This window comes from Klebsiella sp. CN_Kp066 (assembly GCF_040065135.1).
GTDB classification, from domain to species: domain Bacteria; phylum Pseudomonadota; class Gammaproteobacteria; order Enterobacterales; family Enterobacteriaceae; genus Klebsiella; species Klebsiella oxytoca.
On the sequence record NZ_JBEAIU010000030.1, the window covers coordinates 1 to 56,951 of the forward strand.

The 56,951-nt window shown below is 57.0% G+C and carries 53 protein-coding genes (1 of these 53 running past the window's edge); 27 read left to right on the forward strand and 26 right to left on the reverse strand.

The genetic code is table 11. The features are described 5' to 3' along the window. Positions 1-480: 480 nt before the first annotated feature. Positions 481-2,844, reverse strand: coding sequence for a glycoside hydrolase family 31 protein (locus ABLV75_RS10250; RefSeq protein ID WP_004100510.1), 2,364 nt, complete (start codon positions 2,842-2,844; stop codon positions 481-483). Positions 2,845-2,859: 15 nt separating this feature from the next. Beyond that, positions 2,860-4,161, reverse strand: a complete 1,302-nt coding sequence (locus ABLV75_RS10255) for an MFS transporter (RefSeq protein ID WP_004100512.1) — start codon at positions 4,159-4,161, stop codon at positions 2,860-2,862. A 298-nt stretch (positions 4,162-4,459) separates the two neighbouring features. Between ABLV75_RS10255 and ABLV75_RS10260 the strand changes: the two genes are divergently transcribed. Beyond that, positions 4,460-5,533 carry a LacI family DNA-binding transcriptional regulator gene (locus tag ABLV75_RS10260; RefSeq protein WP_004100514.1) on the forward strand — a complete coding sequence of 358 codons (1,074 nt, stop codon included), beginning with the start codon at positions 4,460-4,462 and terminating at the stop codon, positions 5,531-5,533. On the opposite strand, the gene ABLV75_RS10265 is transcribed toward ABLV75_RS10260, so the two are convergent. The 6 genes from ABLV75_RS10265 to moeA all read right to left on the reverse strand — a co-directional run bounded on the left by ABLV75_RS10265 (position 5,530) and on the right by moeA (position 13,437). Further along, positions 5,530-6,795 (reverse strand): DUF1479 domain-containing protein, encoded by a 1,266-nt coding sequence (locus ABLV75_RS10265; protein WP_004100516.1) that lies wholly within the window; start codon positions 6,793-6,795, stop codon positions 5,530-5,532. The genes ABLV75_RS10260 and ABLV75_RS10265 overlap by 4 nt on opposite strands. Before the next feature lie 136 nt (positions 6,796-6,931). Further along, the gene (locus ABLV75_RS10270; protein ID WP_004100518.1) at positions 6,932-7,747 is read right to left on the reverse strand and encodes a Cof-type HAD-IIB family hydrolase; all 816 of its coding nucleotides are present in this window, start codon (positions 7,745-7,747) and stop codon (positions 6,932-6,934) included. Positions 7,748-7,956: 209 nt separating this feature from the next. Further along, on the reverse strand, positions 7,957-10,389 hold the full coding sequence (locus tag ABLV75_RS10275) for a formate C-acetyltransferase/glycerol dehydratase family glycyl radical enzyme (protein ID WP_004100520.1): 2,433 nt from the start codon (positions 10,387-10,389) through the stop codon (positions 7,957-7,959). A gap of 4 nt (positions 10,390-10,393) precedes the next feature. Further along, positions 10,394-11,293, reverse strand: coding sequence for a glycyl-radical enzyme activating protein (locus ABLV75_RS10280; protein WP_004100522.1), 900 nt, complete (start codon positions 11,291-11,293; stop codon positions 10,394-10,396). A gap of 153 nt (positions 11,294-11,446) precedes the next feature. Further along, entirely contained in the window at positions 11,447-12,202 is a 756-nt protein-coding gene (gene moeB, locus ABLV75_RS10285; protein WP_004100525.1) for a molybdopterin-synthase adenylyltransferase MoeB, read from the reverse strand. Beyond that, positions 12,202-13,437, reverse strand: coding sequence for a molybdopterin molybdotransferase MoeA (gene moeA / locus ABLV75_RS10290; protein WP_004100527.1), 1,236 nt, complete (start codon positions 13,435-13,437; stop codon positions 12,202-12,204). The genes moeB and moeA overlap by 1 nt, the downstream gene beginning before the upstream one ends. Before the next feature lie 448 nt (positions 13,438-13,885). Between moeA and iaaA the strand changes: the two genes are divergently transcribed. The 5 genes from iaaA to gsiD are packed head-to-tail and all read left to right on the forward strand — an operon-like array spanning position 13,886 to position 20,155. Further along, positions 13,886-14,827 (forward strand): beta-aspartyl-peptidase, encoded by a 942-nt coding sequence (iaaA, locus tag ABLV75_RS10295; RefSeq protein ID WP_004100529.1) that lies wholly within the window; start codon positions 13,886-13,888, stop codon positions 14,825-14,827. Between the two features lie 12 nt (positions 14,828-14,839). Then, the gene (gene gsiA, locus ABLV75_RS10300) at positions 14,840-16,693 is read left to right on the forward strand and encodes a glutathione ABC transporter ATP-binding protein GsiA (protein WP_004100530.1); all 1,854 of its coding nucleotides are present in this window, start codon (positions 14,840-14,842) and stop codon (positions 16,691-16,693) included. A gap of 37 nt (positions 16,694-16,730) precedes the next feature. Next, positions 16,731-18,269 (forward strand): glutathione ABC transporter substrate-binding protein GsiB, encoded by a 1,539-nt coding sequence (gene gsiB / locus ABLV75_RS10305; protein WP_004100531.1) that lies wholly within the window; start codon positions 16,731-16,733, stop codon positions 18,267-18,269. 52 nt (positions 18,270-18,321) lie between these two features. Then, a complete protein-coding gene (gene gsiC, locus ABLV75_RS10310) occupies positions 18,322-19,242 on the forward strand; it encodes a glutathione ABC transporter permease GsiC (protein WP_004100533.1) in 921 nt (306 codons plus the stop codon). A 1-nt stretch (position 19,243) separates the two neighbouring features. Beyond that, positions 19,244-20,155, forward strand: coding sequence for a glutathione ABC transporter permease GsiD (gene gsiD / locus ABLV75_RS10315; protein WP_017146287.1), 912 nt, complete (start codon positions 19,244-19,246; stop codon positions 20,153-20,155). 126 nt (positions 20,156-20,281) lie between these two features. On the opposite strand, the gene rimO is transcribed toward gsiD, so the two are convergent. Beyond that, positions 20,282-21,607: a 30S ribosomal protein S12 methylthiotransferase RimO gene (gene rimO / locus ABLV75_RS10320; RefSeq protein ID WP_004100537.1), complete on the reverse strand. Its 1,326-nt coding sequence runs from the start codon at positions 21,605-21,607 to the stop codon at positions 20,282-20,284. A 299-nt stretch (positions 21,608-21,906) separates the two neighbouring features. Between rimO and ABLV75_RS10325 the strand changes: the two genes are divergently transcribed. Then, entirely contained in the window at positions 21,907-22,386 is a 480-nt protein-coding gene (locus ABLV75_RS10325) for a hypothetical protein (RefSeq protein ID WP_026055890.1), read from the forward strand. A gap of 34 nt (positions 22,387-22,420) precedes the next feature. On the opposite strand, the gene ABLV75_RS10330 is transcribed toward ABLV75_RS10325, so the two are convergent. Continuing rightward, complete coding sequence (locus ABLV75_RS10330; RefSeq protein ID WP_162098348.1) at positions 22,421-23,662, reverse strand: oligosaccharide MFS transporter; 1,242 nt, start codon at positions 23,660-23,662, stop codon at positions 22,421-22,423. A gap of 380 nt (positions 23,663-24,042) precedes the next feature. Here ABLV75_RS10330 and bssR point away from each other — a divergent pair, with 380 nt between their 5' ends. Both bssR and ABLV75_RS10340 read left to right on the forward strand, forming a co-directional pair. Further along, positions 24,043-24,426: a biofilm formation regulator BssR gene (gene bssR / locus ABLV75_RS10335; protein WP_004100544.1), complete on the forward strand. Its 384-nt coding sequence runs from the start codon at positions 24,043-24,045 to the stop codon at positions 24,424-24,426. A gap of 103 nt (positions 24,427-24,529) precedes the next feature. Continuing rightward, positions 24,530-25,642 (forward strand): PQQ-dependent sugar dehydrogenase, encoded by a 1,113-nt coding sequence (locus ABLV75_RS10340; RefSeq protein ID WP_004100546.1) that lies wholly within the window; start codon positions 24,530-24,532, stop codon positions 25,640-25,642. 2 nt (positions 25,643-25,644) lie between these two features. Here the strand turns inward: ABLV75_RS10340 and ABLV75_RS10345 are convergent, their stop codons facing one another. Next, positions 25,645-26,271, reverse strand: a complete 627-nt coding sequence (locus ABLV75_RS10345; protein ID WP_004100548.1) for a glutathione S-transferase family protein — start codon at positions 26,269-26,271, stop codon at positions 25,645-25,647. Positions 26,272-26,528: 257 nt separating this feature from the next. Here ABLV75_RS10345 and dacC point away from each other — a divergent pair, with 257 nt between their 5' ends. Continuing rightward, positions 26,529-27,731 (forward strand): serine-type D-Ala-D-Ala carboxypeptidase, encoded by a 1,203-nt coding sequence (gene dacC, locus ABLV75_RS10350; RefSeq protein ID WP_016808089.1) that lies wholly within the window; start codon positions 26,529-26,531, stop codon positions 27,729-27,731. A 30-nt stretch (positions 27,732-27,761) separates the two neighbouring features. Here dacC and deoR read toward each other — a convergent pair whose 3' ends face one another. Further along, positions 27,762-28,520, reverse strand: a complete 759-nt coding sequence (gene deoR, locus ABLV75_RS10355) for a DNA-binding transcriptional repressor DeoR (protein ID WP_004100552.1) — start codon at positions 28,518-28,520, stop codon at positions 27,762-27,764. Positions 28,521-28,644: 124 nt separating this feature from the next. After that, a complete protein-coding gene (gene ybjG / locus ABLV75_RS10360) occupies positions 28,645-29,238 on the reverse strand; it encodes an undecaprenyl-diphosphate phosphatase (protein ID WP_004100554.1) in 594 nt (197 codons plus the stop codon). A 319-nt stretch (positions 29,239-29,557) separates the two neighbouring features. Here ybjG and ABLV75_RS10365 point away from each other — a divergent pair, with 319 nt between their 5' ends. Continuing rightward, positions 29,558-30,793: an MFS transporter gene (locus ABLV75_RS10365; protein WP_004100556.1), complete on the forward strand. Its 1,236-nt coding sequence runs from the start codon at positions 29,558-29,560 to the stop codon at positions 30,791-30,793. Positions 30,794-30,840: 47 nt separating this feature from the next. Here the strand turns inward: ABLV75_RS10365 and ABLV75_RS10370 are convergent, their stop codons facing one another. Next, positions 30,841-31,656 carry a Cof-type HAD-IIB family hydrolase gene (locus ABLV75_RS10370; protein WP_004100558.1) on the reverse strand — a complete coding sequence of 272 codons (816 nt, stop codon included), beginning with the start codon at positions 31,654-31,656 and terminating at the stop codon, positions 30,841-30,843. After that, positions 31,656-32,858 carry an MFS transporter gene (locus tag ABLV75_RS10375; RefSeq protein WP_032704632.1) on the reverse strand — a complete coding sequence of 401 codons (1,203 nt, stop codon included), beginning with the start codon at positions 32,856-32,858 and terminating at the stop codon, positions 31,656-31,658. Before ABLV75_RS10375 ends, ABLV75_RS10370 begins: the two co-directional genes overlap by 1 nt. 181 nt (positions 32,859-33,039) lie before the next feature. On the opposite strand from ABLV75_RS10375, the gene ABLV75_RS10380 reads away from it, so the two are divergent. Continuing rightward, entirely contained in the window at positions 33,040-33,582 is a 543-nt protein-coding gene (locus ABLV75_RS10380) for a TetR family transcriptional regulator (RefSeq protein ID WP_004100562.1), read from the forward strand. Positions 33,583-33,740: 158 nt separating this feature from the next. On the opposite strand, the gene ABLV75_RS10385 is transcribed toward ABLV75_RS10380, so the two are convergent. Beyond that, on the reverse strand, positions 33,741-35,426 hold the full coding sequence (locus tag ABLV75_RS10385; RefSeq protein ID WP_004100564.1) for an aspartate:alanine antiporter: 1,686 nt from the start codon (positions 35,424-35,426) through the stop codon (positions 33,741-33,743). Positions 35,427-35,693: 267 nt separating this feature from the next. Here ABLV75_RS10385 and ybjM point away from each other — a divergent pair, with 267 nt between their 5' ends. Then, complete coding sequence (gene ybjM / locus ABLV75_RS10390; protein WP_004100565.1) at positions 35,694-36,077, forward strand: inner membrane protein YbjM; 384 nt, start codon at positions 35,694-35,696, stop codon at positions 36,075-36,077. A 6-nt stretch (positions 36,078-36,083) separates the two neighbouring features. On the opposite strand, the gene ABLV75_RS10395 is transcribed toward ybjM, so the two are convergent. Continuing rightward, positions 36,084-36,347, reverse strand: a complete 264-nt coding sequence (locus tag ABLV75_RS10395) for a GrxA family glutaredoxin (protein WP_004100567.1) — start codon at positions 36,345-36,347, stop codon at positions 36,084-36,086. A gap of 203 nt (positions 36,348-36,550) precedes the next feature. Between ABLV75_RS10395 and ABLV75_RS10400 the strand changes: the two genes are divergently transcribed. From ABLV75_RS10400 to ABLV75_RS10455, 12 genes are all read left to right on the forward strand, one after another. Further along, complete coding sequence (locus ABLV75_RS10400; RefSeq protein ID WP_004100569.1) at positions 36,551-36,841, forward strand: YbjC family protein; 291 nt, start codon at positions 36,551-36,553, stop codon at positions 36,839-36,841. Then, positions 36,825-37,547, forward strand: a complete 723-nt coding sequence (gene nfsA, locus ABLV75_RS10405; protein ID WP_004100571.1) for a nitroreductase NfsA — start codon at positions 36,825-36,827, stop codon at positions 37,545-37,547. Before ABLV75_RS10400 ends, nfsA begins: the two co-directional genes overlap by 17 nt. Before the next feature lie 116 nt (positions 37,548-37,663). Next, positions 37,664-38,566, forward strand: coding sequence for a 30S ribosomal protein S6--L-glutamate ligase (gene rimK, locus ABLV75_RS10410; protein WP_004100575.1), 903 nt, complete (start codon positions 37,664-37,666; stop codon positions 38,564-38,566). Positions 38,567-38,655: 89 nt separating this feature from the next. After that, positions 38,656-39,135, forward strand: a complete 480-nt coding sequence (locus ABLV75_RS10415; protein WP_004100577.1) for a YbjN domain-containing protein — start codon at positions 38,656-38,658, stop codon at positions 39,133-39,135. Positions 39,136-39,483: 348 nt separating this feature from the next. Further along, positions 39,484-40,596: a spermidine/putrescine ABC transporter substrate-binding protein PotF gene (potF, locus tag ABLV75_RS10420; RefSeq protein WP_016808083.1), complete on the forward strand. Its 1,113-nt coding sequence runs from the start codon at positions 39,484-39,486 to the stop codon at positions 40,594-40,596. A 102-nt stretch (positions 40,597-40,698) separates the two neighbouring features. Continuing rightward, positions 40,699-41,832, forward strand: coding sequence for a putrescine ABC transporter ATP-binding subunit PotG (gene potG, locus ABLV75_RS10425; RefSeq protein WP_004134592.1), 1,134 nt, complete (start codon positions 40,699-40,701; stop codon positions 41,830-41,832). 10 nt (positions 41,833-41,842) lie between these two features. Then, on the forward strand, positions 41,843-42,796 hold the full coding sequence (gene potH / locus ABLV75_RS10430; RefSeq protein WP_004100583.1) for a putrescine ABC transporter permease PotH: 954 nt from the start codon (positions 41,843-41,845) through the stop codon (positions 42,794-42,796). Beyond that, positions 42,793-43,638: a putrescine ABC transporter permease PotI gene (potI, locus tag ABLV75_RS10435; protein ID WP_142447798.1), complete on the forward strand. Its 846-nt coding sequence runs from the start codon at positions 42,793-42,795 to the stop codon at positions 43,636-43,638. The genes potH and potI overlap by 4 nt, the downstream gene beginning before the upstream one ends. 57 nt (positions 43,639-43,695) lie before the next feature. Next, complete coding sequence (locus ABLV75_RS10440; RefSeq protein WP_302732702.1) at positions 43,696-44,184, forward strand: YbjO family protein; 489 nt, start codon at positions 43,696-43,698, stop codon at positions 44,182-44,184. A gap of 42 nt (positions 44,185-44,226) precedes the next feature. Further along, positions 44,227-45,357: a 23S rRNA (uracil(747)-C(5))-methyltransferase RlmC gene (gene rlmC / locus ABLV75_RS10445; protein ID WP_302732700.1), complete on the forward strand. Its 1,131-nt coding sequence runs from the start codon at positions 44,227-44,229 to the stop codon at positions 45,355-45,357. A gap of 78 nt (positions 45,358-45,435) precedes the next feature. Next, complete coding sequence (locus ABLV75_RS10450) at positions 45,436-46,152, forward strand: response regulator transcription factor (protein WP_004100592.1); 717 nt, start codon at positions 45,436-45,438, stop codon at positions 46,150-46,152. After that, positions 46,149-47,621, forward strand: a complete 1,473-nt coding sequence (locus ABLV75_RS10455) for an ATP-binding protein (RefSeq protein ID WP_004100593.1) — start codon at positions 46,149-46,151, stop codon at positions 47,619-47,621. Before ABLV75_RS10450 ends, ABLV75_RS10455 begins: the two co-directional genes overlap by 4 nt. Before the next feature lie 217 nt (positions 47,622-47,838). Here ABLV75_RS10455 and artJ read toward each other — a convergent pair whose 3' ends face one another. The 6 genes from artJ to ABLV75_RS10485 form a co-directional block, all read right to left on the reverse strand. Then, positions 47,839-48,570 carry an arginine ABC transporter substrate-binding protein ArtJ gene (artJ, locus tag ABLV75_RS10460; protein ID WP_004100595.1) on the reverse strand — a complete coding sequence of 244 codons (732 nt, stop codon included), beginning with the start codon at positions 48,568-48,570 and terminating at the stop codon, positions 47,839-47,841. A 172-nt stretch (positions 48,571-48,742) separates the two neighbouring features. Then, complete coding sequence (gene artM, locus ABLV75_RS10465; RefSeq protein ID WP_004100597.1) at positions 48,743-49,411, reverse strand: arginine ABC transporter permease ArtM; 669 nt, start codon at positions 49,409-49,411, stop codon at positions 48,743-48,745. Further along, a complete protein-coding gene (artQ, locus tag ABLV75_RS10470; protein ID WP_004100599.1) occupies positions 49,411-50,127 on the reverse strand; it encodes an arginine ABC transporter permease ArtQ in 717 nt (238 codons plus the stop codon). The genes artM and artQ overlap by 1 nt, the downstream gene beginning before the upstream one ends. A 6-nt stretch (positions 50,128-50,133) precedes the next feature. After that, positions 50,134-50,865 (reverse strand): arginine ABC transporter substrate-binding protein ArtI, encoded by a 732-nt coding sequence (artI, locus tag ABLV75_RS10475; RefSeq protein ID WP_004100601.1) that lies wholly within the window; start codon positions 50,863-50,865, stop codon positions 50,134-50,136. Between the two features lie 19 nt (positions 50,866-50,884). Continuing rightward, positions 50,885-51,613, reverse strand: coding sequence for an arginine ABC transporter ATP-binding protein ArtP (gene artP / locus ABLV75_RS10480; RefSeq protein ID WP_004100602.1), 729 nt, complete (start codon positions 51,611-51,613; stop codon positions 50,885-50,887). A 324-nt stretch (positions 51,614-51,937) separates the two neighbouring features. After that, entirely contained in the window at positions 51,938-52,453 is a 516-nt protein-coding gene (locus ABLV75_RS10485; RefSeq protein WP_004100604.1) for a lipoprotein, read from the reverse strand. 117 nt (positions 52,454-52,570) lie between these two features. Between ABLV75_RS10485 and ABLV75_RS10490 the strand changes: the two genes are divergently transcribed. Next, positions 52,571-52,894: a heavy metal-binding domain-containing protein gene (locus ABLV75_RS10490; protein ID WP_004100606.1), complete on the forward strand. Its 324-nt coding sequence runs from the start codon at positions 52,571-52,573 to the stop codon at positions 52,892-52,894. Continuing rightward, on the forward strand, positions 52,891-53,721 hold the full coding sequence (locus ABLV75_RS10495; RefSeq protein ID WP_016808078.1) for an N-acetylmuramoyl-L-alanine amidase: 831 nt from the start codon (positions 52,891-52,893) through the stop codon (positions 53,719-53,721). Before ABLV75_RS10490 ends, ABLV75_RS10495 begins: the two co-directional genes overlap by 4 nt. On the opposite strand, the gene ABLV75_RS10500 is transcribed toward ABLV75_RS10495, so the two are convergent. From ABLV75_RS10500 to ltaE, 3 genes are all read right to left on the reverse strand, one after another. Continuing rightward, complete coding sequence (locus tag ABLV75_RS10500; RefSeq protein WP_004100611.1) at positions 53,718-54,731, reverse strand: NAD(P)-dependent oxidoreductase; 1,014 nt, start codon at positions 54,729-54,731, stop codon at positions 53,718-53,720. The two genes, ABLV75_RS10495 and ABLV75_RS10500, sit on opposite strands and share 4 nt — an antisense overlap. Before the next feature lie 96 nt (positions 54,732-54,827). Then, positions 54,828-56,261, reverse strand: a complete 1,434-nt coding sequence (locus ABLV75_RS10505) for a DUF2867 domain-containing protein (RefSeq protein ID WP_024273964.1) — start codon at positions 56,259-56,261, stop codon at positions 54,828-54,830. A 10-nt stretch (positions 56,262-56,271) separates the two neighbouring features. Next, on the reverse strand, positions 56,272-56,951 hold the 3' portion of the coding sequence (gene ltaE, locus ABLV75_RS10510; RefSeq protein ID WP_004111844.1) for a low-specificity L-threonine aldolase. 322 nt of this gene lie beyond the right edge of the window; the window shows 680 of its 1,002 coding nt (coding positions 323-1,002); its start codon lies beyond the right edge, outside the window; its stop codon occupies positions 56,272-56,274.

Sequence of the window (56,951 nt, forward strand, 5' to 3'; positions counted from 1 at the left end):
ACCCCTTGTAGAGAACAGAGCGGCTGAATTCCCGGAGGCGATGCTGCGCATCTGTCCGGGCTACCACACTGCAGACGGCGATGAACCTGTAGCCCGGGCAAGGCGCGTTAAGCGCCGCCCCCGGGAGCAGCGTGCAGAATACCCCTTGTAGAGAACAGAGCGGCTGAATTCCCGGAGGCGATGCTGCGCATCTGTCCGGGCTACCACACTGCAGACGGCGATGAACCTGTAGCCCGGGCAAGGCGCGTTAAGCGCCGCCCCCGGGAGCAGCGCGCAGAATACCCCTTGCAGAGAACAGAGCAGCTGAATTCCCGGAGTCGATGCTGCGCATCTGTCCGGGCTACCGCACTGCAATCGGCGATGAACCTGTAGCCCGGGCAAGGCGCTTTGAGCGCCGCCCCCGGGAGCAGCGCGCAGAATGCCCCTTGCAGAGAACAGAGTGGTTGAATGCCCCGGAGGCGCTGCTGCGCCTTATCCGCACTACACCCGCCACTCGCTCTTTTCTTCACCATTCACCAGCAGCCTGCGGGTTTCCCCTGCCGGTAACGACACCTTCAACGCTTTCCACGCCGGTCGATAATCGCCGCGCGCGTTGACCTTCAGATTGATGCTGGCGCTATCGCAAACCATTTCCCACTCTACCCACAGCGCATGGCCATTCTGGTAACCCCAGCTTTCGCCATCATCCTCAAACAGCAGGCCGCGGCGGGTTCCCACGCCTTTCAGCGGGAACAGTTTCAGCTCACGACGATCGTCTTTTTGCGCATCGACGTGACGGATGCGTTCGCTGAGCGGCAGGCCTGCTCCGGCACGAACCAGCAGCGGCAGCTTTTCCAGCGGCGCATCAAGGACGATCCACTGCCCGCCGGCGAACCACTGGTGGCTATCAAAGTCGTACCAGCCGTCCTGATTAGCCGGCAGCCAGACGCGGCGCTGACGCTCACCGGGCTCGACGACGCTGGCGACCAGCAGATCGCGACCCAACAGGAAGTCGTCGCATTCGGCAAACGTCTGCGGATCGTGCTCGTGATCGAGGAAGGTCGGGCGCAGCATCGGTTCATCGTCGGCGTGAGCCTGCCAGAGCAGGGTATAGAGGTACGGCAGCAGACGATAGCGCAGCTCAATGGCCGCACGGATGGCCGGCGTGATTTCCGGATACATCCACGCTTCATTAACCGTCTGGTCGTCATTCCATGAGTGAATGGTAAAGCGCGGATGCATAACGCCGTTTTGCACCCAGCGAACGAACAGTTCCGGGTCCGGTTTATCGCCAGAGAAGCCGCCAACATCGTGGCCGACGTTGAACAGTCCGGAGAGGCTCATTCCCAGCCCCATCCGGGTGTTGTAGCGCAGCGTGTCCCAGTTAGTACGGTTATCACCGCTCCAGGTCTGAACATAGCGCTGCATCCCGGCGCAGCCGGAACGAGAGATAAGATACGGACGTTTGTGCGGTGCAAAGCGCTGCTGAGCCTCCAGCGACGCGCGCATCATCAGCAGCGGCATGACCGGGCGAATATGTTTAATGGCAATCTCCTGGCCAAACCCATAACAGCGGGCTTCGCCGTCCCACACTTCATACTCGTTATTATCGTTCCACGTGGCGTCGATACCCATCTCCAGCAGCTGGGTTGTCACGCCTTCCTGCCACCAGGCGACGGTCTGCGGGTTGGTAAAGTCGAGGTGCGACCCTTCGTCGTCCCAGAAGCTGGAGCGCTCGGGGGCATCGGCCTGTGAATCACGAATAAATAGCCCGCGTTCCGCCACTTCGTTATAGCGCGGATGGTCCTGCAGCAGGCAGGGCTTAATATTGGCGGCGAGCTTCAGCCCGGCATCGTGGAAGGCCTGGCTCATCACCTGCGGCTGCGGCACTTTATCGTAGTTCCAGTTAAAGACATAGCGTTTGCCATTAATCGAGGTATAGCCGGATGAGAGCTGAAACGAATCGCACGGAATGGCGTGTTCATCGCACAGACGGATAAAGTTCATCAGCTGGTTTTGCGCATCCGGCGCGTCGGTGTAATGCATCGTCGAACCGCTATAGCCGAGGCTCCATTTTGGCCCAAACAGCGTTTTACCGGTCAGGCGAACGAAGGCTTTAGTGATATCCAGTACGCGCTTGCCGGTGAACAGATAGTAATCGATGTCGCCAGCTTCCGCCTGCCAGCGGCGATAGGCGGTATGGTAATTATCGATTTCGTTACCGAGATCCAGCCAGCAGCTGCTCAGGTTATCGTAAAACAGGCCGTAGCTGACATCGCTACGCTGCGCGATGGTAAATGGAATATGTTTATACAGCGGGTCGGTGCTCACCGCGTTATACCCCATCGCGTCGAGGTTACGCATCTCATAGCGTTTGCCGGTACGCTGCAGATCGCCCGCCTTCTCACCCAGACCGTAGAAGCGCTCATCTTTACGTCGGCTCAGGTAGTGAGCAACGCCGTCGCCGTGCGCATTCGCCAGATAGGCGCTGGTCGGGCGGTCGTTCGCCAGCGGCTGCCACTCGCCGGCTTCATCGCGATAGCTCCATTCCAGCCACAGCGGCTGGTGGACGATAACGCGCAGCTGTTCGGTGGCGATACAGAGGGTGCCTTCCTGTTCCGTGAGCTGCCAGGCGGGGAGGCTAAAGCCGCTTAGCTCTTCGCGCGGACGGCCTTCCCACGGCACATCCTGTCCGGGAGCGATACTCCAGGTGCGATCCACCGCCAGCTGACCGTGCCGTTTCAGCAGCACGCGGAACATATTCTCTTCCAGAACGTACAGACACAGGGTGTGTTGGCCGTCGACGGTCAGCTCAACGTGGTGCTCCAGCCGTTGGCGTAAAGTCCAGTTTTTCAAAGTCTTCATTTTTTACATCCACTCTCAGGCGCGTTTTGCGCGACGTTCAGCAATAAATGCCACCAGGAATACCGCGCCAATCAGGTCAAAGAACCCCATGGCGATAAACAGCGGGTTGAAGCCGATTTTGTCGGCGGTGACCCCAATTAACAGTGAGAACAGAAAGCTGGCGATCCACGCGGCGGATCCGCGCATGCCGTTCACGGTCGCCATCTGTCCTTTATCGAACGACTCCACCACCAGCGCGCTGAGCATGCAGGAGATAATCTGGTGACCGAAGCCGCCTATTGAAATCAGTACGATGGTGATATAGGGATCGCGGGTGATCGCCACGGTGGCGAGCGAAATCATCAGGAAGGCGCCGGTCACGGAGCTGGCGACCACCGAGTTCACCCGTGAACAGCCGAACCAGCGGGTATACAGTTTGGTCAGATAGCCGCTGGCGACGCTGCCGAGGTCGGCCGCCAGAAACGGTAGCCAGGCGAACATAGCGATTTGCTTTAAATCCATTCCGTGCTCTTTTGCCAGATAGAGCGGTACCCAGAAGCTCAGCACCGCCCAGGCGGGTTCCGCCATAAAGGCCGGAATGGCGATACCGTAGAAGCGCTTGTTTTTTGATACGGTTTTCAGCGCGGTAAAGAAGGGCAGTTTGACCGGTGGTGCTTCATTATCCTGCTGGATCAGAGCCAGCTCAGCTTTCCCGAGGTTAGGGTGCTTCTCCGGATTATGATAAAACGCCCACCACAGCACGACCCACAAGAGCGCCAGCGCGCCGGTGAACATGAATGCGCCCTGCCAGCCGAACGAGGCGTGCGCAAAGTAGATAATCGGCGGCGCCAACATGGCGCCGACCGAGAAACCGACGCCAGCCCAGCCAGCCGCTATCGGCCGCTCGGATTTTGGAAACCACTCACCCAGCGTTTTGGCGTTGGCTGGCGTCGCCGCAGCCTCAGCGCCGCCCATAAAAAAGCGCAGGATCGCCAGGTGCAGCCAGCTTCCCGCACCGGCATGGGCAATGCAGGCGACGGCCCACAGCGTGGCGCAAATCATAAAGCCGAGCTTGAGGCCGATTACGTCGATGAGCCAGCCGCAGAGCGGCTGGAAAATGGTATAGGCCAGCTGAAATGCGCCGACTATCCATGAATACTGTTCGGTGGTAATCCCCAATGAGGTTTTTAATTCCGGGGCGATAATCCCCAGCGAGTTGCGCGTAATGTAGTTCACGGTCACGCCCAGCAAAAACAGCACCAGTATCCACCAGCGCAGATTTTTTACTATGCGGCCTGATTTACTCACCGCCATATCATTATTGAGACCTTGGCTCATAGAACTCTCCACGAGACATGTAGTAGGGAAAATTGACCAGCCTGATTCCTGAGTGGTCGCTAAAATTTTCTGTTTCGTTGTTCGATAATGCTGTTGTTCCGCCACGATTGGTTGACTTATTTGATTTGTGGTGGACCAATTCAGGCTAAGGGAGAAAAGAGGTGAACCCTAGCGGCAATTCTGCAAATTTTTTCATGAGCCGATCGCGATCGCAGTAAGAAGCGGGCAATTCCCTTAAAAATATTCATATTCTGAATATGAAAATTTTTTCATCAGCAAATTAGAGCGCGATCACAAAATGGATAAAAAGCTAAAAGTGAGCGAAATAGCGGGCCGCACGGGGCTCTCTGTCAGTACGGTATCGCGAGTGCTGGCAGGGAAAGCGAATACCAGCGCCAGAGCCCGCCAGAGGGTTCTGGAGTGCGCTCGCGAGCTGGGCGTCATGGACGGTATCGCCGCCGGGAGAATGCTGCTCAATAATCTGGTGGTCTTTGCCCCTCAGCGGGCGTTCGATGAGCGTACAGATATTTACTACTATCGCGTTATTCAGAGCATCAATTCGGCGCTGGTGCCCCATGAGGTGCATCTGCGCTACTGCGCGCTGGAGGAGAATGACAGCGATGCCAATTTGTTTTTGCAGCGTATGCATGAAACATCGACCCAGGCCGCCATCTTACTGGGAATCGACGATCCGCATATTCACGATCTGGCGGCGGACCTGGCCAAACCCTGCGTGATGATTAACTGCCACGACGCCGGAATGCGCCTCCCTTCCGTCGCGCCGGATCATCGACTGATCGGTCAATTCGCCGCCCGCTATCTGTTTGAGATGGGGCACCAGGCGATCATGAACGTGATGTGCCTGCGCCGCTATACCATGGAACTGCGTTTACTGGGGATTAAGCAGGCGTGGCGTGCGCGGAATCTGCGCTTCGTCGATAGCATGGATTTAATCGACGTCGCCAATTTCAGCGCCCGGGATACTGAGACAAAAGTGGGCGAGTGGCTGGATCAGCGCGGTGATGGCCCGCTGCCAACGGCGTTTCTGGTAGGCGGTGATTTTATGGCGGCAGGGACGATCGCTGCTCTGCAGAAGCGCGGATTACGCGTGCCGCAGGATATTTCTATCATGAGTATCGACGGCTTTAACCTGGCGGCGATTCAGGATGTGCCGTTAACCGCTGTCCACGTCCCGCGCGATGAATTAGGCGTTGAAGCAGTACATTTGTTGCAGCAGAGGCTGATTCGTCCCGATGCGCCGCACGGCTCACTATTATTGCATGGTACGCTGGCGGTACGTGATTCGGTGCGGCGGATACGTGCCGGTAACCGCCGCACCGCCGTTGAGCCTAAGGGGTTATACGACGATTAATCCGCCATCCCCAGCGCCCGCTTGCCGTGGACATTTAAATCCTCCAGCGTGAAGCGGCCTTCCCAGTCGGTTTCATAATCTTCACGCGGGAAATCTCCCGGCGAAGCGCCGCGCGCCAGCGCGGCTTTAACCTTCTGCGCGTAGGCGAGGTTTTTCTCACACATCGGCGCGGCGGGAATATACATGACGTTGCCCCAGCCTTGCTGATTTTCCACCGGCGCGACTGAGTGGATGACGTCGCAGTGCCACCATACCGAATCGCCCGCATTGAGCGCCGGAATAGAACTTAAGGCTTTGATCAGCAGCGGGTGCCATTTTTCCGAAATCGGCAATACCTTGCCCGGCGCGACGCCGCACAGTTCATCCTCCGGCACATCGTCGAGCAGCGGACGCAGCAGTACGTAAGCCATAGCTTCCGGGATCGGCACGACGTGCAGCAGGCCCTGATCGGGGATCATATCGGAGAGCGCGGTCCAGCCCTGGAAGGTACGGAATACCGAGCATTTGGTGGTATTGTCGACCGTGTACTCTTCGACGTCAGTACGGTGCGCCGCGTCCCACGGGTCGTAAGCATCAACATTGCCGTTAAACACGTCGGCAAACACTTTCTGATAGGCCGGTAGCAGCCAACGTTCCAGGGCGCCGGAATCGGTATGCGCGCCCAGACCTTTCGAGGTGGTTCCCGGCGGGCGGCGGCGAATACGGTCCGGGTAAATAACGCTGATATCCGGGTTAAACCACTGCTTGCCGTCGTGGTTAAACGTCCACAAGCGGTTAAGAAATGACTGCGCGGCGGCCATTTCATCGCTCTGGCGCGCCTGCATCTGCGCCTGGGACCAGTAAATCGGATAGATTTCCGGGCGCGACGCTTCCAGTGAACCGAAAAAAGTATCGCCGGGGCCTTTGTAGACCTCATCGAAATGGTTGCGGTCCAGATACGCGAGCATCGAGTTATCCCATCCCAGCGCCTGTTCGCGGGGAAAATGGCCCTTGATCACCACGCAGCCGCGACGCTTGATGAGCTCGCGCTGGGCTTGCGTGACCCGATCCCGGGCAATATCGGCGAACGGGATCGTCGGCCAGACGTCCTGTCCGCTGGTTTTAAGGGCATCAATCTCTTCCACACGCGCAGCGATTCGCGCCGTCAGACGATCGAACACCGCCTGCACGTCGCCAATTTGCGCCCGCAGCTCTTGCTTGATCTGGCGGATGGCCGCTTTTGGGTCGGCAGGTAAAGTTTCACAGGTACAGGTAATAGCCATAATGACCTCTCATCTTTCATTCGAAAGTATTAAATCTTACATACGATAATTTAAGTTAAAATTAAGTTAATGCAAGTTTAAAATTATGCGGAGATGCACAAAATGGAAAATCGGGGCGGTAAGCCCCGGAGAGGCGTTACTTGTCGAACGGGGTGGCGTGGTCGAGGACGGCCTGAATCACCTTCAGCGCGCCGTCGTGGTTGTTGTCATCGGTAGCATAACGCGATACCGCCTTAATGCTTTCGGCGGCATTGGCCATCGCGAAAGAGTATCTCACCAGCTTCAGCATTTCCGTGTCGTTCGCGCTGTCGCCGATGGCTACGCACGCCTGCGGCGAAATGTTCCAGCGCTTAAGCAAGCGGCTGATACCGTTGGCTTTATGCAGGCCGGGGATGATCAAATCGACGAAGCCAAAACCGCTGGTGACCGGCTTCATAATGCCGTCCAGCGAGACGTGCAGTTTGTCGATAAGCTGCGGAATTTCGCTATCCGGCAGGTTAAGGGAAAACTTAAACAGCTTATCGTCGATGTCATGGTAGCTGCCAATACGCTGCAGACGATGGTAGTGCTTTGACATCAGCGCGACAAAGGCGTCGGGCGCGCGATCGCTGACGTAAGCGCTCTCGAGGCCGCAGGCGACAAAGTTGAGCTGCGGGTCTTTGAGCAGTTCGCCAATCACCACCTGGGATTCATGGCGGGTAAGTTCACCGTGGAACAGCTGTTGACCGTGTTCGAAAACCAGCGCGCCGTTCTCGGCAACAAAGGAGATTTGGTCGCGGATTTCCGGGAAAAAAGAGATCAGCTGATAGTACTGGTTGCCGCTGGCGACCACAAACTCAATACCCTGCTGCTGGAGTTGCGCGAACTGCGCAAGAAAACGCGAGCGATCGTACTGCTTGGCGTCATTGAGAAAAGTTCCGTCCATATCGGTGACGATAACTTTAACGGTCATAACACATGCTCCTGGCTTAACTTCGACCAGTAACATTCTAATTACAATGTGATGGGGAGCACAAATTTATTTCGAATGAAAGTTTGTGTTCACCCTTGTGCAACATAAAACCCCGGATTGCGGCGTAAACGCCTTACCCGGACTACCGGCCCGCAAACGGCTTCGAACCTGTAGCCCGGCTAAGCGCAGCGCAAGCCGGGGGATGTGGCTTACAGCGTATGCTCGGTACGGGCGATAATATCGTCCTGAGCATCCGGCGACAGGGCGGTAAAGAACGCCGAGTATCCGGCCACGCGGACCACTAAATCACGATACTGGTCAGGATGTTTCTTCGCTTCCAGCAGCGTTTCGCGCGACACGATGTTGTACTGAATATGCCAGCCTTTGTGCACCTCGAAGAAGGTGCGCAGCAGCACCATCAGTTTCTGCTTATCCGACTCATTCTCCAGCGTAGCCGGGTTCAGCTTCTGGTTAAGCAGTACGCCGCCAAGAATTGAGCCGGTTGGCAGTTTACCTACCGAGCTGATCACCGCGGTCGGCCCCAGGTGGTCGGTACCGGAAGCCGGACTTGCCCCTTCCGCCAGCGGCGAGTGCGCTTTACGGCCATCCGGCGTCGCCATCGTTTGAGCGCCAAACGGCACGTTGGCGGAGATGGACGAGGTGCCGGCGTAGTAGTTACCGCCGATCGGGCCGCGGCCATAGCGCGGGTTATGATACAGCTTCAGCTCATCAATATAGGTCTGGTAGGCGCGAGCCAGCAGAATATCGACGCTATCTTCATCGTTACCGTATTTCGGCGCGCCGTTGATTAAGCGCTGGCGCAGCTGCTCGTGGGTCAGGCCTTCGAAGTCTTCAGCCAGCGCTTTGGCCAGCTCTTGTTGACCAATGACGCCCTGGTCGAACACCAGTTTCTTCACCGCCGCCAGGCTGTTGCCGAGGTTAGCGATACCGACCTGCAGACCGGATACCCAGTCATATTTCGCGCCGCCCTGCTTGATGCTCTTCGCACGCTCAATGCAGTCATCGACCAGCGCCGAGCAGAGGATATCGTGCACGTTCTCTTCCAGCATGGTATCGACCACGTACTCAATCTCGATAGATTTGCGCGTGTAGTAGCGGATCTGCGTATCCCAGTCGGCCAGGACCTGTTCAAAGTTGTCGAAGTTGCCTTTTGACAGCGCATGTTCCTGCGGCAGGAAAACCTGGCCGCTGGTGGCGTCGCGGCCGCCTTCCAGGGTTGCCAGCATGACGCGGGCGAAGTTGATAAAGCTCATCCCGGTGCAGCGATAGCCCCATTTACCGCCGACGGCGGTTTCAATGCAGCCGATAGCGGCATAGTCGTAGGCATCCTGCGGCTCGATCCCCAGCTTGATAAATTCCGGGATGACGATTTCATCGTTGTTGAACGCCGGCATGCCGAAGCCGCAGCGGATCACCTGCACGCAGGCGTCGAGGAAGTCGTTGCTCATGCCCGCGTGATAGCGCACGCTGAGGTTAGGCTGAGTCGAACGCAGCCGACCGCAGGATTCCAGGATGGCGTAGGAGAGCGGGTTCACCGCATCCTGCGCTTTACCGTCCACCAGATTCTGGCCGCCGATGGTGACGTTCTGATACAACGGGCTCCCGGCGGAAGCCTTAGAGTGCGAGCCGGAGCGAATTTTGTTCACCTCCAGCAGTTTAAGCCAGCAGCAGTGCAGTAGCTCAATGGCGTGTTCGCGATCCAGAGAGTGTGCCAGCTCAACGTCGCGGCGGTAGTAAGGGTAGAGATACTGGTCCATACGGCCGAAAGAGACCGAGTGACCGTTGGACTCGATCTGCAGAATCAGCTGGATGAAATAGCACAGCTGCAGCGCCTGCCAGAAAGTTTTCGGCGGCTCATGGGCGATGATGTCGCAGTTTTCGGCAATCGCCAGCAGCTCGTCGCGGCGGGATTCACGGCTCTCCGTCGCGGCCATGCTGCGCGCCAGCCCGGCATAGCGCTTACAGTGTTCGCTCACCGCTTCCAGCACGATATCAATGGCTTTCAGGAACTGCTCGCCGTGCAGATCTTCCAGTACGGTCAGGTTAATGCGCGAACGGCGCTCGGCGACTTTCGCGCGCATGCCGTCGAGGCCTTTTTCCAGCAGCAGCGGATAGTTGACTGCAAGGTGAGCATCGCCGGAGGTCATATTGCCTTCCGCTTTGATAATGCCGGTGGCCAGCAGCGCTTTTTGCTCATCGGTGAACATGCCGTAGCAGCGGTCCTGTACCGTTTGACCGCGCCACCACGGACACACTTCGTGCAGCACGCGTTTGTTTTCTTCGCTAACGGCAAAACCGGCGCCGGGGCGATCGGCGAGGTCGTCGATCTCTTTTTCGATCCAGCTAACGGTGTATTCCGGGAAGATTGGCGCCGCGCGAACTTCGCTGGCCTGGTTGCCGACGATCAGTTCATCGTGCTTGATCCAGATTGTGCGTTCCGCCAGGTGGTGGGCCAGCGCCAGCGCGCGGCGTACCGGGATCGGCTTATCCAGATGCTGCTGATAGGCTTGGGTATAGTGCAGGGCGCGTTCGGTACAGACCGGCGGCTTGACGATATGCACCAGCGCCATTTTATGCGCCTGTATGCGCGGGCTCAGAGTATCCAGTTTCAACGTTGTCATAAGGTTATCCTCGTAGAGTCGCCGTTAAACCTTTGCTCTGAGCATAGTGCTGCGCGAAGGCGAGCAGCTCGGGTGCAGCAAGCGGTTTATCCGGAGCGGTATAGGGCTGACTGAGTAATTGGTATTTATTCATGCCTAACGTGTGGTAAGGCAGAAAGTGGATCTCGCCAACCTTTAAACGGTCAGCGGCAAAATCGGTAATGGCGGCGATATCGCTTTCGTTGGCGTTAAAGCCCTGGATCAGCGGTACGCGAATGATGATTTTCTTTCCGGCCTGCGCGACGCGCTGCAGATTATCCAGTACCCGACGGGCGCTGCCGTCCGTCCACTGCTGGAAAATCGCTTCGTTGACGTGCTTGAGATCGGCGAGAAACAGATCGATAAACGGCAAAGCGGGTTCGACGTATTTCCACGGCACGTGCAGGCAGGTTTCGACCGCGGTGTGGATCCCCGCGCGGTGGCTGGCCTCAAACAGCTGTCGGGCCAGCTCGGGATTCATAAACGGCTCGCCGCCGGAAAGCGTGATGCCGCCGCCGCTGCGGTCGTAAAACGGTTTGTCGCGCAGCACCGTGGCCATAATCTCTTCGACGCTTTTCTCTTCGCCGCACACCGTTAACGCCGTCGTCGGGCAGCAGTCGCGCAATTTGCCGATATGCGCATCGGTGAGCTTTTCGCGATGGATAATCAGACCGTCCAGCTTACGGGTAATCACTTCCGGCGCAGCCTGCTGGCAGAGGTCGCAGCCGTCCAGGCAAAGGCGGGCGTCATACAGCAAATCCGCCGTGCGGGCGCGGCTTTCCGGGTTCTGGCACCAGCGGCAGCCCAGCGAACAGCCTTTGAGGAATACGACAGTGCGGATCCCCGGGCCGTCATGGGTTGAGTAACGCTGAATGTTGAAGATCATGATTCACCCTCTTGTTTGCATATGAAGATTAAATTACTTTCGAATGAAAGTTATATTGATATAAATCAACAAGCAGAAGGAGGGAGGAAAATGGAGGCTAAAAAGCCGCTGCGGGTCACAAATCATCCGGCGACGGCAGTCGCCGGAAAAGGGCTAAGGCGTGCCACACACCTCACACTGAGGGTTACGCATCAATTTCATTTCGCGGAACTGGCAGCGCATGGCGTCGTACATGACGATTTTTCCCGTCGCCGGGCTGCCGTAGCGGGTCAGCAGCTTTATCGCTTCCATCGCCTGTAGTGAACCAATGGTGCCGACCAGCGGCGCCATCACCCCGGCTTCTACGCAGGTGAGGGCGTTTTCGCCAAACAGACGGCTCAGGCAGCGGTAGCAGGGTTCATCTTCCTGCCAGGTAAAAACGCTGATTTGCCCTTCCATGCGAATTGCCGCGCCGGAGACCAGCGGTGTTTTATGACGAAAACATCCGGCGTTGAGCTGGTTACGGATCGCGACGTTGTCGGTACAGTCGAGCACCAGATCGTGGGCGGCGATTTGCGCCGCCAGCGCCTCGTCTTCCAGCCGCGCGTTGAGCGCCGTGAGCTGAACGTGGGGATTAATCCGCGCCAGCGCGGCGCGGGCGGAGTCGACCTTCGGCTGGCCGATGGTGGCGTCACTGTGCAGAGTCTGGCGCTGAAGGTTGGAGAGCGAAACGGTGTCGAAATCGAGCAGGGTAAGCAGGCCGACGCCTGCCGCCGCCAGATACTGCGCGGCGGCGCAGCCCAGCCCGCCGAGGCCGACAACCAGCACGCGGGAGGCTTTCAGCTGCTCCTGACCGTCAAAATCGAAATCGCGCAGAATAATCTGCCGGTTATAGCGCAGCATCTCCGCATCGCTCAGCTCCACGCTCATTACAGCCCTCCGAACAGATGATTAAAGGGCTCAACGTCCACCCATTCGCCCGCTTCCACGTTGCCGCGCTCGCGCTCCAGCACGATAAAACAGTTGCCGAGGCTGAATGAGCTGAAGATATGCGAGCCCTGGTGACCGGTGCTGCTAACCACCAGCTCGCCGTCCGGACCGCGCTGCAGCACGCCGCGTTGAAAATCGAGTCTTCCGGGCGATTTTTTCAGATGGGTTGCGGCGCGCACGCGCAGACGCATCGGCTGAGCCTGCCCACCGTTGCCGGAGAGCTTCGCCAGCAGCGGCTGGACCAGCTGGTAAAAGGTTAGCGTTGCGGAAACCGGGTTGCCCGGCAGACCGCAAAACCAGCTGTGGTTGAGCTTGCCGAAAGCGAAAGGTTTACCCGGTTTAATCGCCAGCTTCCAGAAGCCGATTTCACCCAGTTCTTCGAGAATCGCTTTGGTGTAGTCTGCTTCGCCGACGGAGACGCCGCCGGAGCTAATCACCACGTCTGCCTGTCGATCGGCCTCGATAAAGACTTCCCGCAGCTTAGCCGGATCGTCGGGAATAATGCCGAGGTTAATGACCTCGCAGCCCAGCTCCTGCAGCATCAGGTGTACCGCCAGGCGATTAGTATCGTAAATTTGCCCGTCGGCGAGGGGCTGGCCCGGCAGCTGGAGTTCATCGCCGGTAGAGAAAACCGCCACGCGCACTTTGCGTATCACCTCGACGTCGGCAATCCCCAGCGAGGCCAGAACCGGCAGCTCGGCAACGGTCAGGCGGGTGCCAGCAGGGAAAACGACCGCACCGTGGGCGATATCTTCGCCGAGACGACGGATATTCTGTCCGCTTTTCACCGGCGCGAGGAAGCGGATGCCCCCATCGGTTTGTTCCGTCTGCTCCTGCATCACCACCGCGTCGCAGCCTTCCGGCACCGGTGCGCCGGTCATAATGCGGATACAGGTGCCCGCCGGCCAGTCACCGTTGAAAGGTTGACCGGCGAAGGCCTTGCCGGTGACCGGCAGCGCTACGCCGTCGGTGAGATCCGCCAGGCGTACCGCATAGCCGTCCATTGCCGAGTTATCAAAACCAGGCACGTTGAGCGGTGAAACGAGATCATGGGCGGTCACGCGCGAAAAGGCCTGCAACAGCGGTACGGTTTCCGTCGCATTCAGCGGCGTAATACGATTGAGCATCTGGGTCAGGGCTGTGTCGAGCGGCATCAGTCCGGCGGTAAAATCCATGGCTTTCTCCTGCGGGCAAACATCGAAAACGCCTATTATACCTTAAATAATTCGCGTTGCAGGCAGGCGGCGACGTAGGGACAAATTCGTCGGGAACGAATTTGAACAGCTGAAGGCTGCCTCTGGTGAGGGACAAGGATGTCCCTCATTACATCCCCGGGAGCTTACTTCAGTAAGTGACTGGGGTGAGCGACAAATCTGTACGGAACAGATTTGAACGCCGTGTAACGGCGGCCCGTCAGGGCGAGGCTCATGGATGAGCCGAGTAACGAAGCCAACGCACATGCAACTTGAAGTATGACGGGTATATGGCAGAAACGAGAGACGGGCTATAACCCACCTGGGTACAAGCTTTACATCACCCTCCGCTCTTTCTATATTCAAAAATTGTATAGGACAGTCAGCACGATAATGATATTTATACACTTTATCGTTAAGGAATGGCGCGATGGGGAAGGCGGTTATAGCAATTCACGGCGGAGCCGGGGCGATTAGCCGCGCGCAGATGACGCCGGAGCGCGAGCGGGAGTACGTGGCAGCGCTGTCGGCGATTGTCGATAGTGGACAAAAAATGCTGGCGGCCGGGGCCAGCGCGCTGGATACGGTAACCGAAGCGGTTCGGCTGCTGGAAGAGTGCCCGTTATTTAATGCCGGTATTGGCTCCGTGTTTACCCGCGATAGCCGCCATGAACTCGATGCCTGCGTCATGGATGGTTACAGCCTACAGGCGGGAGCCGTGGCCGGCGTTAAGCATTTACGCAATCCGGTGCTGGCGGCGCGGCTGGTGCTGGAGCAAAGTCCGCACGTGCTGCTGATTGGCGAAGGGGCGGAAGCGTTTGCCGCTTCCCGCGGTATGGCGCGCGTCGATAACAGCCTGTTTTCTACCCCTGAGCGTTTACTGCAGCTGCGTCAGGCGCAGGAAGGCGACGATATCGTGCTCGATCACCACGCCGCGCCGCTGGATGAGCGGCACAAAATGGGGACCGTCGGCGCGGTAGCCATGGATCTGACGGGCAACCTCGCGGCGGCGACCTCAACCGGCGGGATGACCAATAAGCTACCGGGACGCGTCGGCGACAGCCCGCTGCCGGGAGCGGGCTGCTACGCCAATAACGCCAGCGTCGCCGTGTCCTGTACCGGTACCGGGGAAGTGTTTATGCGGACCCTGGCGGCCTACGATATTTCGGCGCTGATGGAGTATAGCCAGCTCAGCCTGCAGGAGGCCTGCGAAAGGGTAGTGATGGAGAAGCTTCCGGCGCTGGGCGGTAGCGGCGGCCTGATCGCCATCGACAGAGAAGGCAACGTGGCGCTGCCGTTTAACAGCGAAGGCATGTACCGTGCCTGGTGTTATGCGGGCGATACGCCCACGATTGGTATTTATCGCGAATAAGAGGAAAGGGCGTTGCCGCATAGTCAAGAAATCGATGCCGATGATGTTCTGCAGGTGCGCGGCCTGAACGTCGTGTTTAATCAGCAACAGCAGGCTTTTTCCGCCGTCCGCGACCTGTCGTTTACCCTGCGGCGCGGCGAAACGCTGGCGATTGTCGGCGAGTCGGGCTCGGGAAAATCGGTGACTTCGCTGGCCCTGATGCGCCTGCTCGATCGGGCGGTCAGCGAAGTGCGCAGCGATGCGCTACTTCTGCGCCGTCGCAGTCGGCAGGTGATTGAGCTGAGCGAACAGTCTGACGCTGAAATGCGCGGCGTGCGCGGCGCGGATATGGCGATGATCTTCCAGGAGCCGATGACCTCGCTCAATCCGGTCTTCACCATCGGCGAGCAGATTGCCGAATCTATCCGCTTACATCAGGGCCTGAAGCATGATGAGGCCCTGCGCGAAGCGAAAAAAATGCTCGATCAGGTGCGCATTCCGGAAGCGGAAGCCATGCTCTCACGCTATCCGCACCAGCTTTCCGGCGGGATGCGTCAGCGGGTGATGATCGCCATGGCGCTCTCCTGTCGTCCGGCGGTGCTGATTGCCGATGAACCGACGACCGCGCTGGACGTCACTATCCAGGCGCAGATCTTACAGCTGATTGCCGTCCTGCAAAAAGAGATGGCGATGGGCGTTATCTTTATTACCCACGATATGGGGGTGGTCGCCGATATCGCCGACCGCGTGCTGGTGATGTATCGCGGCGAAGCGGTGGAAACCGGCAGCGTGGAAGAGATTTTTCGCGCGCCAAAGCACCCGTATACCCAGGCGCTGCTGGCCGCGGTGCCGCGGCTGGGCGCGATGCGCGGCACTTCGCTGCCGCGTCGCTTCCCGCTGTTAAACCAGAGCCCGTCGTCGGAGGGGCAGAACACCGTTGTGGCCGGAGAACCGATCCTTAAAGTTCGCGATCTGGTGGCGCGCTTCCCGCTGCGTAGCGGAATTCTCAACCGCGTAACCCGTGAGGTGCATGCGGTCGAAAAGGTTAGCTTTGATTTATGGCCCGGCGAAACCCTGAGCCTGGTGGGCGAGTCCGGGTGCGGTAAATCGACGACCGGCCGGGCGCTGCTGCGGCTGGTAGAGACCCAGGGCGGCAGCATTATCTTCAACGGCCAGCGAATTGATATGCTAACGGGCAGTAAGCTTCAGGCGCTGCGCCGCGATATTCAGTTTATTTTTCAGGACCCGTACGCTTCCCTCGACCCACGGCAAACGGTGGGCTATTCGATTATGGAGCCGCTGCGGGTGCATCGACTGCTGGAGGGCGATGCCGCCCGTGAACGGGTCAGCTGGCTACTGGAACGCGTCGGGCTGGAGCCGGAACATGCGTGGCGCTACCCGCACGAGTTTTCCGGCGGCCAGCGGCAGCGCATCTGTATTGCCCGCGCGCTGGCGCTCAATCCGAAAGTGGTGATTGCCGATGAATCGGTATCGGCGCTGGACGTGTCGATTCGCGCGCAAATTATCAATCTGATGCTCGATCTACAGCGTGAGATGGGCATCGCATTTCTGTTTATCTCCCATGACATGGCGGTGGTTGAGCGCATCAGCCACCGCGTGGCGGTGATGTATCGCGGGCGTATTGTCGAGATTGGCCCGCGCCGCGCCGTGTTTGAAAACCCGCAGCACCCCTATACCCGTAAACTGATGGCCGCCGTTCCGGTGGCTGACCCTGCGCATCACCGTCCGCAGCGCGTGCTGCTCTCCGACGAGCTGCCGGGTAACATCTTCAAGCGGGGCGAAGAGGGGATCAGTACACCGTTACAGCAGGTGGGGCCGGGGCACTTTGTCGCCAGAGAGTCCGCCGCCGACGTGCTGGCGCGCTAACAACGACACCAATAATGCAGCATTTCAGGAGAACAACATGACTCAACGCGTATCAGGCAAATGGCTGTTGGCGCTGGGCGTCGCCTCGGCGCTGACAGCCGCTCCGGCTCTGGCCGCAAAAGATGTGGTGGTGGCGGTCGGTTCTAATTTTACGACCCTCGACCCGTATGATGCTAACGACACGCTGTCGCAGGCCGTCGCCAAGTCCTTCTATCAAGGGCTGTTCGGCCTCGATAAAGAGATGAAGCTACAGAACGTGCTGGCGGAAAGCTATACCGTTTCCCCGGACGGCCTGGTGTATACCATTAAGCTACATCCGGGGGTGAAGTTCCAGGACGGTACCGAGTTTAATGCCGAAGCGGTTAAGGCGAACCTCGATCGCGCCAGCAACCCGGAAAACCATCTCAAGCGTTATAACCTGTATAAAAATATCGCCAGCACCGAAGCGGTAGACCCGACCACGGTGAAAATTACCCTCAAACAGCCTTTCTCGGCGTTCATTAATATTCTGGCCCATCCGGCGACGGCGATGATTTCTCCGGCGGCGCTGAAGAAATATGGTAAAGAGATTGGCTTCCATCCGGTTGGCACCGGGCCTTATCAGCTCGATACCTGGAACCAGACCGATTTTGTGAAAGTGAAAAAATTCGCCGGTTACTGGCAGCCAGGGCTGCCGAAGCTGGACTCCATCACCTGGCGCCCGGTCGTGGATAATAATACCCGCGCGGCGATGCTGCAGACCGGCGAAGCGCAGTTTGCGTTCCCGATCCCCTACGAGCAAGCGCCGCTGCTGGAGAAAAACAGCAAGCTAGAGCTGGTAGCCAGCCCGTCAATTATGCAGCGCTATATCAGCATGAACGTGACGCAGAAGCCGTTCGATAATCCCAAAGTGCGCGAAGCGATTAACTACGCTATCAACCGTCAGGCGCTGGTAAAAGTCGCTTTTGCCGGCTACGCCACACCGGCGACCGGCGTGGTGCCGCCGTCTATCGCCTATGCTGAAAGCTACAGCGCCTGGCCGTACGATCCGGCTAAAGCTCGTGAGCTGCTGAAAGAGGCGGGTTATCCGAATGGCTTTACCACAACGCTATGGTCATCGCACAACCACAGCACGGCGCAGAAAGTACTGCAGTTTACCCAGCAGCAGCTGGCGCAGGTGGGCATTAAGGCGCAGCTGACGGCGATGGATGCGGGCCAGCGCGCGGCGGAAGTTGAAGGTAAGGGACAGAAAGAGAGCGGCGTACGCATGTTCTACACCGGCTGGACGGCGTCGACCGGGGAAGCTGACTGGGCGCTGTCGCCGCTGTTTGCGTCGCAAAACTGGCCGCCGACCCTGTTTAATACGGCTTTCTACAGCAATCCGCAGGTCGATAAAGATCTCAATGACGCGCTGAAAACCACCGATGCGCAGGAAAAAACGCGGCTGTATAAAGACGCGCAGGATACTATCTGGAAAGAGTCGCCGTGGGTGCCGCTGGTCGTAGAAAAGCTGGTCTCGGCGCACAGTAAAAATCTGACCGGTTTCTACATCCAGCCGGATACCGGATTTAGCTTTGAACAGGCGGATCTTAAGTAGAGAGTTGTGGGTCCCCGGGCGCAGGCTGCGGGGAATTTGCGCAAGGAGAAGCATGCTCAATTATGTGATTAAACGCCTGCTGGGGCTGATCCCCACGCTGCTGATTGTAGCGGTGCTGGTGTTTCTGTTCGTGCATATGCTGCCCGGGGATCCGGCTCGGCTGATTGCCGGACCGGAAGCCGATGCCCAGGTGGTGGGAATGGTGCGCCAGCAGCTTGGGCTCGATCGCCCGCTGCACGTGCAGTTCTGGCACTATATCAGCAACATTTTGCAGGGCGACTTCGGCACCTCGATGGCTTCCCGCCGCCCAGTGAGCAGCGAAATCGCCAGCCGTTTTATGCCCACTTTCTGGCTGACGATTGCCAGTATGGGCTGGGCGGTCATCTTCGGGATGGCGGCAGGGATCGTGGCGGCCGTGTGGCGCAATCGCTGGCCGGATCGTATAGGCATGGCGCTGGCGGTCACCGGCATCTCGTTCCCGGCCTTTGCGCTCGGTATGCTTTTGATGCAGATCTTTTCCGTTGAACTGGGCTGGCTGCCAACGGTGGGCGCCGACAGCTGGCGGCACTATATTCTGCCTTCGCTCACCCTGGGCGCGGCGGTGGCGGCGGTGATGGCGCGTTTTACCCGCGCCTCGTTCGTCGATGTTCTGCATGAAGACTATATGCGCACCGCGCGGGCGAAAGGCGTCAGCGAAACGCTGGTGGTGCTCAAGCACGGCCTGCGCAACGCGATGATCCCGGTCGTCACTATGATGGGACTACAGTTCGGCTTTTTGCTCGGCGGTTCAATCGTGGTGGAAAAGGTCTTTAACTGGCCTGGTCTCGGACGTCTGCTGGTGGACTCGGTGGAGATGCGCGATTACCCGGTGATTCAGGCGGAAGTGCTCCTGTTTTCGCTGGAGTTTATTCTTATTAATTTAGTGGTGGACGTACTGTATGCCGCCATTAATCCGGCTATCAGGTATAAGTAAGGTGCGATTGCTCAACTGGAGAAGACAAGCGGTTATCAACGCGATGCCGGGGGTTAAACCCGGGCAGATACGTACCCCGTGGCACGAGTTCTGGCGGCGGTTTCGCGGCCAGCCGGTGGCGATGGGCGCGGGGATATTTGTGCTGCTGCTGATTGCGGTGGCGATCGTGGCGCCGTGGATCGCGCCGTTCGATGCGGAAAACTATTTTGACTACGATCGGCTCAATGATGGCCCGTCGATGATGCACTGGTTCGGCGTTGATTCGCTGGGGCGCGATATTTTTAGCCGGGTGCTGGTCGGCGCGCAGATTTCGCTGGCCGCCGGGGTACTGGCGGTATTGATCGGCGCGGCTATCGGCACCGTACTTGGGCTACTGGCCGGGTATTACGAAGGCTGGTGGGATCGCATCATTATGCGCATCTGCGATGTGCTGTTTGCTTTCCCTGGCATTCTTCTGGCGATTGCCGTCGTGGCGGTGATGGGCAGCGGAATGTCGAACGTCATCATCGCGGTGGCGATCTTTTCGATCCCGGCATTTGCGCGTCTGGTGCGCGGCAATACGCTGGTGCTTAAGCAGCAGACTTTTATAGAGTCGGCGCGCAGCATTGGCGCCAGCGACGCTAACATTCTGTTTAACCACATTTTGCCCGGAACGGTATCATCGATTGTTGTCTACTTTACGATGCGTATCGGGGTGTCGATTATCTCTGCCGCCAGCCTGTCATTTCTGGGGCTTGGCGCGCAGCCGCCGACGCCGGAGTGGGGGGCGATGCTGAACGAGGCGCGGGCGGATATGGTGATGGCGCCGCACGTGGCGCTGTTCCCGGCAATCGCGATTTTTCTGACGGTGCTGGCGTTTAACCTGCTGGGTGACGGCCTGCGCGATGCGCTGGATCCGAAGATAAAAGGTTAGGCGTTCGAGGATTGTGCAGCCCGGACAGGTGTCCGGGAAAGCACACCGCACGTTAATCCTGTGCGGTTTTGTCGCCCGGATAGGGCGCATGAGCGCCGCTATCCGGGACAGGTTCAGCGGGCGGAATTAAACCCGGCTGCCCCACAGATCGTATTCGTCGGCGTGTTCGACTTTCACCCGCACAACGTCGCCCGGTTTGACTTTACTTTCGCCGTTGAGGTACACCGCGCCGTCGATTTCTGGCGCATCGGCCATGCTGCGGCCAATGGCTCCTTCTTCATCGACTTCGTCGATCAGCACCATAATTTCGCGGCCAACTTTCTCCTGCAGACGCTCGGCGGAGATCTGCTGCTGAAGCTGCATAAAGCGGTTCCAGCGCTCTTCTTTAACGTCTTCCGGTACCTGATCCGCCAGTTCGTTGGCGGTCGCGCCTTCCACCGGGCTGTACTTGAAGCAGCCGACTCGGTCGAGGCGGGCTTCCTTCAGGAAGTCCAGCAGCATCTGGAAATCTTCTTCCGTCTCGCCCGGGAAGCCGACGATAAAGGTCGAGCGCAGGGTGAGTTCCGGGCAGACTTCGCGCCACTGCTTGATACGCGCCAGCTGACGGTCGGCGGAGCCGGGACGCTTCATCATCTTGAGAATGCGCGGGCTGGCGTGCTGCAGCGGGATATCGAGGTAGGGCAGAATTTTGCCTTCCGCCATCAGCGGGATCACATCATCAACGTGCGGATAGGGATAGACGTAGTGCAGGCGCACCCAGATGCCAAGCTTAGCCAGTTCTTCGCACAGGCTAACCATGCTGGTTTTAACCGGCATACCGTTGTGGAAGCCGCTGCGATGTTTAACATCGACGCCGTAGGCGGAGGTGTCCTGAGAAATCACCAGCAGCTCTTTTACCCCCGCGTCGGCCAGGCGTTTGGCTTCCGCCAGCACTTCACCAATCGGACGGCTGACGAGATCGCCGCGCATGGACGGGATGATGCAGAAGGTGCAGCGATGGTTGCAGCCTTCAGAAATTTTTAAGTAAGCGTAATGACGCGGCGTCAGCTTCACGCCCTGTTCCGGCACCAGGCTCAGGAACGGATTATGTTTTGGCTTCGGCGCGTAGTGGTGGACGTGCTCCAGCACCTGTTCATAGCTGTGCGGGCCGGTAATTTCCAGCACCTTCGGATGCACTTCGCGGATCTGATCTTCTTTTGCGCCCAGGCAGCCGGTGACGATCACTTTGCCGTTTTCTTTCAACGCTTCGCCAATCGCTTCCAGCGACTCCTGCACGGCGCTATCGATAAAGCCGCAGGTGTTAACGATAACCATATCAGCGTTATCGTAGGAGGGAACCACATCATACCCTTCGGTACGCAGTTCAGTCAGGATACGTTCTGAGTCCACGAGATTTTTCGGGCAGCCCAGAGAGACAAAGCCGATCTTCGGCTGAGGGGTGACATTGCTCATAGCTTAAAAAGTGTTCAATTATTGGGATGGTCAGGGCAGGGATTCTACAGAGATCGGCGGAAAGTTTATACTCCTTTTCTTGTTAGCCCGCAGACAGCAGCATCTCTTTTTACGGCGTTGATTATCCGTATTGTTGAGAAAAATAACGCCGTTATTCATCTTTTGCCGCCGGAGCCAGCGCAGGGTGGTTTAAATCAGGTTTAAGCCAGAGACAGTAAAATAGTCACTGCTTTGGATTTTCATTTTTTATCAGGTTTCCGATGTTTAAAAAGTTGGGTGGTTCAGCGTGCGCGCTGGTAATGATTGGCACAGCGCCAGTTTATGCCGACGAGCTGGCGTTATATTCAGTGAATACCGGTTCATTTGTCTATCATATGACCGGCAATCACGGCCAATATAACGAAAAATTCAATAATCAATTTTTTTCCGTTGAGCGCAAGCTGTCGGCAGATTCGAAGTACAGCCTGTTAGTCGGGACCATGAAAAATAGTTTTGACGATCGCTGCCTCTCTCTGGGGGCAAGGAGAGACTGGTATGCGGGGACAAATGGCTGGACGTTTAAGGGCGTCTATGCCTACACCGGGGAGTTCTTCTTTAAAGCTTTTAGCGATTGCGGCGATTCAGGTACCTATCGAACGGCGAAGAAACTGACCGGCGTCGGTTTCTCTCCCTATATTTATCATGGCCTGCAGTACAATTTTACCCCTTATTTCGGCGTAGAAACCGGGATTATTATCCCGGCGATATTTGTGGTGAGCGTGCAGTGGAGTTTTCGTTGATTCGCCCGAAAGCCGCTTCCGGGCGAATTGATGATTAATGGCTTTGCGCAACGCCAGCGCCTGGCGCAGACCCCGGCGCGGTCGGTTCTCTATTATCGCGAAGCGTAAATACCGAAATTAACGTAAATACCCCGGCAACACCGCCCAGAATATAATACGTCTGCGCGAAGCCGATAGTGTCATACAAATACCCCGCCAGCGGCGAGTAAACGGCGGTGGCGATGGAGGCGACAAACAGCACCAGCAGGTAAACCGTCGATGACAGCTTGTTGTCGAAGTTGGCGGCAATGAATTTAAATACCGACACCAGGATCAGCGGTTTTTCCAGCGCATGCATCATTTTGACTGCGCCGATCCACACCGGACCCAGCGGGATCGCGGAGCCTACGATACGGACCGACATGATCAGTCCGGCGATGATCAGCGCCCACTTCGCGCCGGTGCGGTTTACAAACCACGGCATCAGGCATAAAAACAGCGTCTCCCCGCACACCTGAATGGAGGCCAGAATGCCGTACCAGCGATTCCCCTCCTCGGGCGTCGGGAACTGCAGGGAAAAGTACTGGGCAAACTGCTGATCGTAGGTATCGTATATTTGCGTGACGAAAAGGGTGAAGACCAGCAGCATCCAGAACTGCCCGTTCTTCGCCAGCTCAAGGGCATGGGAAACTTTCAGCGCGCTGGTTTTCTGCATCTCCGCTTCGCTCAGTTCGATTTTGGTCAGCATAAAACAGATCGCCGCAATCACAATGGCGATGCTGGCCAGCCAGAAAGCAAGGTTCGGATTGCTGTCGATATACTTACCGACGATCCACGCCGCGGCGGCCCAGCCTAACGATCCCCACATCCTTACGCGGCCATATTCGAACTGGTAGCGCCGCGAAATTTTATCGATATACGAATCGATCACCCCGCAGCCGGAGTTAAAAATAATCCCCAGGTATACCCCGCCGAGTAGCGCGCCCAGCCAGAAGCTGTGCACCAGCAGCGGTGCATATAAATAAATAAAGAACGGACCCACCGGTAGCAGCATGGCGACGAGAAACCAGATGAGTCGTTTTTTCAGGCCGAATTTATCGGAAATAAAGCCAAAGAAGGGCTGCATCAGCAGGGCAATAAAGGCGTTAACCGAGTAGAGCAGGCCGGTTTTCGTGGCGCTAATCCCGAGATGCTGGGTCGTCCAGATAACAAAGAATGCCATGGTCGAGGACCAGGCGAAGAGGTAGAGGAAGTCGAAAAGACTCAACAAGATATAGTTTCTTCTGCCGGGATTAATCATTTCTGTTCCTTCAAGCGGTAGCGTCAAAGGTTACAAGCAAGATAGAGCAACCTGCTGCGACCTGTTTTGTTATACGTATTACATATTTGTGAGGTGATATGACACCCGGCGACATTTTCAGGCAATGTGAATGGCGCTAATTTGTGATCATTGCGGCAAAAAAATAATTTTTCATCACATGAAAAAGAATTGATCTTGATTGAGAGCGTATAACATTTTTGCTTGAAGGGCGCTGGTTGAGCAGGCGAGGATTATAATCTTAGTTGTAACATTGTAAATAATGTTAATGACCTGAGAATTATTGATCTCACACAGCGTTTTGTACAAAAAATAACCATATTATAATTATGGTGAAGGACGATAGAGGAGGAACTGAGATGAACGTTGACAGACTGTATCGTAACCTGATGAATAAGCTGATTAATGCCTCCATTGATCTTGATGCTTATTTACAGTTGCGTAAAGCAAAAGGCTATATGTCAGTCAGCGAAAACGACCATCTACGTGATAACTTGTTTGAACTGTGCCATGAAATGCGTGAATACGCGCCGCGCCTACAGCACGCCGTTGCGCCGGAGGAAAAGGAAGCCCTGCGCCTTGCGGGCGAAGCCGTCGCTTCCGCGGCGGTATGCCTGCTAAGCGGACATCATGATTGCCCGTCCTACATTGCGGTCAACGTAGATAAACTGGAAAGCTGCCTGGCGGTATTGCGGCTAAACATTCATAAATTGAATGATTTTGCCCCCATTACCCACGCCTGAGACAGGGGGAGCCTGCTCCCCCTGATTAATGTTATGTAAAAATCCCTTCCCGCTTCCCCACGCTGGCTACCCTTATCAGCATTGCTGACAAAAGGAGTATGCCATGCACCAGACCGTCACCCTGATAGCGCTTACCGCGCTGTTGTTACCCACTGCCGTCCTTGCCGCCCGGGAGCGCGTGGAGGTGTTGCAGAACCAGCTCGAACACCCGTGGGCGCTGGCCTTCCTGCCGGACGATCGCGGTATTTTGATTACCCTGCGCGGCGGCGAACTCAAGCTCTGGCAGCGCGACAAAGGCCTCTCGTCGGCGATCCCGGGCGTACCGCAGGTCTGGGCTAACGGGCAGGGCGGTTTGCTGGACGTGGCGCTGGCACCGGACTTTGCCCAGTCGCGCCGGGTCTGGCTGAGCTATGCCGAGGGCGGGGATGAGGATAAAGCCGGGACCGCGGTGGGCTATGGCCGATTGAGCGAGGATCTCCAGCGTCTGGAAAACTTCCAGGTGGTGTTCCGCCAGCAGCCGAAGCTCTCTACCGGCAATCATTTTGGCGGACGGCTGGCGTTCGACGGTCGCGGTCATCTGTTTATCGGTCTCGGAGAGAATAACCAGCGTTCAACCGCTCAGGATCTCGATAAGCTGCAGGGAAAAGTGGTGCGGCTAACGGCTGATGGCGAGGTCCCGGCCGATAATCCTTTTGTCGGCCAGTCTGGCGTCAGGCCTGAAATCTGGTCTTACGGAATTCGTAATCCTCAGGGATTGGCGATAAACCCGTGGAGCGATACGCTGTGGTTACATGAGCACGGGCCGCGCGGCGGGGATGAGATCAACATCGTGCAAAAAGGTAAAAACTACGGCTGGCCGCTGGCGACGCACGGCATTAACTACAGCGGTCTGCCGATCCCGGAAGCTAAAGGCAAAAAGGCGGAAGGCACCGAAGCGCCGCTATTTGTCTGGGAGAAGTCGCCGGCGGTGAGCGGTATGGCGTTTTACAACGCGCAGGTTTTTCCGCAGTGGCAACACAGGCTGTTTATCGGCGCGCTGAAGGATGAATCGCTCATTGTGCTCAAGGTTGATGGCAATAAAGTCACGGAGCAGGAGCGCATTCTGACCGATCGCGGTAGACGCATTCGCGACGTACGCGTTGGACCCGATGGTTATTTGTATGTGTTAACCGACGAATCCAACGGTGAGCTGCTGAAGGTGAGTCCGGCGGGTTAAAATCAGGTGACCGGGATCATCACCACGTTGCGCCAGGCCTGACGTTCGCCGATCTGCTGGTACCAGCGCTGCAGATGCGGGCGCGGCTGCCAGGTTTTTACCGTTTCCAGCAGGTTGTAGACGAACGGCGCGACGGCGATATCGCCGAGGCCGAAGGCATCGCCCGACAGCCACTGATGGCGCGACAGCTCGTCGTCCAGAATAGCGAACAGCGTCTCGCAGGCGGCAATACCGGCTTCAATGGCGGCAGGATCGCGTTTTTCAACCGGCGTCCTGACCAGGCCCATTAAAACGGGTCGATGGGCAGGCGAGAGCGAACCGTTGGCCCAGTCCATCCATTTTTCTCCCTGGGCGCGCTCGGCTGGCGACTCCACCCACAGGCGATTCTGACCATACTGCGCGGCCAGATAGCGGATAATGGTGTTTGATTCCCAGAGCACGACATCGGTCGTTGCATCTTTCAATAGCGGTACCAGACCGTTGGGGTTCATGGCCAGATAGGCCGGATCGTGATTCAGACCGAACTCCAGGCCTGCCAGAATTTGCTGATACGGGAGGTCGAGTTCTTCCAGCACCCAGCGCACTTTCTTCACATTGGTTGAGTTATTTCTGCCCCACAGCGTAATCATATCCGCTCCTGCTTTTTATTTCGCCGCCATTGCGGCGTAGTGAGCATTCATGTTGGAATAAAGTTAATATTTAGGCAACCGCGATCAAAAAAATTGCGCTGTTTGCAGCGCCGCGCGAGGTTATTGCGTAAACTTTAAAAACTTTACCAACTCGCTGTTTCTTTAAGGTCATTTGTACGCTTTACTCACCGGCTGCTGCGGCGCGGAACGAGTGTGGCGGCATATTTTTGTTTGGAAAGGATACTTGGGTGGCTCTTATGACGCATGATGCTTTTTCCCTTCGCGGCCTCGCGGCAGGCTGCGCGCTTTTATTTCTCGTCGCGCCTGCGGTGCAGGCTGCGGAACAACTCCCCGATGCGCCATCCATTGACGCGCGCGCCTGGATCCTGATGGACTATGCCAGCGGCAAAGTACTCAGCGAAGGCAATGCCGATGAAAAACTCGATCCGGCAAGCCTGACCAAGATCATGACCAGCTACGTTGTCGGCCAGGCGCTAAAGGCGGGTAAGATTAAGTCTACGGATATGGTGACCATCGGGCGCGATGCGTGGGCCACCGGTAACCCGGCGCTGCGCGGCTCCTCGGTGATGTTCCTCAAGCCTGGAATGCAGGTGTCGGTGGAAGATCTTAACAAGGGCGTTATCATTCAGTCCGGCAACGACGCCAGCATCGCGATTGCCGACTACGTGGCGGGCAGCCAGGATGCGTTTGTCAGCCTGATGAACGGCTATGCGCAGAAGATGGGCCTCACCAATACCACCTTTAAGACCGTGCACGGGCTTGATGCGCCGGGTCAGTTCAGTACTGCCCGCGATATGGCGCTGCTGACCAAAGCGATGATCCATGATGTGCCGGAAGAGTATGCGATCCACAAAGAGAAAGAGTTCACTTTCAACAAAATCCGTCAGCCGAACCGTAACCGCCTGCTGTGGAGCACGAACCTTAACGCTGACGGCGTGAAAACCGGAACCACCGCCGGTGCGGGCTACAATCTGGTCTCTTCCGCGACGCAAAACGACATGCGCCTGATTGCCGTCGTACTCGGCACCAAAACTGACCGTATCCGATTTAACGAATCTGAAAAATTGCTGACCTGGGGCTTCCGCTTTTATGAAACCGTGACGCCGATTAAACCTGATGCCACCTTCATTACCCAGCGCGTCTGGTTTGGCGATAGCAGTGAAGCGAAGCTTGGCGCGGGCGATGCCGGTTCCATCACGCTGCCGAAAGGCCAGTTGAAAAACCTGAAGGCCAGCTACACTTTGAATGATACGCAACTGACCGCACCGCTGACTAAAGGTCAGGTTGTCGGCACCATCGACTTTAAACTGAATGATAAAACCATTGAACAGCGGCCGCTGATTGTTATGGAAGCGGTCAATGAAGGCGGGTTCTTTAGCCGGATGATCGATTTCGTGCTGATGAAACTGCACGGCTGGTTCGGCGGCTGGTTCTCGTAAAATGCAGGCCGCGCCCTGCGGGGCGCGGTTTTAGTAAAGGAGTGAAATCTGTTTTTCTTTCGCCAGCGTAAGCAGCTCGTCATCCGGACACACGTCGCTGGCAATCACGTCAAACTGCGATAAATCGCCCATCCGCGCCGGCCGAACTTTGCCAAATTTACTGTGATCGACGACCAGCACGTGGTAGCGCGCGCTTTTCATCGCCCAGTGTTTAACCGGCAGCTCCTCGAGGTTAAAGCAGGTCGCTCCCTGCTCGCAATCGACGCCCGCGGCGGAATAAAACGCGATATCAGGGCAAAGATGGCTTAGCGTATCCTGCAGGCTCAGCGGTTTAAAAATGGCGTTGCTGGCGTGGAACTCACCGCCGCACAAAATCGCGCGGCACTGTGGCTTTTCCTGCAAGGAAAGGAAGGTGTTGAGCGAATAGCAGACCCCGGTAAACGGCAGGGCGTTGTCGATGGCATCGATAATCCACGGCGTGGTGGTCCCGCAGTCGAAAAAGGCCATCTGATGGGCCTCAAGCAGCTTTGCCGCATGGCGGGCGGCGCGGCGTTTTTCATCAACAAGGCGCGTTTTCTGGTCGCTTAGCAGATAGTGCGTCGCGCTGCGCGGCTCCAGAACGATATAGCCGCCCAGCAAAACGACCGGGCCGCTGTGGCCGTTGAGGTCGCGACGAATAGTCATCTCTGACACCCCAAGCAGGGTGGCCGCTTCTTTTAGATGCAGTTTATCACTGCGCTTGAGTGCCTGAATAAGCTGGCTGATGCGTTCGTCACGACGAGTTTCCATATTCCCTCTAGGCTAAAGCGCCCTGCATCGACAGGGCGTCAGCGGCGATTTTACCTGCCGAAAGAGGGTTAGTCACGCGCAGGCGTTGGGCTCTGCCGCAATTTACCGGCGGCTGAGAAACAGGTTATTCGCGCACCCAGCCTTTGCGAATCGGTAGCGAAAAGAACAGGCGGTACAGCCGCTGCAGATGCTGATAAAGGGTCTTTCCGCCGCTTTGCCACAAAAGCTGGGCGCTTAGACAGGCGCTCATCGCGGTGAGAAGTCCGCCCAGCATATCCATCGGCCAGTGAACGCCGAGATAGACCCTGGACCAGGCAATTGCGCAGGCAACGGCGAAAAGCAGTACTCCCGACCACAGGCGGTGCCAGAACATAAAGGCCAGCGCAAAGGTAAAGCAGATGGTGCCGTGATTGCTCGGGAAGGAGTTGTTGGGCGAGTGGTGCAGGAAGTTATAACCCATACCGGCGGCGAACGGCCGTTCGTGCGGAAAAAGCGCGCCGAATATCCATGACAGCGTAAGACTAATGGCTAATGCCATCATCACCTTAAATACTAGCTGACGCTGGTTTGGACCCCAAAGCCATAAGGCTAATACTAATAATGGCACAATAATAATCAGGTCTTTGGCGATAAACGTCGCGATCTCTATCGCCCACCACGGGGACGAGGGAGTGGCATTGAGTAATGCAAACAGCGAGTAGTTAATATTTTCCAGCATACGTCCGGGCTCTTTAATCCGTTATCAACAAGCCGCCCACCCTAAGAAACGGTGGCGCTAAGGTAAAGCAGTATTTTCTTAATTATCAGTTTGTTATGAGTGAAATCTTGCATGTATCTTCGTTAACAGACTGAATAAAGGAGTATATAGTGTGTAATCTAATTGAAACATAAACGAAATACATACAGCGGGATTTTTTATTCGCTGGTGGCGAAGAGGTTGCAGAATGGCGATATTTTTCGTCATCGCTCACAATTCGCTATCTCCCCGGCACGACTTTCATTAAACTTTGCGCGGTTTTATTTAAATAAGAGATTTCATGCACAATTCTTCACTTTCAGGCAAACGCCTCGGACGTCAGGCGCTGCTCTTTCCGCTGTGCCTGGTGTTATACGAATTCGCCACCTATATCGGCAATGATATGATCCAGCCGGGCATGCTCTCGGTCGTGGAAGAGTTTGGCGTTGGCAATGAATGGGTTCCGACCTCCATGACCGCCTATCTCGCCGGCGGTATGTTTTTACAGTGGCTGCTGGGCCCGCTTTCGGACCGCATCGGCCGCCGTCCGGTCATGCTGACCGGGGTGGTGTGGTTTATCGTGACCTGCCTGGCGACGCTGCTGGCGCAAACTATTGAGCAGTTCACGCTGCTGCGCTTTTTGCAGGGTATCAGCCTGTGCTTTATTGGCGCGGTTGGCTATGCGGCGATACAGGAGTCTTTTGAAGAGGCGGTATGCATCAAGATTACCGCCTTAATGGCCAACGTCGCGCTGATTGCGCCGCTGCTTGGGCCGCTGGTGGGCGCGGCCTGGGTACATATCCTGCCGTGGGAGATGATGTTTGTCCTGTTTGCCGTACTGGCTGCTATCGCCTTCTTCGGGCTACTGCGGGCGATGCCGGAAACCGCCACCCGCATGGGCGAGAAACTATCGGTCAAAGAGCTGGGGCGTGATTATCGTGAAGTGCTGAAAAACCTGCGCTTTGTCGCCGGCGCGCTGGCCACCGGTTTTGTCAGCCTGCCGCTGCTGGCGTGGATAGCCCAGTCGCCGGTGATTATTATTAGCGGCGAGCAGGCGACCAGCTACGAATATGGCTTGCTGCAGGTGCCAATCTTTGGCGCGTTGATCGCCGGTAACCTGGTGCTGGCGCGCCAGACTTCCCGCAAAACGGTGCGTTCGTTGATTATCCTCGGCGGCTGGCCAATTATGCTTGGCCTGCTGATCTCCGCCGTCGCTACGGTCGCCTCGACGCACGCTTATTTGTGGATGACCGCCGGGCTGAGCGTTTACGCCTTCGGCATTGGGCTTGCTAACGCCGGGCTGGTGCGCCTGACGCTGTTTGCCAGCGAAATGAGCAAGGGGACGGTATCGGCGGCGATGGGGATGCTGCAAATGCTGATCTTTACCGTGGGTATTGAAGTGAGCAAGCACGCCTATGAGTCTGGCGGCAGCGGACTCTTCAGTTTGCTGAATTTGCTTAGCGGGGTGCTCTGGCTGGCGATGACGGTCTACTTCCTGAAGGACAAACGCGTAGGCAGCTCCCTCGAACCGCAGTAACTCTCCAATGACCTGCTGCGACGTTACGCGCCGCAGCAGGCGCTGTCTCAGACGAACGGCGCTTCGCGATTAAGCACTTTATCAATGATATAGAGTACGCCTTCTTCGTTATTGTGCGGCGCACGATAGCCAGCAACGGCCTTCACCGGCGCGGCGGCGTTGGCCATCGCGTAACCGAATCCGGCATGCTGCAGCATTTCAATATCGTTGCCGCTATCGCCAAAGGCGACCACTTCATGATTCTCGATCCCCCAGCGCTCCTGCAGGATGCGCAGGCCGTTAGCCTTGTGTACCCCAGGAATAATCAGGTCAATGCTGCCGTAGCCGGTAGCGACTGCGGTTACCATATCGCCAAGCGCGGCGTGCAGCTTCGGCTGTATCTCAGGGATCAGCTGGTCCGGGACGTTGAGGCCAAATTTCAGAATCGCATCATCAGCAATATGATTAAAGTCGTCGACCAGTTCGAGGCGATGATAGTACTTTGCCGCGACCGCTTTCAGCTCATCATTATACTGGTTGAGGGTATAAGCGCTGCGCTTACCGCAGGCGATGATTTCAATGTTGGTCAGCGTCTGGAGATGATCGATGACGGTATTGAAATGTTCCTGCGGTATCCGGCAGTTAAATACATCTTCTCCGGCGCTGACCACCCAGCCGCCGTTTTCGGCGACAAAGGCGATCTCGTGCGCTACCTCCGGGAAGAAGGAGATAAGCTGGTAATACTGGTTGCCGCTGGCGACGACGAAGCGGATGCCCTGCTCGCGCATCCGCTGATACTGGGCGAGGAAGCGCTGACGGTTATAGGTTTTGGCATCGCTCAGAAAGGTGCCATCCATGTCTACCGCAATCAATTTGATGCTCATTAACTGTTCTCCATCACGGGTTCAGAGTGTGGCTTCGCAACCGCCCGGGCGACGATGGCCGCGACCAGCACCAATGCCAGCACTACCATCATGGCGCTACGCAGGCCGAAGTGCTCGCCGAGGAAGCCCAGCAGCGGCGGTCCGACGAGGAAGGCGAGGTAGCCGGTAATCGCCACCACGCTGACGCGCTTCGGCGCATCCGGGCCAGTGTCGCTGGCGGCGGAAATGGTCAGCGGGAAGCCGAGCGATGCGCCGAGGCCCCATAATAGTACGGAGAGGCCGGCGACCCACGGGTTATCGACAAAAATAATCAGGCCAATGCCCAGCGCGCCCATGACCGCGCTGGCGCGAACCACCGTCACCCGGCTGTAGCGGTCAATAAACCAACCGCCGGTAAAACGGCCGAGGGTCATACCGAGGGTGAAGCCCGCGTAAATCAGCGACCCGGAAGCCGGACTGAAGCCGTGGCCGTCCACCATCAGAAGCGGCAGCCAGTCGTTGGCGGAACCCTCGGCAAAGGCCATGGCCAGGACGATGACGCCAATCAGCAGCAACTGAGCATCTCGCCATATCGGCAGGCCTTTGCCTTCATGGCGCGCCGCTTCCGCTGCATTCTTGCCGGTACCTTCCGGAATTGCGCGAATGGCGATAGCGATGGGGGCGACAGCCACCAGCGCCGCCAGCAGAATGTGCGGCGCGGCGGGCAGGCCGAAGCCGGTGACCGCCATGCCTATTCCGGCGCCGACGAGCGTGCCGAAGCTGTAGAAACCATGCATCATCGGCAGCACGGTTTTATTCATTTCGCGTTCAACGGCGGCGCCTTCAACGTTAATCGCCACTTCCGCTGAGCCAAAGCTGGCGCCGAAGATGGCTAAGCCAACAGCAAACAGCACCGCCGAGGTAAACCATAGCGCGGCGCTGAGGACCAGCATGCCGACCACCGCGCAGGACATGGTGGTACGAATCACTTTTCGGGTGCCGAATCGATTGACCAGCCACGCTGAGCAGAGGATACCGCTCATCGAACCTATTGATAGTCCAAATAATACAATCCCCATTTCCGCCGTCGAGAGCGCGAGCAGATCGCGAATCGCCGGCGTGCGGGTCGCCCATGAGGCCATGAGTAATCCAGGGATAAAAAAGAACATGAAGAGCGCCCACAGCCTTAGCTGAAGGGCTCTGCGGGAGGTTTGCGCTGTCATCCGTAAATGCCCGAGAGTGGAGAGATGCAGACAACAGTAGCAAGGTTGTGTACATTTGTACATCCAGGCTGCTTGCTGAAGAATGTTTTTTTATTGACCTCTATGATTCGATTCAGCCTGAGGAATGCGCCCAGCATCCGCTAAGGGATTAAGCGCCTATTTAAATGAGAGAGGAACACTGATGGCCCGTCGACCAAACGACCCGCAGCGTCGGGAGCGGATTTTGCAGGCGACGCTGGACACGATCGCGATACACGGCATCCACGCGGTCACGCATCGGAAAATCGCCACCTGTGCGGGCGTACCTTTGGGCTCGCTGACCTACTATTTCAGCGGTATCGAGGCGCTGGTCGAAGAAGCGTTCAGCCTGTTTACCGGCCAGATGTCGGCGCAGTATCAGCTGTTTTTTGCCGATGTGCATAGCCGCGAAGAGGCCTGTGACGCGATTGCCGAGCTGATATTCAGCGCCCAGGTGACCACCGCACGCAATATGGAGCTGATGTATCAGCTGTATGCTTTTTGCAGCAGCCAGCCGAATTTAAAAGCAGTCATGCAAAACTGGATGCTGCGCAGCCAGCAGACTCTGGAACAGTGGTTTGAACCAGCAACGGCCCGCGGGCTTGACGCCTTTATCGAGGGTATGACGCTGCACTTCGTGACCGACAGAGCGCCGCTATCCAGAGAAGCAATTCGACTGATGGTGGGAAGGCTGGCGGGAGAGTGAGCGGGGCGCAGAAAACAAAAAACCCATCAACCTTGAACCTAAGTGGCGGGGTTGATGGGCTCCACAAAATGGGGACATCAAAGAAAAGCAGTGGCACTACTTATGACTGATGCCAGCAAAAAAAGTTCTGCGTATGCGCGTTTTTTTTCTTAAAAAATTCACTGTAGTCCCGGCCAGATGATGACAATCAGCGTACCTGCCAGGGTTAACAATACGTTAGCGATGGCGTAGGTCCCCGCGTATCCCAGCGCCGGGATATTGCTGCGGGCAGTATCGCTGATAATTTCCATCGCCGGCGCGCAGGTACGGGCGCCCATCATGGCGCCGAAGAGCATCGCGCGGTTCATGCGCAGGATGTACGCGCCGAACAGGAAGCAGATAACCACCGGTACCAGGCTGACGATCAGGCCCGCCGCCAGCATCTGACCGCCGACGGCGCCGAGGCCGTTGTTAATCCCGGCGCCCGCGCTGAGCCCCACGCCGGCCATAAATACCATCAGGCCGAACTCTTTCACCATATTCAGCGCGCCCTGAGGGATGTAGCCGAACGTCGGATGGTTGGCGCGCAGGAAGCCGAGCATAATGCCCGCAAACAGCAGACCGGCGGCGTTACCGATGCCGAAGCTGAACGAACTGAACTGGAAGGTGATCATGCCGATCATCAGGCCAACGATAAAGAAGGCGCAGAAGGCGAGCAGGTCGGTCACCTGGCTGTGAATGGAGATGAAGCCGATACGATCGGCGACGGTTTTAACGCGACGCGCGTCGCCGCTGACCTGCAGCACATCGCCCTTGTTGAGCACCACGTTATCGTCGATAGGCATTTCGATCTGGCTGCGAATGACGCGGTTTAAGAAGCAGCCGTGGTCGGTCAGCTTCAGCTGCGCCAGGCGACGGCCGACGGCATTGTGGTTTTTGACCACGATCTCTTCGGTGACGATGCGCATATCGAGCAGATCGCGGTCGAAGACCTCTTTGCCGTTACGGAAGCTTGGGTCGAGGCGGGCATGGGCATCCGGGTAACCCACCAGGGCGATATCATCACCCATCTGCAGCACCGCATCGCCGTCCGGGTTCGCGAGAATGCCGTTGCGGCGGATGCGCTCAATGTAGCAGCCGGTCTGGCGGTAAATACCCAGCTCGCGCAGATTTTTACCATCAGCCCACGCCACCAGCTCCGGACCGACGCGGTAGGCGCGGATCACCGGCAAATAGACCTTACGCCGGGAGTCGGTATCGAGACCGCGCTCGCGGGCGATTTGCTGGGCGCTGGTCTGCAAATCCTGATGCTGCAGCTTCGGCATATAGCGGGCGCCGACGATCAGGCTGACCAGGCCAATCAGATAGGTCAGCGCATAGCCGAGGCTCAGATGATCGAGCGAAAGGGCGAGCTGATCGCTGGGCATGCCGAAGTGGCGAAGCGTATCCCCGGCGCCGACCAGCACGGGAGTGGACGTCATCGCGCCGGCGAGCATCCCGGCCGTCAGGCCGATATCCCAGCCGAAGAGCTTACCCAGCCCCATGGCGATCAGCATTGCGCTGCCGACCATCACCAGCGCGAGCATCAGGTAATTTTTCCCATCGCGAAAAAAAATAGAAAAAAAGTTGGGGCCCGCTTCTACGCCGACGCAAAAAATAAACAGCATAAAGCCGAGATTGAGGGCGTCAGTGTTAATACTGAAATGCTGCTGCCCTAATAATAGGGAAACCACTAAAACGCCAATGGAATTACCAAGTTGTACCGACCCGAGACGCAGTTTCCCGAGGCAGAGTCCCAGTGCAAGTACAACGAACAATAACAGGATGTAATTCCCGTTTAACAAATCTGCGACGTTTATATTCACGAAAGCCAACTTCTCATTTACTAGTAAGTTGTTGAAGGAAATGGTTATTTGGTCTAAGGTTGGTCCAGTGTTCGCGTTGTCCCGAACGCTATTCTGGCATCCCGTTATAACCAGCAAAATATAGTCGATAGTTTAATCTTTCCTGGGGGCTGCGGCTAGCAACAATCGTTATTACCTTGACGGGATCTTTTATTGGCATGGATTGCCAGAATCTTTATCTGACTGGGCGAAGTGGAAGTTGGTTAGAGGCAAAATCAGGAGGATGTCGTGAAATCTGAGCGTGCTTGGGCCGGTATTATCTGTGGGTTCTTTCTATTTATCGTGGTTTGCTTATCGCTGCTGTTACATATGAAAGGCGCCTTTCGGGCTACCGGTAACCCTGAGCTCGGGCTGCTGTTCTTTTTGCTACCCGGTGCGGCGGCAAGCTGCCTCTCCCCGGGTCAGCGGGTGCTGCGTCCGCTTATCGGCGCTATGCTGGCTGCGCCTATTTGTCTGGTCGTCATGCGGTTATTCTTCGTCACTCAACGATCTTTCTGGCAGGAACTGGCGTGGCTATTTAGCGCGGTGTTCTGGTGCGCGCTGGGCGCGCTGTGCTTTTTATTTATTTGCGCCTGGCTTGATACCAGACGCAAGCCCTCGTCAGAGGAGTGAGTCGTCTCAGGCAAACAGACCGAGATTCTCTTTCGCCCAGGCTTCAAAGTCGGTGCAGCCGCCAATGTGCTTCTGATCGACAAAAATCTGCGGTACGGTTTCAACCGGTTTACCCACGGTTTTCTCCAGATCGGCTTTGCTGATGCCTTCAGCGTGGATATCAATGTAGCGATAGTTAAAATCATCGCGCTCGTTGCTCAGTTTTTCCGCCAGTTCTTTGGCGCGAACGCAATATGGGCAACCTGGACGACCAAAAATTACCGTAAACATACTCTCTCTCCTTAAACCTCAGCCGGATGGCGAATGGGGCGTATCATGCCGCGTTATGGCGACGGGGAAAAGAAGGTTCTGCCTTTTGCTTTGATGGCTTAAGGCTATGTTTGTTAAATATTCTGCTGATGAAACCGCTATACTCCCTCTGATACGCGACTTTTTTACCCGGTTGCGTGATTGCTTTGGACCGGAGGAGCGTTATGCGATCGCCCGCAGCATTACCCAAAAGCGTTCTGGTAGTTGAGTTTATCGGCATGGTGCTGTTGACCCTGGCCTGGCTCTCGCTTAATCAGTACGTCAGCCTGCCTGCGCCGTTTTCCAGCCCGACCGCGGCGCTGCTGATGATCTTCGCGGGGATCCTGCTGATGCTTCCGGCCGCCGTGGCGTTAATCTGGCGTGTGGCGAAAGTTGTTGCCCCGCAGTTGACGCAAACGAAAAATTCCCCTTCATCATTGCCTGACAGAGAAAAACGAGATGACGCCGACCATTGAGCTGCTGCGTAGCCACCGTTCTATTCGCCATTTTACCGACGCGCCGATCAGCGAAGAACAGCGCGCCGCAATTATCGCCAGCGCGCAGGGAGCCTCCAGCTCCAGTTTTTTACAATGTACCTCAATTATTCGCGTTACCGACCCGGAAATACGTCAACAGCTGGTGCCGCTGAGCGGCGGACAGCAGCACGTGGCGCAGGCTGCGGAATTCTGGGTATTCTGCCCTGATTTTAACCGCAATCTGCAAATCTGCCCGGACGCTCAGCTGGGTCTCGCCGAACAGCTCCTGCTGGGCTGCGTTGACACCGCGATTATGGCGCAGAATGCGCTGGTGGCGGCGGAATCTCTTGGCCTGGGAGGCGTCTATATTGGCGGGCTGCGTAACAATATTGATGCGGTGACCCAGCTGCTGAAGCTCCCACAGCACGTAATGCCGCTGTTTGGCCTGTGCCTTGGCTGGCCTGACGATAATCCGGAAGTGAAACCGCGCATGCCGTCGGCGATGCTGGTTCATGAAAATCACTATCAGCCGCTGGATGAGACGGTCCTTGCTGAATATGACGAGCTGTTGGCGCACTATTATCTCTCTCGCGGCAGCAACACGCGTCGCGATACCTGGAGCGACCATATCCGCCGGACTATCGTCAAAGAAAGCCGGCCATTTATTCTGGAATATCTGCATAAGCAGGGATGGGCTACGCGCTGATTGCGTGTAAACTGCACCCGGTCTGACGCAAGGAAATTCCGCAGGTCAGCGCTAATTTAAAACGTTGTTTGCTACTCAGAGGCCCGCCAGAGCGGGTCTTTTCGCAGAGGTGCAGGGTGAAAATTGCCATATTATCCCGGGATGGAACGCTTTATTCATGTCGACGCCTGCGCGAAGCCGCGCAAAAACGCGGTCATCAGGTGGAAATCCTCGATCCGCTTTCCTGCTATATGAACGTCAGCCCGGTGGCCTCGTCAATTCACTATAAAGGCCGCCAGCTCCCGCATTTTGACGCCGTGATCCCGCGTATCGGCACGGCGATCACCTACTACGGCACCGCGGCGCTGCGTCAGTTTGAGCTGCTCGGCAGCTACCCGCTGAATGAATCGGTAGCCATCACGCGCGCCCGCGACAAGCTGCGTTCGCTCCAGCTGCTGGCGCGCCAGGGCATCGACCTGCCGCTCACCGGTATTGCCCACTCGCCGGACGACACCAGCGATCTGATCGCCATGGTTGGCGGCGCGCCGCTGGTGGTCAAGCTGGTGGAGGGGACGCAGGGGATCGGCGTTGTGCTGGCCGAAACGCGCCAGGCGGCAGAGAGCGTTATTGACGCTTTTCGCGGCCTGAATGCGCATATTCTGGTTCAGGAGTATATCGCCGAGGCGAAAGGCCGGGACGTGCGCTGCCTCGTGGTGGGTAATGAAGTGGTCGCGGCGATTGAGCGGCGGGCCAAGGAGGGCGATTTTCGCTCCAACCTGCATCGCGGCGGCGTAGCCTCGGTGGCGCTTATCAGCGAGCAGGAGCGTGAAATGGCCATTAAGGCGGCGCAAACGCTCGGGCTGGACGTGGCGGGCGTGGATATACTGCGCGCCACGCGCGGACCGCTGGTGATGGAAGTGAACGCTTCTCCGGGGCTGGAGGGGGTTGAAACCACCACCGGCGTCGATATTGCCGGCAAGATGATCGCCTGGATTGAACGACAAGCGACGCCCGGATTTTGTCTGAAAATGGGGGGATAGCTGCCTTTCGCGACACCGTCATGGAATACGGCGCTTTTTTTGCGTAAGCTATGGCGTCGCATTTTTCACAGTAAGAGGTCACAGGTCATATGGATTCACTGGTCGTTCCGGGTCTTGATACGTTACGTCAATGGCTCGACGAATTGGGCATCAGCTTTTTTGAGTGTGATTCCTGCCAGGCACTGCACCTGCCGCATATGCAAAATTTCGAAGGCATTTTTGATGCCAAACTTGACCTGGTTGATAACGTGGTGCTTTTCTCCGCGCTGGCTGAGGTGAAACCCTCCGCGCTCCTGCCGCTTTCCGCCGATCTTTCTGCGATTAACGCCAGCTCGTTGACGGTGAAAGCTTTCCTCGATATTCAGGATGATAATCTGCCGAAACTGGTGGTTTGCCAGGCGTTGACCGTCGGCGTCGGCGTGACGATCGATCAGTTTGCATGGTTTTTCCGCCAGAGCGAAGAACAGATATCGATGGTCATCCTTGAAGCCAGTGCTAACCAGGTGCTGTATAAGTCTGAGGAAGAAGAGCCGATAGCTGAGAATATTCAGTACCATTTTCTTCACTGAGGCTGGCGAAAAATAGCGCAGTCACTGCCATGGTGGCTGCGTATTACCCGCGATTATTCTGTTGTTAACCTTTCTGTAAAGAATTTTTCACCGCCATTCCGCCGTTTTCGGCTTATCACATAGACCCTTATTGCATAAAAAATTGATAAAAGCCGTTTTTTCTCCTGGGCTATAGCCTCTTATTCTGGCTACAGTTATTCTGACGCTGCTTCCAGTTGCGGGCAACCATTCCGGGAGAGGTCCTCTCTCCTTTTCTTAGGCATTGAAAAAATATGCATGATTATTGCATGCGAACAAGTGCGTATATTCAGCCCGCTTGTTAACGGGCATTGAGAAGGAATAAGAGATATGACCGCCTTTGGTAAAAAATGGTTAACAGGTCTGGTTACGGGTGCGCTGATGGCCGTCTCTGCCGGTTCGCTCGCAGCCGAACAAAAAACCCTGCATGTATATAACTGGTCTGATTATATTGCTCCGGATACGGTGGCGAATTTTGAAAAAGAGACCGGTATTAAAGTGGTGTATGACGTTTTTGACTCCAATGAAGTGCTGGAGGGTAAGCTTATGGCGGGCAGCACCGGATTTGACCTGGTGGTGCCGTCGGCCAGCTTCCTCGAGCGCCAGCTGGCGGCAGGGGTGTTCCAGCCGCTGGATAAGAGCAAGCTCCCCAACTGGAAAAATCTCGATCCGGAAGTGCTGAAACTGGTCGCGAAGCACGACCCGGACAATAAATACGCGATTCCCTACCTGTGGGCGACAACCGGCATAGGCTATAACATCGATAAAGTGAAAGCCGTGCTGGGCAAAGATGCGCCGCTGGACAGCTGGGATCTGGTGATGAAACCGGAAAATCTGGAGAAACTGAAAAGCTGCGGCGTCTCCTTCCTTGATGCCCCGGAAGAGATTTTCGCCACCGTGCTGAACTACCTCGGCAAAGATCCTAATAGCACCAAAGCCGATGACTACACTGGCCCGGCAACCGACCTGCTGCTGAAGCTGCGTCCGAATATTCGCTACTTCCACTCTTCGCAGTACATCAACGACCTGGCGAACGGCGATATCTGCGTCGCGATCGGCTGGGCGGGCGACGTATGGCAGGCGGCTAACCGGGCGAAAGAAGCGAAGAACGGGGTCAACGTTTCCTACTTTATCCCGAAAGAGGGCGCGCTGGCGTTCTTTGACGTCTTCGCTATGCCGGCAGATGCGAAAAACAAAGAAGAGGCTTATCAATTCCTGAACTATCTGATGCGTCCGGACGTTATCGCGCATATTAGCGATCATGTCTATTACGCTAACGGCAACAAAGCATCTACGCCGCTGGTCAGCGAAGCGATCCGCAGCAATCCGGCCATCTACCCGCCGGCTGACGTTTTCGCCAAGCTGTTCACCCTGAAAGTCCAGGATCCGAAAATCGATCGCGTGCGTACTCGCGCATGGACGAAGGTGAAAAGCGGTAAGTAATTCTCCGTGAGTTGTAGGCCGGATCAGCGTCGCGCTGCCGGCAACAGGCGCACCGTTATGGTGCGCCTGCACCATGATTTGATTTCTGCCGGAGAACACCCCGTGAATGATGTAATTCCTCGCCCGCAGGCGAAAACCCCCAAAGCGCTGACCCCGCTGCTCGAAATCCGTAATTTAACGAAGTCCTTCGATGGCCAGCACGCCGTCGATGATGTCAATCTCACCATTTATAAAGGCGAAATTTTTGCCCTGCTGGGCGCATCCGGCTGCGGCAAGTCAACCCTGCTGCGCATGCTGGCGGGATTCGAACAGCCTACCGCCGGGCAGATTGTCCTGGATGGCGTCGATCTGGCGCGGGTTCCGCCGTATCAGCGGCCGATTAACATGATGTTTCAGTCCTATGCGCTCTTTCCCCATATGACGGTGGAGCAGAACATCGCCTTTGGCCTCAAGCAGGACAAATTGCCTAAGGCTGAAATCACCAGTCGGGTGCAGGAGATGCTGGCGCTGGTGCATATGCAGGAGTTCGCAAAGCGTAAACCGCATCAGCTCTCCGGCGGTCAGCGTCAACGCGTGGCGCTGGCCCGCAGCCTGGCGAAAAGACCGAAACTGCTGCTGCTTGACGAGCCGATGGGCGCGCTGGATAAGAAGCTGCGCGACAGGATGCAGCTTGAAGTGGTCGATATTCTTGAGCGCGTCGGCGTCACCTGCGTGATGGTGACCCACGATCAGGAAGAGGCGATGACCATGGCGGGGCGTATCGCCATTATGAACCGCGGCAAGTTCGTACAGATCGGCGAGCCGGAGGAAATTTACGAGCACCCAACTACCCGCTACAGCGCGGAGTTTATCGGCTCGGTTAACGTCTTTGAAGGGCTGGTAAAAGAGCGCCAGGAAGATGGCCTGGTGCTGGATTCCCCGGGCCTGACGCATCCGCTGAAGGTCGATCCCGATGCCTCCGTCGTCGATAACGTCCCGGTGTGGGTGGCTCTGCGCCCGGAAAAAATTATGCTCTGCGAGGACCCACCGGCGGATGGCTATAACTTCGCGGTAGGTGAGGTTATCTATATTGCCTATCTCGGTGACCTGTCTATCTACCATGTGCGCCTGAAAAGCGGGCAGATGCTCAGCGCTCAGCTGCAGAACGAGCACCGTTACCGCAAAGGTGCGCCAACCTGGGGCGATGAAGTCCGTTTATGCTGGGACGCCGATAGCTGCGTCGTGCTGACGGTGTGAGGAGAGGGCAATGAGTACATTAGAACCCCCGTCAGGCGTAAACAAACCGGGCGGTTTCGCGCTGTGGCTGGCGCGGCTGCAGATGGCCCACGGGCGCAAGCTGGTGATTGCGCTGCCTTACATATGGCTGATCCTGCTGTTCCTGCTGCCATTTCTGATCGTCTTTAAAATCAGCCTGGCGGAGATGGCGCGGGCGATCCCGCCCTACACCGATCTGCTGGAGTGGGCCGACGGCCAGCTAACGTTAACGCTGAATCTCGGTAATTTCCTGCAGCTTACCGACGATCCTCTCTATTTTGAGGCGTATCTGCAGTCGCTCCAGGTGGCAGGGATCTCGACGTTCTGCTGTCTGCTGCTGGGTTATCCGCTGGCGTGGGCGGTGGCGCACAGTAAGCCATCGACCCGGAATATCCTGCTGCTGCTGGTCATTCTGCCGTCATGGACGTCGTTTCTGATCCGCGTCTATGCCTGGATGGGGCTGCTGAAAAGCAACGGCGTGCTGAACAACTTCCTGCTGTGGCTGGGGGTTATCGACCAGCCTCTGGAGATCCTGCACACCAACCTGGCGGTCTATATCGGTATTGTTTACGCCTATCTGCCGTTTATGGTGCTACCGATTTATACCGCCCTCACGCGCATCGATTACTCGCTGGTTGAGGCGTCGCTGGATCTGGGTGCCCGGCCGCTGAAGACCTTCTTCCAGGTGATCGTCCCGCTCACCAAAGGCGGCATTATTGCCGGGTCGATGCTGGTGTTTATTCCGGCGGTAGGGGAGTTCGTTATCCCGGAACTGCTGGGCGGCCCGGACAGTATTATGATTGGCCGCGTGCTGTGGCAGGAGTTCTTTAACAACCGCGACTGGCCGGTGGCCTCGGCGGTAGCGATAGTGATGCTGCTGTTGCTGATCGTACCGATCATGTGGTTCCACAAGCATCAGCAAAAACAGGTGGGGGAACACGGATGAATAATTTACCGGTAGTCCGTTCGCCGTGGCGAATCGTCATTTTGCTGCTTGGCTTTACCTTTCTGTATGCGCCGATGCTGATGCTGGTAATTTACTCGTTCAACAGCTCAAAGCTGGTGACGGTATGGGCCGGGTGGTCGACGCGCTGGTATCGCGAGCTGTTTTATGACGATGCGATGATGAGCGCGATAGGCTTAAGCCTGACCATTGCCGCCTGCGCCGCGACGGCGGCGGCGATCCTCGGTACCATTGCCGCAGTGGTGATGGTGCGTTTTGGCCGCTTCCGCGGTTCAAACGGCTTTGCTTTTATGATCACCGCGCCGCTGGTGATGCCCGATGTGATTACCGGCCTGTCGCTGCTGCTGCTGTTTGTCGCGCTGGGGCATTCAATTGGCTGGCCGTCGGATCGCGGCATGCTGACCATCTGGCTGGCGCACGTGACCTTCTGTACCGCGTACGTCGCGGTGGTCATTTCATCGCGCCTGCGTGAGCTGGACCACTCTATTGAAGAGGCGGCGATGGATCTGGGCGCCGCGCCGCTGAAGGTCTTTTTCGTCATTACGCTGCCGATGATTATGCCGGCGGTGGTCTCCGGTTGGCTGCTGGCCTTTACGTTGTCGCTCGACGACCTGGTTATTGCCAGCTTTGTTTCCGGGCCGGGGGCGACGACGCTGCCGATGCTGGTCTTCTCCAGCGTGCGCATGGGGGTTAACCCGGAGATTAATGCCCTGGCAACGTTAATCCTCGGCGTGGTCGGCATTGTTGGTTTTATCGCCTGGTATTTGATGGCCCGCGCGGAAAAGCAGCGGGTGCGCGATATCCAGCGTGCAAGAAGCGGCTGAACCACCTAAAATCTGCAATAGAGTTAACATCGGCGCCGCATTTGTGGCGCCGTTTTCATGGAAGACTTTACGTTGGGATTGTTTACTAAAACGCGTTCGTCTCATGCTCGTCTTAACGTTCCTGCGCTGGTGCAGGTGGCGGCCTTCGCCATTATTTTAATCCGCGGCCTGGATTTGCTGATGATCCTCAACCAGCTTGGCGTTCAGGGAATCGCGGATTTTGTCCATCGCAGCGTGCAGACGTGGGCGCTCACCCTGGTGTTTTTCTCAAGTCTGGTGCTGGTATTTATTGAAATCTGGTGCGCGTTTTCGCTGGTAAAAGGGCGCAACTGGGCGCGTTGGCTGTTCCTGTTGACGCAGATTATCGTGATTGGCTACCTGTGGGCCGCTTCATTGGGCTACGGTTATCCTGAGCTGTTTAGCATTGCCGGTGAATCGAAGCGCGAAATATTTCGTTCTCTGGTGCTGCAAAAGCTGCCGGATCTACTGGTGCTGGCCATGCTGTTTGTTCCGGCCCCGTGCCGACGCTTTTTCCGTTTACAGTAACGGTGATACAATCCCCGCCCCTGTTTTTTTGAAGGTCTTGTTATGCACTGCGCACTCTATGACGCGGGCCGCTGTCGCTCCTGCCAGTGGCTGGAACTGCCGGTATCGCAACAGCTCGCCGATAAAATGGCCGATTTGCGCACGCTTCTCGCCGATGCGCCCGTCGCTGACTGGTGCGCGCCGGTTTGCGGCCCGGAAAGCGGGTTTCGCAACAAAGCGAAAATGGTGGTCAGCGGTAGCGTAGAGCGCCCGCTGCTCGGAATGCTGCACCGTGATGGCGCCCCGGAAGACCTCACCGATTGCCCGCTCTATCCGCCAGGCTTCGCCCCCGTCTTCGCTGCGCTCAAGCCGTTTATCGCCCGCGCCGGACTCACGCCCTATAACGTTGCCCGCAGGCGCGGAGAGCTGAAGTACATTCTGCTGACCGAAAGCCGGCTCGACGGCGGGATGATGCTGCGCTTTGTCCTGCGTTCGGAGACCAAGCTTGCCCAGCTGCGCGCCGCGCTGCCGGAGCTTCAGGCGCTGCTGCCGCAGCTGCAGGTGATTACCGCCAATATTCAGCCGGTGCATATGGCCATCATGGAAGGAGAGCGGGAAATTTTCCTCACCGACCAGCAGGCGCTGGCGGAAAATTTCAACGGCGTGCCGCTGTGGATCCGCCCGCAAAGCTTCTTTCAGACCAACCCTGTGGTAGCCAGCCGTCTGTATGCCACCGCTCGCGACTGGGTGCGCCAGCTGCCGGTCAACCATATGTGGGATCTCTTCTGCGGGGTGGGCGGTTTTGGTCTGCACAGCGCAACGCCTGAGATGCGCCTGACCGGGATTGAAATTGCCCCGGAGGCGATCGCCTGCGCGAAGCAGTCGGCGGCAGAGCTCGGGCTGAATAATCTGCATTTTCAGGCGCTCGATTCCACGCAGTTTGCGACCGGCGAAGGCGATATTCCCGATCTGGTGCTGGTGAATCCGCCGCGTCGGGGTATCGGCGATGGACTGTGCGACTATTTAAACCGTATGGCGCCGGATTTTATTATCTACTCCAGCTGCAACGCCCGCACGATGGCGAAAGATATCGCCCGGTTGAATGGCTACCGCATCGCGCGCGTCCAGCTATTCGATATGTTCCCGCATACCGCCCACTATGAGGTGTTGACCCTGCTGGTTCGCGAAGTATAAACAAAATGTGAACTCTTCAGCCGGCAAAGATCGGGTAAGCTTGGCTTATCAGAACGTAAGAATAGCGGAGTGCTGCCGGTGGCAAAAAAAATTCTGTTGGTTGAAGATGATGAAGATATCGCTGCGCTGCTGCGCCTGAATCTGCTCGATGAGGGATATCAGATTGTTCACGTAGCGGACGGGGCGCAGGCCCTGCGGCAGCTGGAAAAAGATCTCTGGGATGCGGTGATCCTCGACCTGATGCTGCCGGGCGTTGACGGTCTGGAAATTTGTCGGCGTATTCGACAGCAAACCCGCTATTTGCCGGTGATTATTATCAGCGCCCGCGCCAGCGAAACCCAGCGGGTGCAGGGCCTTGAAATGGGGGCGGATGATTATCTGGCCAAACCCTTTTCGATTCTCGAACTGACCGCCCGGGTCAAAGCGGTGTTTCGTCGCCAGGAGGCGATGGGGCAAAATTTGTTAATGGATGCCGGGCGTATCAATAGCCACGGCTTGAGCATCGATCCTCTATCCCGCGATGTTAAGCTGCGCGGCGAGATGGTGGATCTCACCCCGCGCGAGTTCGATCTTTTATACTATTTTGCTCGTCACCCCGGGGAGGTCTTTTCCCGTCTTGAGCTGCTCGATCGGGTGTGGGGCTATCAGCACGACGGCTATGAGCATACGGTCAATACCCATATCAACCGTCTGCGCACCAAAATTGAGCGTGACCCGGCGGAGCCGGACATCATTTTGACCGTCTGGGGTAAAGGCTATAAATTTGCCGTGGAGCGCAAAGAGGCGCAGCCATGATCCGCCGTCTCAGCCTCAGCCAGCGCCTGGCGCTGGTGTTTACCTCGTTACTGCTGCTTTGCGCCTTAGCCGTTTGCCTGATCCAGCTCTACAGCAGCGCGCAGTACGGCAACGTGATGGTCCAGCGTCTTTCCGCCGGGCTGGCGCAGCAAATCGCCGCTCGCGAGCCGCTGCTGGACGCTCAGGGGCAGGTTGACCGCCGGATGCTGAAACCGCTTTTCGACCGGCTGATGACCTTCAACCCCAGCGTGGAACTGTATCTGCTTTCGCCCGACGGCGAGCTGCTGGCCGACGCCGCGCCGCCTGGTCATATCAAACGCCAGCGCATCGATCTGGCGCCGGTGCAAACGTTCCTTTCCGGCGGCGCGTGGCCGGTATACGGCGACGATCCGCGCAGCCTTGATAAACAAAAAGTATTTAGCGTGGCGCCGCTGCGCCAGGACGGTCAGCTACGCGGCTATCTCTATATCATTCTGCAGGGCGAAACCTTTAATGAACTGGCGGCAAGCGCCTGGCTGAAAACACTGTCCAGCCTGCTGCTGTGGACTCTGCTGCTGGTGGCCGCTCTCGGCCTGCTGGCGGGACTGCTCGCCTGGCGGTGGGTCACGCGCCCGGTGCGTCAGCTCACCGCGCTGGTGGCTACGAATGAGCAGGACAGCATCCATGCGATTAAGGCGCTGGCGGCGCAAACCCCGGAGGCGAATCCGGGAAACGAAGTCGCCGTACTGCATAACCGCTTTATTGAACTGGCCCGCCAGATTGCCGGGCAGTGGGATCGTCTGGCCGATAGCGACCGTCAGCGGCGAGAGTTCGTTGCCAATATCTCCCATGATTTACGCACGCCGCTCACCTCCTTGCTGGGATATCTGGAAACGTTAAGCCTGAAGGCCGATCGCCTGACGATGGAAGAGAACAAGCAGTATTTGAATATCGCGCTGCGCCAGGGCAATAAAGTGCGCCATCTTTCTCAGCAGCTGTTTGAGCTGGCCCGCCTGGAGCACGGTGGGATTAAGCCGCAGCCGGAAACGTTCGTGCTGGCCGAGCTGGTGCAGGATGTGGCGCAAAAATTCGATCTGCCCGTCGCGACGCGCAATATCGGTTTGCAGCTGGAGCTGGCTGCCGGATTACCGCCGGTCACCGCCGATCTCTCAATGATTGAACGGGTGTTGACCAATTTGCTCGATAACGCCATTCGTCATACGCCGGAGGGGGGGGTTATTCGCCTGGCGGCTCGGCGGGCAGGGCCAGAGATTATCGTCGAGGTGGCCGATAGCGGGCCTGGCATCGCCGGCGAGCTGCGGGCAACCTTGTTTGAACGACCTTCGGTGCTGGAACCTGGCGCGCAAAGCGCATCGAGAGGAGGGTTGGGATTAATGATTGTCCGGCGGATGCTGCAGCTGCACGGCGGCGATATTCGCCTGCTTGAAGCGCCGGCAGGAGCCTGTTTCCAGTTTACCCTGCCGGTTTAAGGTGGCGGATTGGTTGCTCGGGATATAGGTTTAGCGCTGTCTGCTCAACGGTAGCCCGGAGAAGGCGTTTACGCTGTAATCCGAGGAATGCGCCGGGATGGAGACTTTGGCGCGGCTTCTTCCCGGGCTGCGCTGCGCTAGCCCGGGCTACGGGGCCACGGCTGTCTGCGGGCCGGTAGCCCGGACAGGCGCATCAAGCGCCGCCTCCGGGAAATGCTTACTCCGGGAACCACTGCTTGCTGATTTTCTCGTAGGTGCCGTCGGCTTTAATCGCCTTCAGCGCGGCGTTCAGTTTTTCCAGCAGCGCTTTGTTATCCGGGCGTACCGCAATGCCGAGGCCGGTACCGAAGTACTGCGCGTCGGTGACCTTCGGCGTTGCCGCGCCCAGCTGCGGGTTGGTTTTCAGCCACTCGTTGACCACGGCGGTATCGCCAAACACCCCATCAATACGGCCATTTTTCAGGTCGATGAACGCATTCTGGTAGCTATCGTAAGCCACGGTTTTCACTTCCGGATGTTTATCCTGGAGGTATTTCTGGTGCGTGGTGCCGTTTTCCATCCCGATGCGCTTGCCTTTCAGATCGGCGAAAGAGTGGAAAGCATCTTTCTTCGAGATTACCAGCGCGGAGTTAGCGTAGTACGGGTCGGTAAACGCCACCTGCTTGCTGCGCTCCGGGGTAATGTCCATGCCGGAGATGACCGCATCATATTTCTTGAATTTGAGCGCCGGGATCAGGCTGTCGAAGGCATGGTTGGTAAAAGTACACTCGGCCTGCATCTGTTTGCACAGCGCGTTGGCCAGGTCGATGTCGAAACCGGCGATTTGGTTATTGGCGTCCATCGATTCAAACGGTGGGTAAGTTGCAGAAACGCCAAAGCTGATTTTTTCTGCGGCAGCGGCGCCAAAGGCGAAAGAACTAAGCAGTGCGGCCAGAACTAACTTTTTCATCGTGGAACTCCCGTCGGTCAATCTTATGTTGTTGTGCCGTGTCTGCGGCTGGCAGTAACAATGCCACTAAATGAATTTATATTCAATAAATATGGATATTTATTTTGGTTTGAATAAAAAAAGACGGGTAATTCAGTGAACTACCCGTCTTGATTTGGCTGGATATGCGTTTTTAATTGCGTCGCTCAAAGGCCAGCGCTTTATGTTCCACCAGACGCATCAGTAGCGTCAGCAGGCCATTGACCACCAGATAAACGATGCCTGCGGCGCCGAACACCATTACATCATAGGTGCGTCCATAGAGCAGCTGGCTGTGGCCCATTACTTCCATCAGGGTAATGGTGTAGGCCAGGGACGTGCTCTTAAACACCAGCACCACTTCATTGGAGTAGGAGGAGAGGGCGCGTTTAAAAGCGTACGGCAGCAGGATCGCCAGCGTATCCTTCTTACTCATCCCCAGCGCGCCGCAGGATTGCCACTGGCCGTCCGGAATGGCGCGGATTGCGCCATAGAACAGCTGGGTGGTATAAGCGGCGCTGTTAAGAGAAAGGGCAATCAGCGCGCAGAGCCAGGGCTCGGAAATCAGATGCCAGAGCAGCGGATACTCCTGCAGCGACGGAAACTGGCCCGGGCCGTAGTAAATCAGGAAGATCTGCACCAGCAGCGGCGTGCCGGTAAACAGCGTGATATAGCCGCGCACGACCCACACCAGCCCCGGGGTTTTTAACGTCAGGATGATGGTGAAGATTAGCGACAAAATCAGCGCCACGACGATCGAGGCCGCGGTCAGCGTCAGGCTGGTATGCAGCCCTTTTAGCAGTTCGGGTAAGTAATCAAGCATCAGCCTGGTCTCCGTTCGAAGCGCGTCGCTCGCTGATCAATACGTTTCAGAATGTACTGACTCAACAGGGTGATGACCAGATAGATTGCTGCCGCGATGATATACCAGTTAAACGGCTCCTGGGTTCGGGTAGCGATACTTTTGGTTTGCAGCATCAGATCGTTGACGCTAATGAGGCTCACCAGTGCGGTATCCTTCAGCAGCACCAGCCACTGGTTGCCGAGGCCCGGCAGCGCGTGGCGCCACATCTGCGGCATCACCAGGCGGAAGAAAATAGCGGCTTTTGATAATCCCAGCGCCTGACCGGATTCCCATTGCCCCTGCGGAACGGCTTTAAGCGCCCCGCGCAGCGTTTGCGATGCGTAAGCGGCATACAGCAGAGAAAGCGCGATAGCCCCACACAGGAACGGGCTGACGTCAAAATTTTCAATCTGCATCTGTACCGGGATCTGCACAATGCCGAGATTAATAGTAAAGCCGTCAGAAAGGGTCAGCAGCAGCTGAGAGGAACCAAAATAGATAAACAGAACTACCAGGATTTCCGGTAGTCCGCGCAAAAGGGTGACAATGCCGGTTGCGAGCCAGGCGACCGGACGCAGCTTCACCGACTCGAGGACGGCAAACAGCATCGCCAGCACCAGACCGATGATCAGGGCGCAAACGGCAAGGCCGACGGTCATCCCGGCGGCGCTTGCTAATGGAAAAAATTCGTTCATTCAGCGTTACTTCTGGAACCATTTGTTATAGATAGACTGGTAAGTCCCATCGCTCTTCACTTTTTCCAGCGCAGCGTTAAATTTCTGCTGCAGCTCGGTATTGCCCTGGCGCAGCGCAATGCCGAGACCGGTGCCGAAGTAGTCTTTATCGGTAACTTTGTCGCCGACTGCTCCCAGCTTCGGATTGCTCTTCAGCCATTCTGTCACCACTGCGGTATCGCCAAACACGGCGTCAATACGGCCGTTCTGCAGGTCCAGCTTCGCATTCTGGTAGCTGTCGTAAGGAACGGTAGTGATTTCCGGATGTTTGTCGGTGATGAATTTCTGGTGAGTGGTGCCGTTCTGCACGCCGACTTTTTTGCCTTTCAGCTGATCGATGCTGGCGAATTTACCCTGCTGGCCGACAAACAGCGCAGAGTTTTCATAGTACGGGGTCGTGAACAGCACCTGCTTTTCACGCTCAGGGGTGATATCCATCCCGGCCATTACCGCGTCGAAACGGCGGAACTTCAGGCTGGGAATCAGGCTGTCGAAAGCCTGATTGGTAAAGGTGCAGGTCGCATCAATCTCTTTACACAGCGCGTTCGCCAGATCGACGTCAAAGCCGACAATTTTGTTATTAGCGTCGATCGATTCAAACGGAGGGTAAGAGGCCTCGGTGGCGAAACGAATGGTCTGGGCAGCGGTAGCGGAGAGGCTCATGCCCGCAAGAAGAGCGGCAATCAGTACTTTTTTCATCGTCATTTCCCCGAAAACATCAATGTGAAAGATAGTTTTTAAACGCGTCGGTCTGCGGATGCGCGAAGCAGCCGGCATCACCTTGTTCAACGATATGGCCGTTTTCCATATACACCACGCGGCTTGCCGTTTTACGCGCCACTTCCACTTCGTGGGTGACGATGACCTGCGTAATGCCGGTTTCAGCCAGTTCGCGGATAATACTGACGATCTGGGCGGTGATTTCTGGATCGAGCGCCGCCGTAGGTTCATCAAACAGCAGAACCTGCGGTTCCATCATCAGGGCGCGGGCAATGGCGACACGCTGCTGCTGGCCGCCGGAAAGATGCAGCGGGTAGCGATCGCTATAGGGTTTCAGGCGCAGACGTTCGAGCAGCTTTTCTGCGCGCGCTAAAGCCTGATCTTTGCTTAAACCGAGCACGCGGCAAGGCGCTTCAATCAGGTTTTGCTGCACGGTCAGATGCGGCCACAGATTGTACTGTTGGAACACCATACCGACGTTCTGGCGCAGCTCGCGGATAGCTTTGTCAGAAGGCGCTTTGGTAAAGTCGAAATGGTTCCCGGCGATGTTCAGCGTGCCGGAACGCGGCATCTCCAGCAGGTTAAGAACGCGCAGCAGCGAGCTTTTTCCGGCACCGCTTGGGCCGAGCAGCACCAGCGTTTCCCCCTGCGGGCAATCCAGCGTGATGTCGAACAGCGCCTGGTGCGCGCCGTAGAAGCAATTAATGCCGTTTAATTTAATGCTCATCTGGGCAGTCTGATACAAATAGCAATTGAGGCCGCAAATAGTACCTTTGGCAGAATAGTTATGCAATATTTATGCGTTAAAAGTTAAATGTAAACCACGTTTACATTTAAAGTTAGCACAAAATATGGCTTCGTGGAGGCGGGGGGAGTAAATGTCGGCAATACCAGAGTAATTACCGACATTTTACCGGGTTATACCCGTCATACTTCAGGCCGCAGAAGCGTTGGCTTTGTTACCCGGCTCAGCCATGAGCCTCGCCTCTACCGGCCCCCGGTCTGCGCCTTGAAGGAGACCGGGGATTCTTTGCCAGGTGCCAGCGGCCGGTTAGCGTTTTTCCAGACTTTGACGCAGGGTGCCTGCCGGCGCATGGCCGTTATTGCCGAGGTAGCGGACGTCATCTACCGCCCAGCACTGGCCTTCCTGAATCATCAGCACTTCATCCTTCCAGCTTTGGGTGCCCTGTTTTAGCTCCACGCGCAGCGGAATGTTGCGCGCATCGCGGTTGGGGATCGTGGAGGCGCTGGCGACCTCGGCGCTGTCGGCCGGGGTACTGCTGCTGGAGAACAGATTAGACTGCAGCAGGGCGTTGTTCGACGGATCCTGACGCGCGTCGTTCAGCAGTTTTGCCAGACCGTCGCTCAGGTACGGACGCAGCGCGGTTAAATCGCTATTGCGATTCTGCAGCTGGTAGTCATAAAACTTCTGCGCCACGTCATCCGGGCCGCCTTCGATGCAGGGGCCGCTACGGGTGCCGTTATCTTTGTAGGCAGGCGTGACGGTAGTACAGGCGCTGAGCGCCAGCGCGCAGGGGAGGACGAGTGCAAGAACTTTGTAGCGCATGATGATTTCCTTATGAGCTCACTACGTTAGAATATCTTTTCAAGCATAGTGTATCAGATAGGGATTGTGCTTGACCCTTAGAGCTAACGCATTGAACGCTAAAGAAGGAGTTTCATCATGCAATTTTCCACTACTCCGACCCTTGAAGGTCAGCCCATCATTGAATACTGCGGCGTCGTCACCGGGGAAGCGATTCTCGGCGCCAACGTATTCCGCGATTTTTTCGCCAGCATTCGCGATATCGTCGGCGGTCGTTCCGGCGCCTATGAAAAAGAGCTGCGCAAGGCCCGCGAAATTGCGTTTGAAGAGCTGAGCGAGCAGGCGAAGGCGCTGGGCGCCAATGCGGTGGTCGGGATTGATATTGACTACGAAACCGTGGGAAAAGACAGCAGTATGCTGATGGTCAGCGTCAGCGGCACCGCGGTGAAGACCCGCCGATGAAACGATGCCGGGCAGGCGTACTGCTGGCGCTGCTGCTGGCGGGCTGCGCCAGCGAAAAAGGTATTATCGATCGCGATGGCTATCAGCTGGATACGCGCCATCCGGCGCAGGCCGCTTATCCGCGCATCAAAGTGCTGGTGATCCACTATACCGCCGATGATTTCGACGTTTCCTTAGCGACGCTGACGGATAATCAGGTGAGCTCTCACTATCTGATCCCGGAGAAACCGCCGCTGCACGGAGGCAAACCGCGGATCTGGCAGCTGGTGCCGGAAGAGGATCTGGCCTGGCATGCGGGGGTCAGCTTCTGGCGCGGCAGCACGCGCATTAACGATACCTCGATTGGCATTGAGCTGGAGAATCGCGGCTGGCAAAAAACGGCGGGGGTGAAAAGCTTTACGCCGTTTAATCCGGCGCAGATTGACGCCCTGATCCCGTTGGCGAAGGACATCATCGCTCGCTATCAGATCCTGCCGCAGAACGTAGTCGCGCATGCCGACATTGCCCCGCAGCGCAAAGACGATCCGGGGCCGCTGTTCCCGTGGCACAGGCTGGCGGAGCAGGGGGTTGGCGCATGGCCGGATGCCCGGCGCGTGGCGTTTTATCTGCAGGGGCGTCCGTCATACGAGCCGGTAGACACTGCCGAGCTGCTGGACGTCCTGGCGCGCTACGGCTATCAGGTGACGCCGGAAATGACCCCAGCGCAGCAAAAGCGGGTGATTATGGCTTTCCAGATGCACTTCCGCCCCGCGCGCTGGGACGGCGTTGCCGATGCGCAAACGCTGGCGATTGCTGAAGCGCTGCTGGAAAAGTACGGGCGCGGTTAATAGTGCAGCTTGCCGTGGTCCTTCAACCACGCGGCGGTGCGGATAATCCCTTCATCCATGTTCACCACCGGCTGATAGCCCAGCTCCTGCTGAGCGCGAGAGATATCAAGGGTAAAATCGAAGTTCAGCTTGGAGACACCGTAGTGGGTAAAGGCGGGCTCTTTAGCTGACTTATTGCCAAAGCGCTCCATGCTGCGGGCGATAATATCCAGCATAGGATAGGGAACCGATCGGATGCGGCACTTAATCCCCAGCTCATCGATGAGTTTCAACACGATGCTGTGCAAGGTTTGCGGTTCGCCGTTAGTGATGTTGTACGCCCGGGCCGAGGGCAGAAGGTCGCACTGTGGCTGGCTGGCGAGCCACATCGCGTGCACCGCGTTTTCATAATAGGTCATGTCCACCAGCGCGCTGCCGCCGCGCGGTAACAGAACGCTGCCATAGTGCTGCATCATCTGCGCCAGACGCGGAATAAACACTTTATCATGCGGGCCAAACAGGCTTTGCGGACGCAGGATCGTGAAGCGGGTATTCGGGTTGGCTTGCGCCAGAAGATGGATCACGTCTTCGCTTGCCGCCTTGCTGCGGGCGAATTCGTTGGCGAAACGCTGCGGACGAAAATCTTCCTGAACATCGCGATGATGGTGGTAATCAAAATAGAGCGACGGTGAGGAGATATGTACGAAGTTGCGTACGCCCCAGGCAACCGCCCATTCGCCGAGGCGACGGGTTGCGCGGACGTTGGCTAAATCGAAAGCCTGCTGAGTGCCCCAGGGTGAAGTAAAGCTGGAACAGTGCCACAGGGTATCGATACCGGCGAGCATCACTTTGGCCTGCGAAGAGACCAGCTCGGTTAAGTCCGCAGGGACGAACTCTGCGCCCATTTTGCTCAGAAGCTTGCCCATCGCTTCGTTGCGCCCGGTCGCTCTGACGCTAATGCCCCTGTTACGCAGATATTCCACCGCGTTGCGGCCTAATCCGCTGGTCGCACCGGTAACCAGTACCTTCATATCGATCCACTGTTTAACAAAAGAATTTCGTGCGCATTTTTCCGTGATTCTGACTACGATGCAATGAGAATCATGAAAGAATTCTGTACCTATACTCTATTTGATGGTGATTTGCTCCGCCAGGTGCGCGATGCGTCGGGCCATACCGCGAAAAATAAACAGATGCGCCGGGATCATCAGCAACCAGTAGCAGAGTCCCGGCATACCATGCGGGTGCCACCAGGCGCGGACGTCCAGTTCGCGATGGTCGCCTTTATCGCACAGGGTAAAGCTCAGGCGGCCAAGGCCGGGCGCTTTCATGCCGAATAACAGCGTCAACTGCTTTTCCGGCTCGACGATAATCACCTTCCAGCTGTCCACCGCATCGCCGGTCTGCAGATATTCATTTTCCGGGCGACCTTTTGCCAGCCGGTGACCGACCAGCAGATCCATCGCTCCGCGAGTTTTCCACAGAGCGTTGCCGAAGAAATAGCCCTCTTTGCCGCCAATTTGGTTGACCACCTTCCACAGCGCAGCAAGGCTGGCGGAAGTGTTAACGGTGCAGCCCGCCTGTTTCGGGTAGTAACCGTACTCTGGGCGCCAGCGGGCAAAGGCCTGCGCATCGTAGCCCCAGTCGCTGGAGTTCACCAGCTGCTCCTCTTCCTTTAGCGTGCGGCGCACCGCTTCATCAAAAGCGATGAGAGGTTGCGGGATGAGCGCCCGCAGGGCGCGGTCGTCGGCGATCAGATCGTGCTTTAGCCCCTGAATTAGCGCCCTGGCCGTGGTTGATGGCACTGAAGTAATGATGTTGAGAAACCACACCGAAATCCAACGGGTCGGAAAAGGAATAGGGATCAACGGCCGACGTTTGCCGCTGACCGCCATAAAGCGGATAAACTGCTGCTGATAGCTCAAAATTTCCGGCCCGGCGGCTTCAAAAATGCGATGCTCTGCCGCAGGATGGTTCAGCAGCTGCAGCAGATAATAGAGTAAGTTATCCAGCGCAATCGGCGTGGTGCGCGAGCGTACCCAGCGCGGCGGCGTCAGTACCGGCAGGTTGTAAACCATATCGCGCATCACTTCGAACGCGGCGGAACCGGCGCCGACGATAATGCCGGCGCGAACTTCCGCTACCGGTACGCCCGATTCGCGCAGCAGATCGCCGGTGATCTGGCGGGCGCGCAGATGATCGGATTGCTCCTCTTCTGCAACCTGTAACGAACTGAGAAAAATGACTTCGTTCACCGGCGTCTTGCGCAGCGCGTCGCGGACGTTAAGGGCGACCTGCCGCTCGTGGCGGATAAAGTCGCCGCCTTCGCCCATCCCGTGTACCAGATAATAAACGGTGTCAACCTGCGCCAGCAGGGCGGGTAGCGCGTCAGGCTGGTTTAAATCGAGCGAATAGCACTCGACGCCGGGGAGATGCTGCTTCTTGAGTCTGTCGATCTGGCGTGCCGCCGCCAGCACGGTGAAGCCCTGCTCGCTGAGCCTTGTCACCAGATGCTGGCCGATATAACCGCTGGCGCCAAGCACCAGAATTCGCTGCGACACGCCGGACTCCTTAGCGATTTAAAAATGTCTGCCAGTGGCTAACCACCTCGGCAAGCTGCTGACGGTTCACGTCAATATGCGTCACCAGGCGCACGATGGGCGAGGCGTTGATCAGCACTCCGCGTTCGCGCAGATACTCGCCCAGGGCGGCGGCGCGCGCTTCACCGACGCGAACAAACAGCATATTGGTGTCATGACGCATCACTTCCGCGCCGGCGGCGCGCAGCTGTTCTGCCATCCATGCGGCGTTATCATGATCCTCTTTTAAACGCTCGACGTTGTTCTGCAAGGCATACAGGCCAGCAGCCGCCAGAATCCCGGCCTGACGCATCCCGCCGCCGACCATTTTCCGCCAGCGGATGGCGCGGCGAATATACGCTTCGCTCCCCACCAGCAGCGAGCCTACCGGCGCGCCGAGACCTTTAGACAGGCAGATGGTGAAAGAGTCGCAGTAGCGGGTGATCTCACGCAGCGCGCAGCCGTATTCCACGACGGCGTTAAAGATACGCGCCCCGTCCACGTGCAGCCCCAGGCCGCGCTGACGCGTAAACTCCCAGGCATCTTTAAGATATTCACGCGGCAGCACTTTGCCGTTGTGGGTGTTTTCCAGCGACAGTAGTCGGGTAGGGGCGAAATGGATATCGTCCGGTTTGATTTTGGCTGCGACTTTATCGAGCGGCAGGGAACCGT

What these genes read in the sequence shown, in the direction of transcription:
- gsiC (WP_004100533.1), top strand. Translation starts at nt 18,322, where the DNA reads ATGCTCAATTATGTGATTAAACGCCTGCTGGGGCTGATCCCCACGCTG.
- ABLV75_RS10400 (WP_004100569.1), top strand. Translation starts at nt 36,551, where the DNA reads ATGCGATCGCCCGCAGCATTACCCAAAAGCGTTCTGGTAGTTGAGTTT.
- ABLV75_RS10440 (WP_302732702.1), top strand. Translation starts at nt 43,696, where the DNA reads ATGGAAGACTTTACGTTGGGATTGTTTACTAAAACGCGTTCGTCTCAT.
- ABLV75_RS10455 (WP_004100593.1), top strand. Translation starts at nt 46,149, where the DNA reads ATGATCCGCCGTCTCAGCCTCAGCCAGCGCCTGGCGCTGGTGTTTACC.
- potH (WP_004100583.1), top strand. Translation starts at nt 41,843, where the DNA reads ATGAGTACATTAGAACCCCCGTCAGGCGTAAACAAACCGGGCGGTTTC.
- ABLV75_RS10380 (WP_004100562.1), top strand. Translation starts at nt 33,040, where the DNA reads ATGGCCCGTCGACCAAACGACCCGCAGCGTCGGGAGCGGATTTTGCAG.
- ABLV75_RS10325 (WP_026055890.1), top strand. Translation starts at nt 21,907, where the DNA reads ATGATTGGCACAGCGCCAGTTTATGCCGACGAGCTGGCGTTATATTCA.
- rimO (WP_004100537.1), bottom strand. Translation starts at nt 21,607, where the DNA reads ATGAGCAATGTCACCCCTCAGCCGAAGATCGGCTTTGTCTCTCTGGGC.
- nfsA (WP_004100571.1), top strand. Translation starts at nt 36,825, where the DNA reads ATGACGCCGACCATTGAGCTGCTGCGTAGCCACCGTTCTATTCGCCAT.
- ABLV75_RS10490 (WP_004100606.1), top strand. Translation starts at nt 52,571, where the DNA reads ATGCAATTTTCCACTACTCCGACCCTTGAAGGTCAGCCCATCATTGAA.
- gsiB (WP_004100531.1), top strand. Translation starts at nt 16,731, where the DNA reads ATGACTCAACGCGTATCAGGCAAATGGCTGTTGGCGCTGGGCGTCGCC.
- ABLV75_RS10485 (WP_004100604.1), bottom strand. Translation starts at nt 52,453, where the DNA reads ATGCGCTACAAAGTTCTTGCACTCGTCCTCCCCTGCGCGCTGGCGCTC.
- potI (WP_142447798.1), top strand. Translation starts at nt 42,793, where the DNA reads ATGAATAATTTACCGGTAGTCCGTTCGCCGTGGCGAATCGTCATTTTG.
- ABLV75_RS10500 (WP_004100611.1), bottom strand. Translation starts at nt 54,731, where the DNA reads ATGAAGGTACTGGTTACCGGTGCGACCAGCGGATTAGGCCGCAACGCG.
- ybjG (WP_004100554.1), bottom strand. Translation starts at nt 29,238, where the DNA reads ATGCTGGAAAATATTAACTACTCGCTGTTTGCATTACTCAATGCCACT.
- ABLV75_RS10260 (WP_004100514.1), top strand. Translation starts at nt 4,460, where the DNA reads ATGGATAAAAAGCTAAAAGTGAGCGAAATAGCGGGCCGCACGGGGCTC.
- artJ (WP_004100595.1), bottom strand. Translation starts at nt 48,570, where the DNA reads ATGAAAAAGTTAGTTCTGGCCGCACTGCTTAGTTCTTTCGCCTTTGGC.
- moeB (WP_004100525.1), bottom strand. Translation starts at nt 12,202, where the DNA reads ATGAGCGTGGAGCTGAGCGATGCGGAGATGCTGCGCTATAACCGGCAG.
- ABLV75_RS10250 (WP_004100510.1), bottom strand. Translation starts at nt 2,844, where the DNA reads ATGAAGACTTTGAAAAACTGGACTTTACGCCAACGGCTGGAGCACCAC.
- ABLV75_RS10370 (WP_004100558.1), bottom strand. Translation starts at nt 31,656, where the DNA reads ATGAGCATCAAATTGATTGCGGTAGACATGGATGGCACCTTTCTGAGC.
- iaaA (WP_004100529.1), top strand. Translation starts at nt 13,886, where the DNA reads ATGGGGAAGGCGGTTATAGCAATTCACGGCGGAGCCGGGGCGATTAGC.
- artM (WP_004100597.1), bottom strand. Translation starts at nt 49,411, where the DNA reads ATGCTTGATTACTTACCCGAACTGCTAAAAGGGCTGCATACCAGCCTG.
- ABLV75_RS10375 (WP_032704632.1), bottom strand. Translation starts at nt 32,858, where the DNA reads ATGACAGCGCAAACCTCCCGCAGAGCCCTTCAGCTAAGGCTGTGGGCG.
- ABLV75_RS10265 (WP_004100516.1), bottom strand. Translation starts at nt 6,795, where the DNA reads ATGGCTATTACCTGTACCTGTGAAACTTTACCTGCCGACCCAAAAGCG.
- bssR (WP_004100544.1), top strand. Translation starts at nt 24,043, where the DNA reads ATGAACGTTGACAGACTGTATCGTAACCTGATGAATAAGCTGATTAAT.
- ABLV75_RS10275 (WP_004100520.1), bottom strand. Translation starts at nt 10,389, where the DNA reads ATGACAACGTTGAAACTGGATACTCTGAGCCCGCGCATACAGGCGCAT.
- ABLV75_RS10340 (WP_004100546.1), top strand. Translation starts at nt 24,530, where the DNA reads ATGCACCAGACCGTCACCCTGATAGCGCTTACCGCGCTGTTGTTACCC.
- ABLV75_RS10345 (WP_004100548.1), bottom strand. Translation starts at nt 26,271, where the DNA reads ATGATTACGCTGTGGGGCAGAAATAACTCAACCAATGTGAAGAAAGTG.
- ABLV75_RS10495 (WP_016808078.1), top strand. Translation starts at nt 52,891, where the DNA reads ATGAAACGATGCCGGGCAGGCGTACTGCTGGCGCTGCTGCTGGCGGGC.
- deoR (WP_004100552.1), bottom strand. Translation starts at nt 28,520, where the DNA reads ATGGAAACTCGTCGTGACGAACGCATCAGCCAGCTTATTCAGGCACTC.
- artI (WP_004100601.1), bottom strand. Translation starts at nt 50,865, where the DNA reads ATGAAAAAAGTACTGATTGCCGCTCTTCTTGCGGGCATGAGCCTCTCC.
- ABLV75_RS10365 (WP_004100556.1), top strand. Translation starts at nt 29,558, where the DNA reads ATGCACAATTCTTCACTTTCAGGCAAACGCCTCGGACGTCAGGCGCTG.
- ABLV75_RS10255 (WP_004100512.1), bottom strand. Translation starts at nt 4,161, where the DNA reads ATGAGCCAAGGTCTCAATAATGATATGGCGGTGAGTAAATCAGGCCGC.
- rlmC (WP_302732700.1), top strand. Translation starts at nt 44,227, where the DNA reads ATGCACTGCGCACTCTATGACGCGGGCCGCTGTCGCTCCTGCCAGTGG.
- artQ (WP_004100599.1), bottom strand. Translation starts at nt 50,127, where the DNA reads ATGAACGAATTTTTTCCATTAGCAAGCGCCGCCGGGATGACCGTCGGC.
- moeA (WP_004100527.1), bottom strand. Translation starts at nt 13,437, where the DNA reads ATGGATTTTACCGCCGGACTGATGCCGCTCGACACAGCCCTGACCCAG.
- ABLV75_RS10280 (WP_004100522.1), bottom strand. Translation starts at nt 11,293, where the DNA reads ATGATCTTCAACATTCAGCGTTACTCAACCCATGACGGCCCGGGGATC.
- potF (WP_016808083.1), top strand. Translation starts at nt 39,484, where the DNA reads ATGACCGCCTTTGGTAAAAAATGGTTAACAGGTCTGGTTACGGGTGCG.
- dacC (WP_016808089.1), top strand. Translation starts at nt 26,529, where the DNA reads ATGACGCATGATGCTTTTTCCCTTCGCGGCCTCGCGGCAGGCTGCGCG.
- ABLV75_RS10270 (WP_004100518.1), bottom strand. Translation starts at nt 7,747, where the DNA reads ATGACCGTTAAAGTTATCGTCACCGATATGGACGGAACTTTTCTCAAT.
- ABLV75_RS10395 (WP_004100567.1), bottom strand. Translation starts at nt 36,347, where the DNA reads ATGTTTACGGTAATTTTTGGTCGTCCAGGTTGCCCATATTGCGTTCGC.
- artP (WP_004100602.1), bottom strand. Translation starts at nt 51,613, where the DNA reads ATGAGCATTAAATTAAACGGCATTAATTGCTTCTACGGCGCGCACCAG.
- ABLV75_RS10415 (WP_004100577.1), top strand. Translation starts at nt 38,656, where the DNA reads ATGGATTCACTGGTCGTTCCGGGTCTTGATACGTTACGTCAATGGCTC.